Source organism: Bacillus tequilensis KCTC 13622 (genome assembly GCF_000507145.1).
Lineage (GTDB): Bacteria > Bacillota > Bacilli > Bacillales > Bacillaceae > Bacillus > Bacillus tequilensis.
In genome coordinates, this window is sequence record NZ_AYTO01000034.1 from 230,686 (window position 1) to 287,403 (window position 56,718).

Genomic DNA, 56,718 nt, shown 5'->3' on the forward strand with positions numbered 1-56,718 from the left:
CACGAAGTACACGGCCAGACTGAACATGAACGTGCCGACGGATTGAATATGATCCGCAAGCCCGAATCCGTACCTGAGGAACAAAACTGTTCCAATGATAGAGTGAAGCAGATAACAGGTCAATGACATCCGTCCGACTTTAGTGAATATCATCATAGGGCCTCGTAGCTGAGGAATGTACAGAAACAGCATTGCAAAAGTGCTCATATAAAACATACTTCCGGTTAAGCCGCCATTTTGACCCAAGACAGAGGAAGTGTCCGAAAAATTAAACATGTCTAGCAATATACTGCTTTGTGTTATTAGAAAAGCGATTGTGCTAATGATCCAGATACGTTTCCATATAGGCTTTTTCGCTTCCATATCTTTGAAAAATTCCATCTTAACAAAGTACACGCCCAGCAGAAACATGAGAAACATGGAATAGATCATATGGAAAGAGCTAGCAGCCATTGTGGCCATATCGGTCCACCGAGCGCTGATGGATTCTATGTAGGTAAGGCTGCTGTGGCTAAACAAAGTAAACTCTGAAAAATTCGGGTTTTTTTGCCCTGCAGGATTGATGACATTGTACAACATTGTGAAAACTGGAGTCAGGAATTGAAACACGATAAGTGCAATAATCCATCTAAGCACCGTTTTGGCTGTGCGTTTATAGAAGGCGAGTAACAGGAAGCCGCTTATGGCGTAAAAGGTTAATATGTCACCGACCCAAACAAAAGTGATGTGCAAAATGCCAAATATCAACAGGATAGATAACCTACGGGCAAACAGCTTGTTGGGACTATCTACCTTCTGCGCGGCTCGATCCATAAAGATCATAAACCCAACCCCGAAAAGGAAGGAGAATAACGTAACGAATTTCCCTTCGGCAAACCAGGAAACCAGATTGTGCAGTACGTCACCGGAAGTCATTTCGAATCCCTTTACTGAATCTACGATCAGAAAATAGTTGACAATCATAATGCCCAGCAAGGCAAATCCGCGTACGATGTCCAGAAAATGAACCCGTTCCTGCAGACTCACCGGTTGCCCGTATCCTTCTTTTTGTACAGTCATATCAACGCTCCTTTTCCATTTATCATCGCAATGTGTGGTTCGGATCTGAAAAACCTGAGCCTTACAATGGATAAATATAAAGACCGAATCTTAACAATTTATGAAGAGTCATCATTTTTTTAGAAAAGGTGACAAGTTTGTGGCGGACATCAGCTTTCATAAATTGTTAAGATTTACGTAGTATCTTATAACGTACTTAACTATGATCGATATATAGTAAGGACACACGAGAAATAACATCAAGAATCATGAGGTGAGAGAGACATGACCCATCGAATATTAGTCGTAGAGGATGATCAGGATATTGGCGATCTTTTGAAGGAATCCCTTATGCGTGCAGGCTACGAGGTGCTAAGAGCCAAGGATGGAAAGCGAGCATTGCAACTTGTGAATGACTCGCTTGATTTGGTTATTTTGGATATTATGATGCCAGGCATTTCGGGAATTGAAACATGTCAGCACATCAGGAAATCCTCTAACGTCCCGATTCTGTTTCTGACGGCCAGATCGAGTACACTCGATAAAACTGAGGGGTTACTCGTCGGCGGCGATGATTATATGACTAAACCATTCTCGGAAGAGGAACTTCATGCTAGAGTGATTGCTCAATTACGCAGATATACGATCTATCAGGAAAAGAAGGAGCAGGAAGAAACATTTCTTATCGGGGGCAAACTAAGAGTGAGCGAAGAATTTAATGAGGTCTGGAAAGAGGAGCAGCAAATCAAGTTGTCAGATCTGGAATATCGTATCCTGAAACTTCTGATGAGCAAACGCAACAAAATATTTTCTGCTCAAAATATATATGAGAGTGTGTGGGGACAGCCTTACTTTTACTGTTCCAATAATACGGTGATGGTGCATATTCGGAAGCTGCGCTCCAAAATTGAGGATGATCCGGCACGTCCGGTTTATATAAGAACTGAATGGGGAAGAGGATATCGATTTGGCGCATCGTAAATTTACGCTAACCAAAAAACTGGCTTTGCTGATCATGGTTGCTTCGATTGTGAGTGGTGTGATCTTTCTGACGTTGCAAAAGATCACAGATGATCTGATCGAGGGATATCTGAGTTCGGATGAGTATTATCACGAGGAATCAGCAAGATACATTCAAAAATTCAGCAAGTACGTTTCAGAAAATGAGTTGTCTACATCAGATAGAAAAGCGTTTGGCCAGTGGGTCAAAAAAGAAAATTACATTAACCTCACCATATTCAAGGATCAGGAGCTGCAATATGATTCCATTTATTCCGAATCGGATTATGGAAAGGAAAAGCTGACGCAGTACGCTCAAAATCATTCACATCCTGTCAAGTTTAGAGATGGTGAAGGACGAGTCATTATCGACGGTTTCTACTCTTCCCGATATTATAATCTGGCCTTTACATTGGATTTGCTCGGGGCAACCCTCATCTTTTTAATCATTGTTCTCTTTGGCATTCGCCAAAGTCTTCGCTACCTTAAAACGATTCACCAAGAGATTCATATTCTTGAAGGGGGCGAACTGGACTACGAGATGACGATAAAAGGGCATGATGAATTAGCGATGATTGCAAAGAGCATTGAGGATCTGCGGAAAGCTTTCCTGGACAAACTTAAAGCGATCGAGGAATTGCAAGCTGAGAGCCGCAGCCTGGTTACCGAAATGTCGCACGATATGCGTACACCGCTGACGTCGCTGATCATGAATCTGGAGTTTGCCAAAAAAGAGGGAGGCGAAGCGGGTACCAGTAAAGATCGGTATGTAGCCAATGCTTATGGTAAAGCATTGCAATTAAAAAGCTTGTCCGACAATCTGTTTGCGTATTTCCTGCTGGACAGGGAATATGAGGCCGATCTGGAGACCGTTGCAGTGAAAGAAGTGATCTACGATCTAATATCAGATCAGATTGCTATCCTTCATCAGGAGCATTTCCGGGTCCATATTTCAGGCGAGCTGCCGGAAACCTATATTAACGTGAATTTGGAGGAGCTTGGTCGTGTATTTGATAATGTGATGTCAAACTTATGTAAATACGCAGATCCGGAAGAAGAAATCAGCATCACGTTTGTATCGGATCAAGAGATATTTGAGATCCATGTTAGCAATACGATTAAACTTGCGGATATAACACCGGAAAGCAACGGCCTCGGTGAAAGAAGCATTGCGCGAATGATGTCCCGCATGCAGGGGCAGTTTCACAGTATACAAAAGAATTCTAAGTACTACATTGTGCTACGGTTTTGGAACACCAAGATGTAGGCTGAGAATAAAAACCACGAATATATTTAAATAGGAGACAACATGATGAGATTTTCCAACAAATTCAAAAAGGTGCCTTACCTGTTACAAGCGCTTCTCAATGTCTGTCTGTTCTTCCTGGCGATAGCCTTAAGCGCACTTCTGATCAGCGAGACATGGTACATTGTGCAATTTGTATACAAGTCACTGTTCAACAAAGTGGACAGCTATTATGAGATGCTTGGAGAACTGCTTATATTCTTCATGTACTTTGAGTTCATTGCTTTGATTATCAAATACTTCAAATCAGACTTTCATTTCCCGCTTCGCTACTTCATTTATATTGGCATCACAGCTGTCATTCGTTTGATTATCATCGATCATGATCAGGCGATCTCAACGTTCTGGTGGGCGATGGCCATTCTTGCAATGATTTGTGGATTCTTTATTGCCAATAGACGAAATTCTGTTGTTGAACATTAATAAATTAGTGCCGATACGCGGCCGGGGAATTGGAACAGAATAAAAAAATTGATTATCGGTATTTATAAGTCTAGCTGTTTAATGTCAGTTCAGAAATCTGTAGTGGATCAAAGTGGATATCTGAATGTATTTTTTGGCTACTTTAACAGACATGTCCCGATGCCATAGCATTACCTGTCTGAAATGAAAATCGCTTCTTTATTTTACAAGGAAGAGGTTAAAATTCTTAATAAATAAGATGAAAAAGTTAGGATGGACGTTTATTGTTTTTTTTTCACCATGTGTGTAATGAAAATAAGCTTTCATAACCAATGAGATAGATTTACTATATTGAGCGACTAGTGATATAGAAAACAGATCGATGGTTCAATCCATCGGTTTTTTATTTGTTTTCATACTGAAAATCACCTCATTAGGACAAACAGTTATTACATAGCATTACCCAAGGGGTGATGCATTTTATGAAGGTAATAATCATCGAGGGACCGCAAACTGATAAATGCATGAACGATTGCTATCATTATTTAATAAAACTTTATAGGAAGGAGATCCAGGGTGATAGCAATATATGTAAGGGTATCGACCGAGGAACAAGCGATCAAGGGATCGAGCATCGACAGCCAGATCGAGGCTTGCATAAAGAAAGCAGGGACTAAGGATGTGCTGAAGTATGCCGATGAAGGAATTTCTGGAGAGCTTTTAGAACGTCCGGCTTTGAATCGCTTGAGGGAGGATGCAAGCAAAGGACTTATAAGTCAAGTCATTTGTTACGATCCGGACCGTCTTTCTCGGAAATTAATGAATCAGCTTATCATTGATGATGAACTCCGAAAGCGAAATATACCCTTGATTTTTGTTAATGGAGAGTACGCCAATTCTCCAGAAGGACAATTGTTTTTCGCTATGCGCGGGGCAATCTCAGAATTTGAAAAAGCCAAAATCAAAGAACGGACATCAAGCGGCCGACTTCAAAAAATGAAAAAAGGCATGATCATTAAAGATTCTAAACTATATGGCTATAAATTTGTTAAAGAGAAAAGAACTCTTGAAATATTTGAAGAGGAAGCAAAAATCATTCGGATGATTTTCAACTATTTCACCGATCATAAAAGCCCTTTTTTCGGCAGAGTAAATGGTATTGCTCTGCATTTAACTCAGATGGGGGTTAAAACAAAAAAAGGCGCCAAAGTATGGCACAGGCAGGTTGTTCGACAGATATTAATGAACTCTTCTTATAAAGGTGAACATAGACAGTATAAATATGACACTGAGGGTTCCTATGTGTCAAAACAGGCAGGGAACAAATCTATTATTAAAATAAGGCCTGAAGAGGAGCAAATCACTGTGGCAATTCCAGCAATTGTTCCAGCTGAACAATGGGATTATGCTCAAGAACTCTTAGGTCAAAGTAAAAGAAAGCACTTGAGTATCAGTCCCCACAATTATTTGTTATCGGGTTTGGTTAGATGCGGGAAATGCGGAAATACCATGACAGGTAAGAAAAGAAAATCACATGGTAAAGACTACTATGTGTATACTTGCCGGAAAAATTATTCTGGCGCAAAGGACCGCGGCTGCGGAAAAGAAATGTCTGAGAATAAGCTAAACCGTCATGTATGGGGTGAAATTTTTAAATTCATCACAAATCCTCAAAAGTATGCTTCTTTTAAAGAGATTGAGCAATCAAATCACCTGTCTGAAGAATTAGAACTTATTCAAAAAGAGATAGAGAAAACAAAAAAAGGCCGCAAGCGTCTTTTAACGCTAATCAGCCTAAGCGATGACGATGATTTAGACATAGATGAAATAAAAGCACAAATTATTGAGCTGCAAAAAAAGCAAAACCAGCTTATTGAAAAGTGTAACGAAATTCAATCAAAAATGAAAGTCCTGGATGATACAAGCTCAAGTGAAAATGCTCTAAAGATAGCGATCGACTATTTTCAATCAATCGGTGCAGATAACTTAACTCTTGAAGATAAAAAAACAATTGTTAATTTTATCGTGAAAGAAGTTACCGTTGTGGATACTGACACCGCACATATTGAAACGTATTAAAGAGGGTATTGCCCTCTTTTTGTAATTACAACCTCTGTAGTAGATCCTAGACATCGAAGAAAACAGATAGCCCATCAAATTATAATTGCCTTTCTAAATGGGCTTATGAAAATGGTGCACACCACATGTATCACAAGTTATCCAAACAAATTATTCGGCAGTCGAGTATTCAAGTGCAGATTCTTTACTGTGCATGCTTTTTATGTGTGAGAAATAGACTTGGGATGAAGAGTACCGCAAGGACAATGGTTGATACTAAGAATCCGGCATGGTAACCTTTTAAACCATTGGCAATCGTTGGTTGCAATCCCTGCATGACAGTTGCGACCACAGTTGCGATAACAGCTGTACCAAAGCTTGAACCAAGGTTTTCAATAATATTAATACCGACACCTGCTTCTGGAAGTTGTTTGCTGTCAAGTCCTGTATAAGCATCACTTGTCAACGGAAGCATAATCCCTCCAAAGCTGGTCCCGCGGATGAATAATATGATAGAAATCCAAATCATACTTGTTTTATCGGTGACAAAGATAAGCGGAATAGATCCGATAAGCGACAGAACAAGACTGACCATAACCACGTATTTTGCACCAATCTTATCAATCATTTTTCCGATCATTGGCCGAGTAACGAGCATCCCAACTCCTTGAGGGATTAATGCAAGCGCAGCTTCGATTGCCGTAAAATGACGGAAGTTTTGAAAGAACAATGGAAGTATTAACATGGGTCCCATGACGGCAATATTCGCTAATAATAACCCGATGCTGGATGCTAAGAAGTTCTTGTGTGCAAACAAATGTAAAGGGAGTACGGTTTGATTTTTTCTGATTCGATTATATACGATGTAAATTACAGCTAAAGCGAGGCCGATGCCCGCCCATAGGATGGTTTCGCTATTGTTAAATGATGCATGGTCCGCTGCTTTCGTAATTCCGTATATCAATGCTGCACTCATTAAGGATAAATCGATAATTCCAAAAATATCAAGTTTGCTATCTTTGTTGAATGGCTCAAAGTTTGGGAGAGTTTTCATCATCAGTGGTGCAGCAATCATAACGATGAACACGTTGATGAAGAAAATCCAATGCCATGATGCAGCTTGAACGATGAAGCCTCCGATTACAGGTCCTAAGATTGGTCCCAAAATCATAGGTGTGCTTACGATAGCCATAACTTTCCCTATATTCTCTGTACCTGCTGTTTTAACCAAGAGTGTTGACATAAGCGGAGTAATAATCCCAGCGCTAAATCCTTGAAGCAAACGGAATAAGATAAAGCTGGAAATATCCCAACTAATTCCAGTGAAAACGGAAATTACACCAAAGGCGATGACTGCTCCGATTAAGATTTTCTTTCCGTTAAATTTGTTCATAAGCCATCCGGATACCGGAACTGCAATAGCAAGAGCTAAAACATAACCTGTAATGGACCATTGAATAGTATCCAACGTCGTACTGAAATCCTGATTTAATTTGTCGATGGCAATGTTCACCATAGTTGAGTCAAGCATTGGGGCAATTGCTCCAAGTGCAATAGCCCAGGCAGCCATGAGAATTTCTTTTGGTAATCCTGGCTCCTTTACTTTGTCTTTTAACATATTATTCTCCTCTCAAAGGGTGTGTTTTTGTTTCCTTTTCAACAAAAAATAACACGATTTTGTTTCCGAGTCAACAAAATAACGATAATAAAAAGGCAGCCGAAACTCCATAAAGTTGGCTGCCTGTGGTTGCATTTTCATTATTTGAATTTATTCCGACTTAATATCAACACCATGTTTTTTGATTTCTGCATCCAAATGTTTATTATACTTTTCTGCAAAGCTAATCATAAAGTTAAATTGTTCCTCGGTTACCTGTTCAAATACTGCCTTATCGCGCTCTAGAAACTCTTTGTGAAGTTCATCATGGATTTTATAAATTTCTTTCCCTTGCTCGGTAAGCCTAAAATGAATTTCTTTCTTGTTATCTGGCTTCTGGTAGCTTTCAATTAAGCCTTTTTCTATGAGCTTTTTAGTCATTTTACTTATGGCGCCCCTCGTCATATAAAGGGCCTCAGCTAGTTTTGTCACATTAGTATTTCCGTGTTCAATGGATTCTACACAATGTACTTCAGAAGGCTTATACCCTTTAAGACAGGCTTCCATCTTTGGCTTATTAAGCCAAGCCATCTTGTTGAACAAATCCCTGAAATTCATTAGGAGCAGTTCTTTTTTATTCATGGCGAGTCCTCCCACCTGTTGGTGCATCAGCAATAGTGTAATCGATTTTTGTTTCCGTTTCAATAATAAACCACGAGAGGAGAAGAGATCACCGAATATATGTAAACGTATTAAAGAGGAGTATGCACCCCCCTTTTGTCATTACAATCTCATTTTCAATACACCGCGCGGCATACGTCGCCAGCTTTGTCCCTTTTCCGGCGGAATAGCTTTCAATTCCTTTGATCAGCCCGATTGTTCCGATGGAGATTAAGTCCTCTGCATCTTCACCTGTATTTTCGAACTTTTTCACAATATGGGCGACCAAGCGAAGATTATGCTCAATCAGCATGTTTCTGGCATGTTCATCCCCTTTAGCCATTAGCTCTAAGTATTTTTTTTCCTCGCTGCTTGAAAGCGGTTGTGGAAAGGCATTGTTTTTCACGTAAGATACTAAAAAGACAAGCTCTTTAACAACAAAGCCGAGCGCTGCGAAAACACCTGTCACCATCGTCACCTCCACAAAAGTATGTAGGCAAAAGCCTATATGTAAATGTATGTGAGCGGGAGGCTGTCTGTGTCTGTACCGGGAAATTTCTCGCAGGGGAGTTTGGCTTTTGTGGCGGCAGGCCAGCTTCAAATTTTAAAAATAATCTTTGCCATCCCCCCATACATTGAAATGAACAAATATATGGGGGGATGGGAATGAAAAAATGGCTGGCAGGCCTGTTTCTTGCTGCGGCAGTGTTGCTTTGTTTAGTGACACCGCAGCCGATCAAAGCGGCTTCTTTGTATGACAAAGTGCTGTATTTTCCGCTGGCTCGTTATCCGGAAACGGGAGATCATATTAGAGATGCGATTGCAGATGGGCATTCTGACATTTGCACCATTGACAGGGACGGGGCGGACAAAAGGCGGGAGGAATCATTAAAAGGCATTCCGACGAAGCCGGGTTTTGATCGGGATGAGTGGCCGATGGCGGTTTGTGAGGAAGGCGGGGCAGGGGCTGACGTCCGATATGTGACGCCTTCAGACAATCGCGGGGCCGGATCGTGGGTAGGGAATCAAATGAGCGGTTATCCTGATGGCACCAGAGTGCTGTTTATTGTGCAGTAATAAGAAGAGGCTCTTTCTTGAGCCTCTGTTGCTATGATCCTTCGCGGTGCTGAATGTTCGGCTGATAGGTTGCTGCTTTTCGCCAATACTGGCGTGTTCCTTCGTCTCGGACAACGATGCCCAGCTGTGCAAGTTCGAGACGGAATTCTTCCACATCGTCTGTTTCCTCGCCTTTCAGCGCTTTGTGACGAGCTTTCAACAACGCATGGGCGCCCGGCGAGAGGTCTGGTGCATCAGGTATCCACCTGCGAAATTGATCTTTAAACGGATCACCATCTGCTGCCCATTCGTAATGATGCTGTCTAAAGGCTTTCTCGACTTTTCCAGGTTTTTCATCAATTTCTTCCCGTACCAATTCATATCCGGCTGTTCCCAAGAGGACAAGCCGTTTGTGATCGATAAACACAAGAGCAATGTCGGCGGAACGAATCGTTTGCACGTTCTTTCCTTTAATTAATTCGACTGTGTCATCTGTAATTTTTACAGACAGCAGCATTGCCATAACAGTATGGGCGAACCATAACCCCGCAGACATGCCGAGCAGCGCAGTGATAAATGCAGCTGGTGATCCGTGAAAAGAGGTGACCAGCCGGAGCAGTCCTTCAAAAGGTATCCATGGAAGAGATAACGCCCATTTCGCAAACTGAGGGATAAAATATCCGATTGTAAGTCCAATGATTGCAAGTATGGCGTATAAAAAATATACAGCGGTTTTCGTAACTCCAATGGTAGTGTGAGATTGATCGTGCAACATGTCACCTTCTTTTACTGAAATATTCTATTTCTCTTCCCATATTTTAGCTTAATAAGTTGGAGAATCAAGGATAAGTTAATGGTTTTATAAAAAGATTCTCAGAATCGATGATGGGAGAATGCTTGAAAACAGCCAATTTGATTTTGACGACGAAAAGGTTGCGAGACTGTGGAATCATGGCTCTGCCATTCGCTCTTGGCTTATGGGGCGCTTTCTCTAAAGGTGTGAAACTGGATCAGAGCAAAGGCATTCCTCAGATGAAGGGAAATGGACGGAGGAAACAGCGCTCGATCTGCAGACGGCAACTCCCGTGATCGCCATACCGCTCTTTAATAGACGGTACGTTTACAGGAAAGGCTGTCGCTGTGCTTCAAAATGAATGTGGAGGCCATGCGACAGAAAAAAAGTAAGGGGCGAATCGCCTCCTTACTTTTTTTGCATTTTCAGCAGATGTGGGAACTTTTTGTAAATGATCAGCATAATGATCAGAATATAGGCTCCGTAAATGCTGAAAGACAGTAATTTATTGCTGGCAAAATTGGCACCCGCAATCGTGACAACGACAATATTAGGGATTTTTCCTATGAAAGACGCGAGGAAAAAAACATGCCAGCGAACCTGACTCAGTCCGCATATCACATTCATTACAAGAGAAGGAATGACCGGAATGAGCCGTCCTAATAAAACTGCGGCAAAATCATTTTTATGGAAGGAAGCCTCGTAGCTTTGAATGGCAGGATAGGCCTCAACTTTTTTTCTGGTCCAATTTCTAAAACTGTACCTGGCAAGAAAAAAAAGCATCATTGTACCAAGCATTGAGCCGGTCAGTGTAATCCAAATTCCATTTGCCATTCCGAACACAGCGCCATTTAAAGCGGCAACCAAAGCAAACGGCACAATGGGGAAAAAGACATCCGCGGCAATCAGCAGCATACTGAATAAAACAGAAAGCATCCCTCCTGCTTTGATCGCATCAAGCCAAGCTTCTTTCTGAAAAAAACCAACCGCAATGATCGTAATGATCACGGCGATACCTAGTATCTTTTTTAACACTTCTATGGTCACTCCCAACTTAGGTGATGTCAGGAGCCAAAACCTCCGTCATCTAGAGTTAGTATAACTGCTGTTATTTCAGCGCTTCAACTGAAAATCGTATTTGGGCTGGAGACACAATTCTTTTATATCTTGTAAAATAGCCCTTAATAGTCAAGGATTATCAAACTTACTCTGCCTTATCGAAAGGGCACAAAAGTCCTGCAGCTGCGCTTTATTTTCACCCTGATTGGGGAGCTGAAAATCATGGAATAGACGGAGTTTACGGACCGAAAACGGCGAATACCGTCAAGCGTTTTCAGCTCATTCGCGGATTAACTCGAGACAGGATCTGCGAACCCAAAACAAAGGCCAAGCTTAAATCAAAGTTTAAGGTGAATATTTGGGGAAGGGATAACCTGTTTCCAGTCGGATTCAGGTTATACTCTTTCACATTGGTTTGCGGGTTTTTTCAATTGAGAAGAAGGGAATTTTAAAAAAATCACCTGATATGCCGAAAGAATAGCAGAATGATTTTGACTGAGAGGGACACGTTAACTTTAGGAAAAAACAGCGGCAAATGAAAAAACTCTTCGTTGAATGAAGGAAACCAGAGGTATAACATTAAGGTGAGGCTTTTGGGGGTGTAAAGATGAAGCATGTTTTCATTCTCTTCCTTCTGCTGTTCGTTACAGCAGGATGCGAGGGAAGGGGATACGAAGATGTTGTAGCATTTGGTGACAGCAATACGCGAGGCTCTAATTGGGATTATCGCGATTATCCAAAATCACAGCAGTGGGTTAATATATTAAAAACAGCTGAACGCGGAAAGCTTGAAATACTCAATGCGGGGATCGGCGGACAGACGACAGAGGATGCACGTCTGCGGTTTCAGACAGATGTGCTGGATCAAAAACCGAAGCATTTGTTTATTATGTTTGGCACCAATGACGCCGCAATCCTGACTGAGGGGAAACCGAGAGTGTCGAAGCAGCGTTTTAGAGAAAATCTGGTTTATTTTATTAAAGAAAGCAGAAAATACGGGATCAAGCCAATTTTAATGACGTGTATCCCAATTATTGAAGGAAACGGGAAGCACCATTTGTTTTACTATTCCAGATATAAAGCAGCTGCCTTTGAACCGAAAGGCGGGGCGAGGAAATGGCACAACTCATATAACGATATTACAAGAGATGTGTCGAAGCGGCTTGATGTCCCTCTTGTAGATAACTGGAAGCATTTTATAGAAGCAGACGGGGGAAAAGCAACTGATGAAGCGCTAATTCAATCCGGTCTGATAGATCCTTCAGGCAATCATATGACACCTAAAGGAGCAAGGATCGTATATGAAGCGATACAAGATGGGCAGGTTCTGAAGCGCTGAGGCGGACAAAGGCCTAAACCGTTTTATTTCTTCTACATAGGCTGTATAAAACCTTATATAAGGAGGCGCTTCACCATGTGCAGCGGTTATTCCTATTCGTACCCTTTCGGCAGCTGGCCATATGGAGTTGGCAGAGCATATGGATACGCTTTTATCGTTGTTTTAGTTGTTGTTCTCCTGGTTGTGGGCGGCATATATTGGTTAGCATAGTAACCAGCCCTTTAAAACACCTCTTTTTAGGGGTGTTTTTTGCTGAAAACAGTAGTAAAGCCCGTAACCGAAGTGATATAATATCAGTCATCTGAGTAAAAAAAGGAAAATACGCCCGGAAAAAATAGACAAATTCCTATTAAGAAGATACGGAAATAATATGTCCGAGCGATCTTCTTTTTATTTCGTTTTCAATTAATTCGATAAAGTCGCGGTTTAAATTCATTTCGGTGGCTTTGAAATAAGATTCTATGAGTAATTCATCAGACAGTTTTCTCATGCTAGGAACCCAATTAATGGGAGAGGCACCTCCTTAAAAGTTGGAATCATTCATGACTTTTATGCATACATTGGTAAGTTGCGTTTATCTGAGGCTGAAGTTATCTTTAATCTACCATGAATTCCATATAAGAACAATCGTTCTGTTATCCACACCAAAAAGTGGATAACTTGTGAGTATCATGTTTATAATTTGTCTAAAGAGTGATGTAATAAGAGTGGATAGTGTGTGTAATTTTATCCACACCTGGTGAAGAAACCCAATTTTTGTCGAAATTTTTTTGCTCAGTTTTTCTTTAATCGCAAGTTCGATTTTTTTCGACAATCATTTGAAAGAGAAAGAAAAGGGAAGGGTGCGGGTTTTGTTAAAAAAGTTTTTTTTACCTGACGAATTTGTAAAAAATATTTTTCATATTACACCTGAGAAATTAAAAGAACGAAATGTAAAAGGAATTATTACTGACCTGGATAATACGCTTGTTGAGTGGGACAGACCGAACGCGACGCCGCGTTTGATCGAGTGGTTTGAAGAAATGAAGGAGCACGGCATTAAAGTGACGATTGTCTCTAATAATAATGAAAGAAGAGTAAAACTTTTCTCAGAACCGCTCGGAATCCCATTCATCTATAAAGCGAGAAAACCGATGGGCAAAGCCTTTAACAGAGCGGTGCGCAATATGGAGCTGAAAAAAGAGGACTGCGTTGTCATTGGAGACCAGCTGCTGACCGACGTGCTCGGAGGAAACCGAAACGGCTACCATACAATTTTGGTGGTGCCTGTCGCTTCCTCTGACGGATTCATTACGCGTTTTAACCGCCAGGTCGAACGCAGAATACTGAGTGCTCTTAAACGAAAAGGGCACATTCAGTGGGAGGAGTAAGAAATGGAAAAGGTTGTTTGTATCGGATGCGGAGTTGCCATCCAAACCGAAGACAAAACAGGTCTGGGATACGCGCCGCCTGCATCGCTTACGAAAGAAAATGTGATTTGCCAGCGCTGCTTCAGACTGAAAAACTATAATGAAATACAAGACGTTTCCTTAACGGATGATGATTTTTTAAACATCCTGCACGGTATTGGGGAGACGGATTCTCTCGTTGTTAAAATTGTTGATATTTTTGATTTTAACGGCAGCTGGATCAATGGGCTGCAGCGTTTGGTAGGAGGAAACCCTATTCTATTGGTTGGCAATAAAGCCGATATTTTGCCTAAGTCACTCAAAAGAGAGCGTCTGATCCAATGGATGAAGCGTGAAGCGAAGGAGCTTGGCTTAAAACCGGTTGACGTATTTTTGGTCAGTGCCGGCCGCGGTCAGGGGATCAAAGAAGTGATTGATGCGATTGAGCATTATCGCAACGGCAAAGACGTCTATGTTGTCGGTTGTACCAATGTAGGGAAGTCAACCTTTATTAACCGGATTATTAAAGAAGTGTCAGGTGAAGAAGATATTATTACGACATCCCAATTTCCAGGCACAACCCTTGACGCGATTGAAATTCCGCTTGACGATGGCTCAGCGCTTTATGACACACCGGGTATTATCAATCATCATCAAATGGCGCATTATGTTAATAAAAAGGACTTAAAAATACTTTCGCCTAAAAAGGAGCTGAAGCCGCGCACATTCCAGCTTAACGATCAGCAAACACTATATTTCGGCGGACTTGCAAGGTTTGATTATGTATCAGGGGATAGAGCTCCTTTTATTTGCTATATGCCGAATGAGCTGATGATTCATAGAACAAAGCTGGAAAATGCAGACGCGCTTTATGAAAAGCATGCAGGGGAATTGCTCACACCTCCGGGAAAAGACGAAATGGATGAGTTTCCGGAGTTGGTTGCCCATACGTTTACGATCAAAGATAAAAAGACAGATATCGTTTTCTCTGGATTAGGCTGGGTAACAGTGCATGACACCGATAAAAAAGTAACGGCTTACGCGCCAAAAGGCGTTCACGTATTTGTTCGGCGCTCACTAATTTAATGAAAAGGGGAGAGGGGTATGAAAAAGCTGTACGGGGTTATCGGCAATCCGATTGGCCATTCTATGTCACCTAATATTCATAACGCATCATTGAAAGACCTCGGTTTGGACGGACATTACCACGCCTTCAAAATAGAAGAGGGTGATCTGGAAGATGCGGTAAAAGGAATAAAAGCACTTGGCATACAAGGAATCAATGTGACGGTGCCGCATAAGGTTTCCATTATGGATTACCTGGATCATATTGATGAGAGCGCAAAAGTGATCGGTGCCGTAAACACGGTCAGAAGAGAGGGGGACAAGCTTGTCGGATACAATACCGACGGGGAAGGCTTTGTGAAGTCATTAATGAAGGTATTGGACAAGCCCATCCCTGAACTGTCTTTTTTAATGATCGGCGCAGGCGGAGCAGCAAGAGCCATTTTCACAACAATTGCCCGTCACACTCCGAAAAAGTTTGACATTTGCAACCGGACGCTGGAAAAAGCCAAACAGCTTACAGAATTCACTCCCTCATTTCACAATAAAGAAGTGTTAAGCATAAAAGAAGCGGAAGAGCGGCTTGAGCGTTATGATGTTATTATCCATACAACGTCTGTAGGCATGCATCCGAACGTGGACGACGCACCGCTTTCATTACAGCGCGCAGCCCGCAGTGCCGTCGTATGCGATATCGTGTATAATCCAATTCAGACGGCTCTGTTAAAAGAAGCAAACCAAAAAGGCCTGAAAACACTCGATGGAGTGGGCATGTTTGTTGAACAGGCAGCATTGTCCTTCCAATTGTGGACTGGACAAGAGCCCGATATTGAAAAAATGAGATCAATTGTAATAGGAAAATTAGGAGGAACAGAATGTTAACTGGTAAACAAAAACGTTTTTTGCGTTCAAAGGCGCATCATTTAACACCGATTTTTCAAGTAGGAAAAGGCGGAGTAAACGACAACATGATTAAGCAAATTGCTGAGGCGCTTGAAGCTAGAGAGCTGATTAAAGTCAGCGTGCTTCAGAATTGCGAAGAGGATAAAAACGATGTTGCGGAAGCTCTAGTAAAAGGAAGCCGCGCTCAATTGGTGCAGACTATCGGCAATACGATTGTGTTATATAAGGAATCAAAGGAAAATAAACAAATCGAGCTTCCTTAAAGGTGGTTGAAATGAAGAAAATCGGAATTTTTGGAGGAACGTTTGATCCTCCTCATAACGGTCACCTCTTAATGGCGAATGAGGTGCTGTATCAGGCGGGGCTTGATGAAATTTGGTTTATGCCCAATCAAATTCCGCCGCATAAACAGGACGAAGACTATACGGACAGCTTTCATCGTATAGAAATGCTGAAGCTTGCCATTCAGTCTAATCCCTCCTTTAAGCTAGAGTTGGCTGAGATGGAAAGAGAAGGGCCTTCATATACCTTTGATACTGTTTCTTTACTGAAGCAGCGTTATCCGAATGATCAGCTGTTCTTTATTATCGGTGCTGATATGATTGAATATTTGCCGAAATGGTATAAGCTGGACGAGCTGATGAATCTCATTCAATTTATTGGTGTAAAGCGCCCCGGTTTTCATGTTGAAACCCCTTATCCGCTTCTCTTTGCAGACGTTCCGGAATTTGAGGTATCATCAACTATGATAAGGGAACGATTTAAAAGCAAGAAGCCCACTGACTACTTAATCCCTGATAAAGTGAAGAAGTATGTAGAGGAGAATGGTTTATATGAATCGTGAGGAGGCACTTGCCTGCGTTAAGCAGCAATTGACCGAACACCGGTATATCCACACGATTGGCGTGATGAACACGGCGATCGAACTTGCGGAGCGTTTTGGAGCCGACTCTAAAAAAGCGGAAACAGCGGCAATCTTTCATGATTACGCCAAATTCCGCCCAAAAGAAGAAATGAAACAAATTATCGCACGCGAAAAAATGCCTTCGCATTTATTGGATCATAATCCGGAGCTGTGGCACGCTCCAGTCGGCGCTTATTTGGTCCAAAGGGAAGCGGGGGTCCAAGATGAAGACATTCTTGACGCTATCAGGTACCATACCTCTGGACGGCCTGGTATGACACTTTTAGAAAAAGTGATTTACGTTGCCGATTACATTGAGCCCAACCGGGCATTCCCCGGTGTCGATGAGGTGCGTGAGCTTGCTGAGACAGATTTGAATCAAGCGCTGATTCAATCCATCAAAAATACAATGGTTTTTCTTATGAAAAAAAATCAACCGGTTTTCCCAGACACATTTTTAACGTATAACTGGCTTGTGTCTGGCAACTGAACAGGAGGAATTTGTGAATGAACCAAAAGTCCATTTTAAAGATCGCGGCTGCAGCTTGCGATGATAAACGGGCAGAAGATATTTTAGCACTGGATATGGAAGGTATTTCTCTGGTTGCTGATTATTTTCTGATCTGCCACGGGAATTCAGATAAACAAGTGCAGGCGATTGCACGGGAAATCAAGGATCAGGCTGAAGAAAACGGCATTGAAGTGAAAAAGATGGAAGGCTTCGATGAAGCGAGATGGGTGCTCGTTGACCTTGGTGATGTGATTGCGCATGTCTTCCACAAGGACGAAAGAAGCTACTACAACCTTGAAAAGCTGTGGGGAGACGCTCCGCTCGCAGATCTTGAGCTTGGAATGAACCAATGATTTACCAAGGCTTTGCAAGCGTGTATGACGAGTTAATGTCACACGCGCCTTACGATCAATGGACAAAGTGGATTGAAGAATCTCTCCCGGAAAAAGGCCGTATCCTCGATCTGGCATGCGGCACGGGTGAAATCTCAATCCGCCTTGCCGAAAAAGGCTTCGAGGTTACGGGCATCGATCTCAGTGAGGAAATGCTTTCTTATGCACAGCAAAAGGTCTCAAGTAACCAGCCGATTCTTTTTCTTCAGCAGGATATGCGGGAACTTAGCGGCTTTGACGGCCAGTTTGACGCTGTTGCGATATGCTGTGACTCATTAAATTATGTAAAAACGAAAAATGATGTGATCGAAACCTTTAAAAGTGTATTTCGGGTGTTGAAGCCTGAAGGCATTTTGCTGTTTGATGTTCATTCATCTTATAAAATGGCCGAAGTCTTTCCGGATAGCACATTTGCTGACCAGGACGAAGATATCAGCTATATTTGGCAGAGCTTTGCCGGAAGTGAAGAGCTTTCTGTCATTCATGATATGTCCTTTTTTGTGTGGAACGGAGAAGCGTATGACCGCTTTGATGAAACCCACGAGCAAAGAACGTTCCCTGTGGATGAATACGAAGAAATGCTGAAGAGCTGCGGCTTTCAGCTGCACCATGTGACAGCTGATTTTACGGATTCAGAGCCATCAGGTCAATCAGAACGCCTATTTTTCAAGGCGCAGAAGTCAAAAACCATCGTTTCCTAAAACGATGGTTTTTTAAAATGTTTTTTTATGCTTTTGCAGGACAGATAAAAGTATGGCATACTCATCTACACATGAAACTGCTTCTTCACTGCGGAAATATCCTCTTCATATTTCATATGCGTATTTTGAAAAACCCGGTGAAACATATCCTGTACACCGCTTTCCAATGCTTTAATGCCTTCTCCTGTCACACCGCCTTTAACGCAAACCTTTTCCTGTAACGCGGGCAGGGTATACAATTCGGTTTCTAGCAGTTTCCCCATTCCGACAAGCATCTCCTTACACATCACGATAGCATCCTGTTTAGACACTGATGTTTCTGAAACAGCTGCATCTATGAACCGCTGAATCAAATAGCTCATAAACGCGGGACCGCAGCTTACGATATCTGATGCGACCCTCGTGATGTCACTTTCAATTTGCAGAGGGTGAGAGATATGCCCCATCAGCTCATTGATTTTTGCTTTTGCAGCTTCTCCGCAGCTTGCACCGAATGTGACGAGAGAAACGCCTGCCAGCGCCCTGTTCGTAATACTTGGGATCACTCGCGCCACTTGACACGGCACATACTCTTCGAGCTGTTCGGTTTGAACCGGGCTTGTAATAGAAATGAGAATATGATCCTTTCGTAAATGAGGCAACGCTCTTGCCAGTAAAGGATATATATCGAGCGGCTTAACACAAATGAAAATCATCTCGTTTTCAGAAACAAGCTTTTCCAGACTTTCTGTTACGTTTATGCTGTTATAGCGGTTTTTTATCTGTAACGCTTTTTCAATTGTGCGGTTTGTGATTGTCATATTTGAGGGATCGGCTGCTTGTGATTCGATAAATGCTTCTATAAGGATCGTACCCATATTTCCTGTGCCGATAAAGCCTATCTTCAATGGTTTCCCCTCCTTTGAGCTATTATCCTCTAAACCATATGTGAGATAGAAATAAAATATGACGAAAGCGGGGAATATGCGCGATGAATTGGTTGAATCAGCATAAGACAGTAATTATTTTAACTGCTTCTGCGGCTGTTGTCATAACGATTATTTTCTTCTATGCCATCGGAAAAAACAAAGAGTTGGTGGAACACGCTGTATCAACTGAAACAGCAAATCCAGACGTAAAGCAGGAGGCGGCCAAAGACGAGTCAAAGGAAACAATTGTGATTGACATCAAAGGTGCTGTTCAGCGTCCCGGTGTTTATGAAATGCGAACAGGGGACAGAGTATCTCAGGCAATTGAGAAAGCAGGAGGGACAAGTGAACAAGCAGACGAACTGCAAGTGAATTTGGCAGAGCTGCTGCAGGACGGGACAGTTGTGTATATTCCGAAAAAGGGAGAGGAGAAAGCGGCGCAGCAAGGAGCCGGGGTTGCTGTCAAAAGCGGTGGAGGGGAGGGAGCGCTGGTCAATATCAATACAGCAACTATAGAGGAATTACAAGATATCTCAGGGGTCGGGCCATCCAAAGCTGAAGCTATTGTTGCCTATCGGGAAGAAAACGGGCGTTTCCAGACAATAGAAGATATTATGAAGGTTTCAGGAATAGGCGAAAAGTCGTTTGAGAAAATAAAGTCTTCCATTACAGTAAAGTGATTTGACGGTCATGCATCATGATAGGTAAACTAAAGGTCAGGCAACACAACATTTGGAGGGAACACACGTGGAACGAATTTCATGGAATCAATATTTTATGGCTCAAAGCCATTTACTGGCGCTGCGCAGCACCTGTCCTAGACTATCTGTCGGCGCTACTATAGTCAGAGATAAACGCATGATTGCAGGAGGCTATAACGGGTCAATCGCGGGCGGCGTACATTGTGCAGACGAAGGATGCTTACTAATAGATGATCATTGCGCAAGAACGATTCACGCTGAAATGAATGCGATTCTTCAATGCTCTAAGTTCGGGGTGCCGACTGATGGAGCGGAGATTTATGTGACGCATTATCCTTGCATTCAATGCTGCAAATCTATTATTCAAGCGGGTATCAAAACAGTTTATTATGCTGAGGACTATAAAACAAATCCGTATGCACAGGAATTATTTGAACAGGCGGGTGTTACCGTTGAACAGGTTGAACTCGATGAAATGATCGTTGATCTGAAAAACAGGGAAAAGCTTTCATTTGTAGCAGGCCTTTTAGAAAAACTGGCGGATGCCGGTCTGGCAGAGGAAGATTTGAAGAAAATACATGAACAAGCGAATACACTATTCACGAGCTACGTGTGAGAATGCGTAATTCGCGTTTGTTATTGCCTCTGGCGGCAGCTTCAGCAACGGCTGGAATTTCTGCCGCCGTTTATTTCTCCGCTGTTATTCTTTTCTTCCTCTTTCTCCTCATCATTTTCATCAAAACGAGACACGCTTTTCTCATTTTTGTTTGTTTCTTCTCTTTTCTATTGTTTTTTGCACTGTATACGCTCACAGATTCTCGGAATGCCTCTTCATATCAGCAGGGCACCTATCATTTCAAGGCAGTGATTGATAGTATTCCTAAAATCGATGGCGACCGTATGTCTATGGTTGTTAAGACGCCTGATGGCGAAAAATGGGCTGCTTCGTATCGCATTCAGTCTGCTGATGAAAAAGATCAGCTGTCATACATAGAACCAGGAATGACATGTGAATTAACTGGTGCATTGGAAGTGCCTAAACACGCAACTGTGCCTGGCATATTTGATTATCACGACTATCTGTACAGGCAGCATATTCACTGGAACTATTCTGTCACATCTGTCCATAACTGCAGCGGACCTGTAAATTTCAAATATAGGCTGCTCAGTTTGAGAAAATACATCGTATCATTCACAAATGAATCGCTGCCCCCCGACTCGGCAGGGATCGTACAGGCTCTTACAGTGGGCGACAGATTTTATGTTGAGGACGATGTGCTTAATGCTTATCAAAAGCTTGGTGTCGTCCATCTCTTGGCGATTTCGGGACTTCATGTCGGCATTTTGACAGCCGGGATGTTTTATATCATGATCCGTCTAGGCATCACAAGAGAAAAGGCGTCAATCTTGCTGCTGTTATTTCTGCCGCTTTATGTGATGCTGACAGGCGCAGCTCCTTCAGTGCTTCGCGCCGCTCTGATGTCGGGTGTTTATTTAGCGGGAAGTCTCGTTAAATGGCGGGTGCATTCAGCTGGTGCAATCTGTCTTTCATACCTTGTTCTATTGCTCTTCAATCCTTACCATCTCTTTGAAGCCGGTTTCCAGCTGTCATTCGCCGTCAGTTTCTCTTTAATTCTTTCTTCTTCTCTTTTTCTCCAGCTCAAAACCTCCCTGGGTCAGCTGTCAATGGTATCTCTGATCGCTCAATTGGGCTCACTTCCTATTCTTCTATATCATTTCCAGCAGTTTTCTATAATCAGCATACCGATGAACTTGTTGATGGTTCCATTTTATACATGTGTTATTTTGCCGGGGGCTGTATCTGGTGTTTTTCTATTACTCCTATCCGCTTCGGCTGGCCGATTGTTCTTCAGCTGGTTTGATTTTTTGATGAGCTTGACCAACAGACTGATTACAAAAATTGCGGAGATTGATGTATTTACAGTTATTCTTGCACGTCCCGAACCCGCTCTGCTCTTTTTATTCACAGTCACAATGATCCTATTGCTTATGGCGATTGAAAAACGCTCCTTCACGCACCTGATGGTAACTGGCGGTATGTGCTTCGCGGCGCTTTGTCTTCTCTTTGTTTATCCGCGGCTTAGTTCCGAAGGGGAAGTCGATATGATTGATATTGGGCAGGGGGACAGCATGTATGTAGGTGCTCCGCATCAGCAAGGGCACGTCTTAATTGATACTGGCGGCACTTTGTCTTACTCGTCAGAGCCTTGGCGCGAAAAACAACATCCGTTTTCACTGGGGGAAAAGGTGCTGATTCCGTTTTTAACTGCTAAGGGAATCAAACAGCTTGATGCTTTGATTTTGACGCATGCTGACCAAGACCACATTGGAGAGGCAGAGACTCTGCTGAGGCATCATAAAGTGAAGCGCCTCGTGATTCCGAAAGGGTTCGTTTCTGAACCAAAAGACGAGAAAGTGCTGCGGGCAGCCAGAGAAGAGGGCGTGCCAATTGAAGAGGTGATAAGAGGCGATGTATTGCAAATAAAGAATTTGCAGTTTCAAGTGCTTTCACCGGACACACCTGATCCGGAAAACAAAAATAATTCTTCTCTCGTTTTGTGGATGAAAACGGGCGATATGAGCTGGATATTGACGGGTGATCTTGAGAAGGAAGGAGAGCAGGAGGTAATGAACGTGTTTCCGAATATAACAGCAGACGTGTTAAAGGTGGGTCACCATGGAAGCAAAGGCTCTACCGGTGAAGAGTTCATCAAACAGCTCCGGCCAAAAACGGCCGTTATCTCAGCGGGAGAAAACAATCGGTACCATCACCCCCATCAAGAAGTTCTGCAAATATTACAGAGACATTCCATCCGCGTGCTGCGCACGGATCAAAGCGGAACGCTCCAATATAGATATAAAAACAGAGTTGGAACCTTTTCTGTCTATCCCCCATATGATACATCAGATATAACAGAGACGAACTAAAAAAAGACTGCCGAGAAATCAGCAGCCCGGGCAGTCGCTGTTAGGAACCAACTAGGTGAATAACTGTTGCCATGACAAACAAGAAGGCGAAAAATCCGAAGGACACAACAAAACCAACAGCTGAATCTACAGCATCATTTCGTTTGCTTTGAACGTTTTTTTCAAAATCATTCAACCTTATCCCTCCTGACTGATTTAAGTATAATCGAATCGTTTTGAAAAATCTAGAAGCTAAGGTAACGTTTTCTGTTCTGGTGATTATCGCCTTTTTACAAGCTGTCCCGGGGGCTTGCGAATTGGCGTTTAATATAAATGGGGAAGCAGCAGTCAGGCTTCCTCTTTACTATTTTGCAAACTCAATTTAGGATAGAAGGGGATGTTGAAAGAGAGGAAGTCGTACAATAATGGTATTTGATGTGTGGAAAAGCCTAAAAAAAGGAGATGTCCATCCGGTTTATTGTTTATACGGAAAAGAGACGTATCTGCTCCAAGAAACCGTCAGCAGGATTAGGCAGACGGTCATTGATCAGGAGACAAAGGATTTCAACCTATCCGTTTTTGATCTTGAAGAGGACCCGCTGGATCAAGCGATTGAAGATGCGGAAACGTTTCCGTTTATGGGGGAGCGCCGTCTTGTCATCGTGAAAAATCCATATTTTTTAACAGGTGAAAAGAAAAAAGAAAAAGTTGAGCACAACGTCAGTGCGCTTGAGTCATACATACAATCGCCTGCGCCTTACACAGTCTTTGTCCTGCTTGCCCCGTATGAAAAGCTGGATGAGCGGAAAAAGCTGACGAAAGCGTTAAAGAAGCACGCGTTTATGATGGAGGCGAAGGAGTTAAACGCAAAGGAGACGACAGATTTTACAGTCAATCTGGCAAAATCCGAGCAGAAAACAATCGGGACTGAAGCGGCGGAACATTTGGTTCTGCTTGTGAACGGCCATCTGTCATCAATTTTTCAGGAAATTCAAAAGCTCTGTACGTTTATTGGAGACCGTGAAGAAATTACGCTGGATGATGTAAAAATGCTTGTTGCGAGAAGTCTTGAACAAAATATTTTTGAGCTGATCAATAAAATCGTCAACCGGAAACGGACGGAGAGTCTGCAAATTTTTTATGATTTGCTCAAACAAAATGAAGAACCGATCAAAATTATGGCGCTTATTTCGAACCAGTTCCGGCTGATTCTGCAGACAAAGTACTTCGCAGAACAAGGATACGGGCAAAAGCAAATTGCTTCTAATTTAAAAGTACACCCATTTCGGGTAAAGCTGGCGATGGATCAAGCAAGGCTTTTTTCAGAGGCTGAGCTCCGGTCAATTATTGAACAGCTTGCCGTTATGGATTATGAGATGAAGACCGGAAAAAAGGACAAGCAGCTCCTGCTCGAACTGTTTCTTTTGCAGCTGTTAAAAAGAAATGAAAAAAACGATCCCCATTATTGAGGATCGTTTTTATATTATGCAGAAAGTCCGTTCACTTTTTTCGCTAGTCTTGATTTGTATCGAGCTGCGGTATTTTTGTGTACAAGACCTGTTTTCACTGCTTTATCAATACGTTTAGCTGCTTCAGTAAGAGCAGTTTTCGCTTTGTCAGCTTCGTTGTTAGCAACAGAAGCTTCAACTTGTTTGATTGCAGTACGCATAGCAGATTTGATTGTCGCGTTATGAACGCGGCGTTCGTTGTTTGTTTTTGTACGTTTAATCGCTGATTTGATGTTTGGCATGTGTTTCACCTCCTAAGATACAACCTGTAGCACAGTGTCTTAAGGTTAAATCTTCTTCACAATAGAACAAATTGTATTCTATCAAACACATCTTTAGATTGCAATATAAATGTAAAGTATTTTTCATTGAAGGATTACTTTTTAGCATGATTTATTCAGCAAATGGCAACAATATAGGTACTTAATGTGAAGGAGGCCCCTGTATGAAAAAGAGTGAGCTGGATGTGAATCAGTATTTGATACGTACCGATTTGGCAGTGGAAACAAAGGAAGCAATGGCCAATCAGCAGGCTGTGCCGACAAAAGATATTAAAGGATTTATTGAAAAAGAGCGTGATCGCGGCGGCATTAAAATCCGCACCGTTGATATTACAAAGGAAGGCGCGGAACTCTCGGGAAAAAAAGAAGGACGCTATTTAACTCTTGAGGCGCAAGGGATCAGAGAAAATGATTCGGAAATGCAGGAAAAGGTATCTGCTGTGTTTGCGGAGGAATTCTCGGCTTTTCTTGAAAGCCTTAAGATCTCAAAAGATGCGAGCTGTCTGATCGTCGGACTTGGCAACTGGAACGTGACACCTGATGCGCTGGGACCGATGGCTGTAGAAAATCTGTTGGTCACAAGGCACTTATTTAAGCTGCAGCCGGAAAACGTGCAGGAGGGGTACAGGCCTGTCAGTGCGTTTGCACCTGGTGTGATGGGGATTACAGGAATCGAAACAAGCGACATTATTAAAGGCGTGATTGAGCAATCGAAGCCTGATTTTGTCATTGCCATTGATGCATTGGCGGCGCGGGCGGTGGAAAGGGTCAACACAACCATTCAAATATCTGATACAGGCATTCACCCGGGATCAGGAGTGGGAAACAAACGAAAAGATTTAAGCAAAGACACACTCGGCGTCCCTGTAATCGCAATCGGAGTTCCGACAGTTGTTGATGCTGTGACAATTGCCAGCGATACGGTAGACTACATATTAAAACATTTTGGCAGAGAAATGAAAGATAACAGGCCGTCAAGATCACTTGTTCCGGCTGGTATGACGTTTGGGAAAAAGAAAGTGCTCACTGAAGAAGATCTTCCAGATCAAAAGGAGCGCCAATCGTTCCTCGGTATTGTCGGAACCCTTCAAGAAGATGAGAAACGGCAGCTCATTCACGAGGTGCTTTCACCTTTGGGTCATAACTTAATGGTGACGCCAAAGGAAGTGGACTCTTTTATCGATGATATGGCAAATGTGCTGGCGAATGGATTAAACACAGCGCTCCATGAAAAAGTGTCACAAGAAAACAAAGGCTCCTACAATCACTAAACAGTTCTACTTCCTCTAGCTTGTTCATAGAGTAATTACTAGACAAGCGCTGGAGGGATTCAATGAGAAACAAACGCAGAAACAGACAAATTGTTGTTACGATAAATGGCGGGAAAGCTGTAAAAGCCATCTTTCTGTTTGTCGCAAGCCTTATCGTGATTTTTGTTCTATCCGGTGTGCTGACGTCTCTCCGGCCGGAACTCAGGCCGTCGTCCGACTCTTTTTACGGGATTGCTGAAGAATTGCCGGGTGACGTGTTTGCACACTTGCTGCGGATGGAAAACCATTATTTCGCTTCTGATCTTTCTCAAACTGACAGCTCATTTCATCTTTCGCGCCTTTCGCTGAAGCTCGCGACAAGCATTAACCTCGAAGATCCGCGGAGCTTTCTCGGCCGGGAGCTGCCGGGATTTGCGCAGTTTGATACCGAGATTCTGTTAGCTGGACGTGGCACGGACTATACGAATATGCCTGCAGAATCTCCACCGCCGTCTAAAGTGATGGAAGAAGAAAGGGAAGCGAATGTGGCAGAGATTAAAAAGCAGCAAACACAATCAGACTATGCGAAAAAAGATCCGCCGAAACAAACAACCGGTGATAAAAAGGTTGTTTTTGTCTATCACACACACAATACGGAATCATATCTCCCTTTATTAAAAGGCGAGACTGACCCTGATATGGCGCGCCACTCTAAAGCCAACGTCACGCTCGTAGGAGATATGTTCGGAAAAGCGCTTGAATCCCAAGGCATCGGAGCCACAGTGAACAAATCCGATATACAGGGAAAATTGAACAAAAAAGGCTTAAACTATGCGAGATCCTACGATGAATCAAGGCCGGTCGTCAAAGATGCGCTCGCCTCAAACAAAAATCTGCAATATATCATTGATATCCACAGAGATTCACGGCGAAAGAAAGATACGACAACAACGATTAAGGGGAAAAGCTATGCCCGGGTAGCCTTTGTCGTCGGCAAAAAAAGCCAAAATTTCGAGGAAAACTATAAAATTGCGAGCGAGCTTCATAAGCTGATGGAGAAAAAATACCCCGGTCTCAGCACAGGTGTCTTTTCAAAAGGCTCATCAGGCGATAATGGTGTTTACAATCAGGATTTAACCGACAGAGCGCTTTTGCTCGAATTTGGCGGAGTAGATAATAATCTCGAAGAACTTCAGCGTGCGGCTGACGCGGCTGCAGACGTGTTCAGCGAAATGTACTGGGATGCTGAAAAGGTCAACGCGGACAACGGCGAGACGAAAAAACAATAAGAAATAGGTGGTTGATTTGATTGCTTACTTTGGCAAATGCCTGCTGATTGTCACGATTATGTTTTTCGGCGTCCTGCTCGGCATGCAGCAGGCAAATAACGGGATGCTCAGTATGAAAGGCTATCATGACCCTTCACTTAAGGGAGCGTTTACGCTTACAGACGGAAAAAATAATGAAAAAGAAGCCTCGATTTTAGGAGAAACAGTCACGGCAAAAAATGTAGAAGAAAAACAAAAAGAGCTGGAACAGGTGGAAACGTTCAATGTGTTCTCTAAAGCCGGAAAAGCGCTTTCTGACTCTGTAACCAGCACAGCCCAGTCGATGTATGAATGGATACGGGATTTGAATCAATAGGTGCGTAAAAGAGAAAAGCAGCCCAAGATTGACGGGGAACTTTTCTCTTTCTTGTTTTACATTGAATCTTTACAATCCTATTGATATAATCTAAGCTAGTGTATTTTGCGTTTAATAGTAGGAGTGATAGATTGTGACAGATAAAGAAAAGCGTTTAGAGAGGCAGTCGAGAATACGAAATTTCTCTATCATTGCCCATATTGACCACGGAAAATCGACCTTAGCGGATCGTATTTTAGAAAAAACGTCGGCAATCACTCAACGAGAAATGAAAGAACAATTGCTCGATTCTATGGATCTTGAACGTGAGCGGGGCATAACCATTAAATTAAACTCTGTTCAGCTTACATATAAAGCAAAAGACGGAGAGGAATATATTTTTCACCTGATCGACACGCCGGGACATGTCGACTTCACGTATGAAGTATCCCGAAGCCTTGCTGCCTGCGAAGGAGCGATTCTTGTCGTGGACGCGGCACAGGGAATTGAAGCGCAGACGCTTGCCAACGTTTACTTAGCGCTTGACAATGACCTTGAAATTCTGCCGGTCATTAACAAAATCGATCTCCCGAGTGCCGAACCGGAACGCGTGCGCCAGGAGGTAGAAGACGTTATCGGCCTTGACGCATCAGAAGCCGTGCTTGCTTCAGCAAAAGCCGGTATTGGGATCGAGGAGATTTTAGAACAAATCGTAGAAAAGGTGCCCGCTCCGACCGGAGATCCGGAGGCGCCGCTCAAAGCGCTGATTTTCGACTCGCTTTATGATGCCTATCGCGGTGTCGTGGCGTATATCAGAGTCGTTGAAGGAACGGTAAAGCCGGGGCAAAAAATCAAAATGATGGCAACCGGCAAAGAATTCGAAGTAACAGAGGTCGGGGTATTCACGCCGAAAGCGACTCCGACAAATGAACTGACGGTCGGTGATGTAGGCTTCCTGACTGCCTCAATCAAAAATGTCGGTGACACCCGAGTCGGCGATACGATCACGGGCGCTGCCAATCCTGCAGACGAAGCGCTGCCGGGATACCGCAAGCTCAACCCGATGGTGTACTGCGGCTTGTATCCAATTGATACAGCAAAATATAATGATTTAAGGGAAGCCCTTGAGAAACTTGAGCTGAATGATTCTGCTCTTCAATATGAAGCGGAAACGTCACAGGCGCTTGGGTTCGGCTTTCGCTGCGGATTTTTAGGTATGCTCCACATGGAGATTATTCAGGAGCGGATTGAGCGTGAGTTCAACATCGACCTGATTACGACAGCGCCAAGCGTTATTTATGACGTGTATATGACAGACGGCGAAAAGGCCGTTGTCGACAACCCGTCCAACATGCCTGACCCTCAAAAGATCGAACGGATTGAGGAGCCGTACGTAAAAGCGACGATGATGGTGCCGAATGATTACGTCGGCGCTGTAATGGAGCTTTGCCAGGGCAAACGCGGCAACTTCATTGATATGCAATATTTAGACGCAAACCGTGTCAGCATTGTCTATGATATGCCGTTGGCGGAGATCGTGTATGAGTTTTTTGACCAGCTTAAATCAAGCACAAAAGGCTACGCGTCCTTTGACTATGAACTGATCGGCTACAAACCGTCTCAGCTTGTCAAAATGGACATTATGCTGAACGGAGAAAAAATCGATGCTCTATCCTTTATCGTGCACCGGGATTACGCGTATGAACGAGGAAAAGTGATCGTTGAGAAGCTGAAAGAGCTTATTCCGCGTCAGCACTTTGAAGTACCGATTCAAGCGGCGATCGGTCAGAAAATCGTGGCCCGCTCTACCATAAAAGCAATGCGTAAAAACGTATTGGCTAAATGTTACGGAGGGGACATCTCGCGTAAACGGAAACTTCTTGAAAAACAAAAAGAAGGAAAGCGCCGAATGAAGCAGGTCGGCTCAGTTGAAGTGCCGCAAGAAGCATTTATGGCAGTCCTGAAAATGGACGACAGTCCGAAAAAATAATAGAAGCCGCCGCAGTCTTGTACTGCGGCTTCTTTCTGTAAAGAAGGTGCATTCGTTGAAATCAGCTTATATCCATATCCCATTCTGTGAGCATATTTGCCACTACTGCGATTTCAATAAATATTTTATTCAAAGCCAGCCTGTTGACGAGTATTTAAATGCGCTCGAACAGGAAATGATAAATACCGTATCGAAAACAGGGCAGCCTGACCTCAAAACGATCTTTATCGGAGGAGGCACGCCAACCTCTCTGTCTGAGGAACAGCTCAAAAAGCTGATGGACATGATCATCCGAGTGCTGAAGCCTTCAAGCGCTTTATCGGAATTTGCGGTTGAAGCGAATCCGGACGACTTATCCGCTGGGAAATTAAACATTTTAAAAGAAGCAGGCGTCAATCGCCTTAGCTTCGGTGTCCAAACGTTCGAAGACGATCTGTTAGAAAAAATCGGCCGAGTGCACAAACAAAAGGATGTATTTGCCTCATTTGAAAGAGCGCGGGAAATCGGGTTTGACAATATCAGTCTTGATTTAATGTTCGGTCTTCCGGGACAAACCCTCAAGCATTTGGATCATTCCTTAAACACTGCTTTATCGCTGGATGCCGAGCATTATTCCATATACTCCCTCATTGTCGAACCGAAAACAGTATTTTATAATCTGATGCAAAAAGGCAGGCTCCATCTGCCGCCGCAAGAGCAGGAAGCCGAAATGTATGAAATGGTGATGAGCCGCATGGAAGCTCACAACATTCATCAATATGAAATCAGCAACTTTGCCAAGGCAGGTATGGAATCAAAGCACAATTTGACGTATTGGAGCAACGAGGAATATTTCGGCTTCGGAGCAGGGGCTCACGGATATATCAGCGGCACACGGACAGTAAACGTCGGACCTGTCAAACATTACATTGATCTGATAGCTGAAAAAGGCTTTCCGTACAGAGATACACATGAAGTGACAACAGAAGAACAAATCGAAGAAGAAATGTTTTTAGGTTTGAGAAAAACAGCCGGTGTCAGCAAAAAACGATTTGCACTAAAATACGGCCGTTCACTGAATGAACTTTTTCCAAGCATATTAAAAGACCTCGCTGAAAAAGGGCTGATTCACAACTCCGAGTCTGCCGTTTGTTTGACTCATCAGGGGAAATTATTAGGTAATGAAGTTTTTGGCGCTTTTTTGGGTGAGTTATAATTGACATTTTTCTTGTGGTTTGATACTTTTGTTATAGAATTAGCACTCACTTATCGAGAGTGCTAACAGAGGTGATGATGATGTTAACAAATCGTCAGCTGCTGATCCTTCAGGTTATAATCAACGATTTTATTAAATCGGCGCAGCCTGTAGGATCAAGAACTCTTTCGAAAAAAGATGAAATCACATTTAGCTCTGCAACAATAAGAAACGAGATGGCTGACTTGGAGGAACTGGGCTTCATTGAAAAAACCCATTCATCCTCAGGGCGCGTTCCGTCAGAAAAAGGGTACCGGTACTATGTTGACCATTTGCTGTCACCCGTCAAACTGACAAAAAGCGATCTGGACCAAATCCACTCGATCTTCAAAGAGAAAATTTTCGAGCTGGAGAAGACAGTTCAAAAATCAGCGCAAATATTGTCCGATCTGACGAATTATACATCCATCGTCCTTGGACCGAAGCTGAGTGAGAATTACCTTAAACAGATTCAAATCATACCGATTCAGCCCGATATGGCGGTAGCGATTCTCGTTACCAATACGGGGCATGTGGAAAACAAAACGATTAATTTCCCAGCCAAAATGGATCTGTCTGATATTGAAAAACTGGTTAATATATTGAACGACCGTTTAACCGGTGTTCCAATGGATGAACTGAATGAGCGCATATTTAAAGAAGTCGTCTTGTACCTAAGACAGCACATTAAAAACTATGACAATATTCTTGACGCGCTGCGTTCAACCTTTCATTCCACAAGTCACGTCGAAAAGTTGTTTTTCGGCGGGAAAATCAACATGCTGAACCAGCCGGAGTTTCATGATATCACCAGAGTTCGGTCGCTGCTCTCATTAATCGAAAAAGAACAGGATGTACTAAAGCTCGTTCAATCCCCGCACGCGGGAATCTCGATTAAAATCGGAAAAGAAAACGACTATGAAGAGATGGAAAACTGCAGTCTGATTACGGCTTCATATACTGTTGATCAGAAACAGATCGGCTCAATTGCAATCATCGGCCCGACCCGCATGAATTATTCCAGGGTTGTCAGCCTGCTTCAGCATGTGACTTCAGACTTGTCAAAAGCATTAACAAATTTGTATGATGAGTAAGGGAATTTTGGCAAATTTTATCGAAGGGCCCGCGCCCTTCTCTCTACACTTTGAGGGAGGTGAACACAATGTCAGAAGAAAAACAAACCGTTGAACAAAATGAAACAGAAGAGCAAGAAGTCATTGAAGAACAAGCTGTTGCTGAAGATCAGCAGGAAGAAACAAATGAAAGCGAACTTCTTCAAAACCAAATTAACGAATTGCAAGGTTTGCTTGAGGAAAAAGAAAACAAACTTTTGCGTGTTCAAGCAGACTTTGAAAACTATAAACGACGCAGCCGCTTAGAGATGGAAGCGTCCCAAAAATACCGTTCTCAAAATATCGTGGCTGATTTGCTGCCGGCTTTGGACAGCTTTGAAAGAGCGCTTCAAGTTGAAGCCGACAATGAACAGACGAAAAGTTTGCTCCAGGGAATGGAAATGGTCCACCGTCAGCTCGTAGAAGCCTTGAAAAAAGAAGGCGTGGAAGCCATCGAAGCTGTAGGGCAGGAATTTGATCCTAATCTTCACCAAGCCGTTATGCAGGCTGAAGATGAAAACTACGGCTCCAACATTGTTGTTGAAGAAATGCAAAAAGGCTACAAGCTGAAGGATCGCGTCATTCGCCCTTCCATGGTCAAAGTGAATCAATAATTACATAGCAGGAGGTTATTCAAGTGAGTAAAGTTATCGGAATCGACTTAGGAACAACAAACTCATGTGTGGCAGTGCTTGAAGGCGGAGAGCCTAAAGTTATTGCCAATGCTGAAGGAAACCGCACAACACCATCAGTTGTTGCATTTAAAAACGGCGAACGCCAAGTAGGGGAAGTGGCTAAACGCCAATCTATCACAAACCCAAACACAATCATGTCAGTTAAACGCCATATGGGTACTGATTATAAAGTTGAAATTGAAGGAAAAGATTACACTCCTCAAGAAGTGTCTGCTATCATCCTTCAACACCTTAAATCATACGCTGAAAGCTATCTTGGCGAAACAGTATCAAAAGCAGTTATCACAGTTCCTGCATATTTTAACGATGCTGAGCGTCAAGCGACAAAAGACGCTGGTAAAATTGCAGGTCTTGAAGTAGAACGTATCATCAACGAACCGACTGCAGCAGCGCTTGCTTACGGGCTTGATAAAACAGATGAAGATCAAACGATCCTCGTATACGACCTTGGCGGCGGTACATTCGACGTTTCAATCCTAGAGCTTGGCGACGGTGTATTCGAAGTTCGTTCAACTGCCGGTGATAACCGTTTGGGCGGGGACGACTTTGACCAAGTGATCATCGATCACCTTGTGTCTGAATTCAAAAAAGAAAACGGCATTGATCTGTCAAAAGACAAAATGGCGCTGCAGCGTTTGAAAGACGCAGCTGAAAAAGCGAAAAAAGATCTTTCCGGCGTATCTTCTACGCAAATATCTTTACCGTTCATCACAGCTGGAGAAGCAGGACCGCTTCACCTTGAACTTACATTAACTCGTGCTAAATTCGAAGAGCTTTCTTCTCATTTAGTAGAGCGCACAATGGGTCCAGTCCGTCAAGCGCTTCAAGATGCAGGACTTTCTGCAAGCGAAATCGACAAAGTCATCCTTGTCGGCGGATCAACTCGTATCCCTGCTGTACAAGAAGCAATCAAAAAAGAAACTGGAAAAGAAGCGCATAAAGGCGTAAACCCAGATGAAGTTGTAGCGCTTGGTGCTGCGATTCAGGGCGGCGTTATCACTGGTGACGTAAAAGACGTAGTTCTCCTTGACGTTACACCGCTTTCTCTTGGTATCGAAACGATGGGCGGCGTGTTCACAAAACTGATCGACCGCAACACGACGATCCCAACAAGCAAATCACAAGTGTTCTCAACTGCTGCTGATAACCAAACAGCTGTTGATATCCATGTTCTTCAAGGTGAGCGCCCAATGTCTGCCGACAACAAAACACTTGGCCGCTTCCAGCTTACTGATATCCCGCCAGCACCGCGCGGCGTGCCTCAAATCGAAGTTTCTTTCGATATTGACAAAAACGGTATCGTAAACGTAAGAGCAAAAGATTTAGGCACAGGAAAAGAACAAAACATTACAATTAAATCTTCTTCAGGTCTTTCAGATGATGAGATCGAACGCATGGTAAAAGAAGCGGAAGAAAATGCTGACGCTGATGCGAAGAAAAAAGAAGAAATCGAAGTCCGCAACGAAGCAGATCAGCTTGTTTTCCAAACTGAGAAAACATTAAAAGATCTTGAAGGCAAAGTGGACGAAGAACAAGTGAAAAAAGCCAACGATGCCAAAGACGCTTTAAAAGCAGCGATTGAGAAAAACGAATTTGAAGAAATCAAAGCGAAAAAAGATGAGCTTCAAACAATCGTTCAAGAACTTTCTATGAAGCTTTATGAAGAAGCTGCTAAAGCACAGCAAGCACAAGGCGGAGCGGACGCTGAAGGCAAAGCTGATGACAACGTTGTCGACGCTGAATACGAAGAAGTTAACGACGACCAAAACAAAAAATAAGTTCTTCTCAGAGTCAGTCCCGCTTCCGGGGCTGACCGAAAAGAACACATTTCATAATCTGATTCAATGATTAGAAAGTCAAAGTCAGGCATCTCTTGGCTTTGACTTTTTTTCTTGCCCGGGATAAAAGGAATTGAAAAATCATAATTCAAAATGATACAATCTAATTTATGTGAGAAATTCGGGAGAGTGAAGCGAGATGAGTAAGCGTGATTACTATGAAGTGCTGGGAGTAAGTAAGAGCGCTTCAAAGGATGAAATTAAAAAAGCTTATCGGAAGCTGTCAAAAAAGTATCATCCTGATATTAACAAAGAAGCGGGATCAGATGAAAAATTTAAAGAGGTAAAAGAAGCGTACGAAACGCTGTCAGACGACCAAAAACGTGCGCATTACGACCAATTTGGGCACACTGATCCTAATCAGGGATTCGGCGGCGGAGGTTTTGGCGGCGGCGATTTCGGCGGTTTTGGTTTCGATGATATTTTCTCAAGTATTTTCGGCGGAGGCACAAGACGAAGAGATCCAAACGCCCCGCGCCAAGGCGCCGATTTGCAGTATACGATGACTTTGTCGTTTGAGGATGCCGCTTTCGGTAAGGAAACAACCATCGAAATTCCGCGCGAGGAAACGTGCGATACATGTAAAGGCTCAGGTGCGAAACCTGGCACAACCCCTGAAACGTGCTCCCACTGCGGAGGTTCCGGCCAGCTAAACGTGGAGCAAAATACGCCGTTTGGAAAAGTTGTGAACAGACGGGTCTGCCACCACTGTGAAGGTACAGGCAAAATCATTAAAGACAAGTGTGCGGATTGCGGCGGCAAAGGAAAAATCAAAAAACGCAAAAAAATCAACGTGACCATTCCAGCCGGTGTAGATGACGGGCAGCAGCTTCGTCTCGCGGGTCAGGGTGAACCAGGAGTAAACGGCGGCCCTGCCGGGGATTTATTTGTCGTGTTCCATGTGCGTGCCCATGAGTTCTTCGAGCGTGACGGCGATGATATTTACTGTGAAATGCCGTTAACGTTTGTTCAGGCAGCTCTTGGAGATGAAGTGGAAGTTCCGACGCTGCATGGAAAAGTGAAATTGAAAATTCCAGCAGGCACACAAACAGGAACAAAATTTAGATTAAGAGGCAAAGGTGTTCAAAATGTCAGAGGCTATGGACAGGGTGACCAGCATATTGTGGTCCGTGTCGTCACGCCGACAAACCTGACAGATAAACAAAAAGACATTATACGCGAATTCGCTGAGGTCAGCGGAAACCTGCCTGACGAACAGGAAATGAGTTTCTTTGACAAGGTAAAACGCGCGTTTAAAGGCGATTAATTATTGGATGAGGAGTTGGTAGTTTTGAAATGGTCCGAATTAAGCATTCACACAACACATGAAGCGGTCGAACCTATCTCAAATATATTGCATGAAGCTGGTGCAAGTGGGGTTGTGATAGAGGACCCGCTTGATTTAATTAAAGAACGTGAGAATGTGTACGGGGAAATCTACCAGCTCGACCCCAATGATTATCCAGATGAGGGTGTCATTGTCAAAGCATATCTGCCGGTTAACAGTTTTCTTGGCGAAACGGTGGATGGCATTAAAGAAACGATTAATAATCTGCTTCTTTACAATATTGATTTGGGCAGAAATCACATCACGATTTCTGAAGTGAACGAAGAAGAGTGGGCGACTGCCTGGAAAAAGTATTATCATCCTGTGAAAATTTCTGAAAAGTTTACAATTGTGCCGACGTGGGAGGAATATACGCCGGTCAATACTGATGAACTGATTATTGAAATGGATCCGGGAATGGCATTCGGCACAGGCACACACCCGACAACCGTACTCTGCATTCAGGCGCTTGAACGCTTTGTGCAAAAAGGTGATAAGGTGATTGATGTCGGTACAGGTTCCGGAATTTTAAGTATTGCGGCTGCAATGCTTGAGGCTGAATCGGTTCACGCCTACGATCTTGATCCCGTGGCTGTAGAAAGTGCACGCCTCAATCTCAAGCTGAACAAAGTGAGCGATATTGCTCAAGTAAAGCAAAACAATTTGTTAGACGGAATTGAAGGGGAACACGATGTGATCGTTGCCAACATTTTGGCTGAAGTCATTCTTCGCTTTACTTCACAAGCGTTCAGTCTGTTAAAAAAAGGCGGCCACTTTATTACGTCAGGAATCATCGGTCATAAAAAACAAGAAGTAAAAGAAGCACTTGAACAAGCTGGCTTCACCATTGTAGAAATCCTTTCAATGGAAGATTGGGTCAGCATTATTGCGAAAAAATAACAGTTAGTAGGTGTCACAGCGTATGCAACGATATTTTATCGAGCTCACGAAGCTGCAAATGGAGGAAGCGCCGGCTTTTTCGATTACCGGTGAAGATGTTCATCATATCGTGAACGTGATGAGAATGAATGAGGGAGATCAGATTATCTGCTGCTCTCAGGACGGCTTCGAGGCAAAATGTGAACTTCAATCTGTTTCCAAAGATAATGTGTCCTGCCTTGTGGTAGAATGGACGAATGAAAACAGAGAGCTTCCGATAAAGGTTTATATTGCGAGCGGCCTCCCGAAAGGAGATAAGCTTGAATGGATTATCCAAAAGGGGACTGAGCTCGGAGCTTATGCCTTTATTCCTTTTCAAGCCACCCGTTCTGTTGTCAAGCTGGATGACAAAAAGGCAAAGAAAAAGCGGGAAAGATGGACGAAGATTGCGAAGGAAGCGGCTGAACAATCTTACCGTAACGAAGTGCCGGAAGTAATGGATGTCCTTTCTTTTCAGCAGCTTCTTCAAAGGATGCAGGACTTCGATAAATGTGTCGTTGCATACGAGGAGTCATCAAAGCAAGGGGAAATAAGCGCATTCAGTGCGGCTATAAGCAGCCTTCCGAAAGGATCATCTCTTTTGATCGTATTTGGTCCCGAAGGCGGTTTAACAGAAGCGGAGGCTGAACGGCTCACAGAGAAAAACGGTGTGCTGAGCGGCCTCGGACCGAGAATTTTAAGGACAGAAACCGCTCCGCTATACGCGTTGAGTGCGATTTCTTATCAAACAGAGTTATTAAGAGGTGATCAATAATGGCAACTGTTGCTTTCCATACGCTTGGCTGTAAAGTCAACCACTATGAAACAGAAGCAATCTGGCAGCTTTTCAAAGAAGCGGGCTATGAAAGAAGAGATTTTGAACAAACCGCTGATGTATATGTCATTAATACATGTACGGTAACAAACACGGGAGATAAAAAAAGCCGCCAAGTGATCAGACGCGCCATTCGTCAAAATCCTGACGGTGTCATCTGTGTCACAGGCTGCTATGCGCAAACCTCGCCTGCTGAGATTATGGCGATCCCTGGTGTCGATATTGTAGTCGGAACGCAGGACCGGGAAAAAATGCTCGGCTATATCGATCAATACCGTGAAGAACGCCAGCCGATTAACGGCGTCGGCAATATCATGAAAGCAAGAGTGTATGAGGAGCTCGATGTACCTGCATTCACGGACCGGACAAGAGCGTCATTGAAAATACAGGAAGGCTGCAATAATTTCTGCACATTCTGTATCATTCCGTGGGCGCGCGGCCTACTCCGCTCACGCGACCCTGAAGAAGTCATTAAACAAGCGCAGCAGCTTGTCGATGCCGGATATAAAGAAATTGTTTTGACTGGTATTCATACAGGCGGCTACGGCGAAGATATGAAAGATTACAACTTCGCTAAGCTTTTGAGCGAATTAGACACACGTGTTGAAGGCGTGAAACGGATCAGAATTTCTTCAATCGAAGCCAGCCAAATCACAGACGAAGTGATCGAGGTTTTAGACCGCTCAGATAAGATTGTGAACCATTTGCATATTCCTATCCAATCGGGATCTAACACAGTGCTTAAACGGATGAGACGTAAATATACGATGGAGTTTTTTGCTGACCGTTTAAACAAACTGAAAAAAGCACTGCCGGGCTTAGCTGTTACTTCTGATGTCATTGTAGGGTTCCCTGGCGAAACAGAAGAGGAATTTATGGAAACCTATAACTTTATTAAAGAACATCAATTCTCTGAACTGCATGTTTTCCCTTACAGCAAACGTACAGGAACGCCGGCTGCGCGAATGGAAGATCAAGTGGATGAAAACGTCAAAAATGAACGTGTGCATCGCCTGATTGCTCTTTCTGACCAGCTTGCGAAGGAATACGCATCTCAGTATGAAAATGAAGTGCTTGAAATCATTCCTGAAGAAGCGTTTAAGGAAACAGAAGAAGAGAACATGTTTGTCGGTTACACAGACAACTATATGAAGGTTGTTTTCAAAGGAACGGAAGATATGATCGGCAAAATCGTGAAAGTCAAAATTCTAAAAGCAGGCTATCCTTACAATGAAGGCCAATTTGTCCGTGTTGTTGAGGACGAAATAACGGAACATATGCGTTTGTCTTCTTAACCTAAAAACCGGTGCATTTACATGACATGTACCGGTTTTTTATTTAGCTGGGATAAGGAAGTGAATGAAGCGGTAAAACAAGTTTGTAAGCGGAAGAAATAAAAAGGCTGTCACCACATTAAATAAAAGGCTGAAATGCGCGATCCTTTGTGCGGGATCAGCTGACAGCTGTTCTACAAAACCTGTGGCTGCCGTCAGAAAAGGTAATACAATAGCTACCCCCAGTACGTTGAATACCACATGGGCATACGCTGTCTGCTTCGCCGCATATCCGCCGGATACAGCTGCCATGACAGCTGTCACGCATGTCCCGATATTTGACCCGAGTACAACGCTCATCGCCTGTGTCAATCCGATCATGCCTTCATTCATAAAGCTCATCAAAATGCCGATACAAACAGAGCTTGAGTGAATGATGGCCGTTAACACCATACCGATGAGCAAAGCGGACCAGTTTGAATCGTTCACGTGGTATAGAACCTCTGCTCCCGTTTTCAGCTTTGTCAGCGGCCCTGCAAGATGGCTGAATCCGCTGATGCAAAAAAAGATGATGCCGAGACCGAGAAAGCTTGTTCCCAGCTGTTTGAAAGGATATCTGCCCGTCAAAAAAAACAATGCCCCGCCTATCAAAAGAATCCAAATCAGAACATCCATTTTGATGGCAATAAATTCAGTAGTAAAAGTAGACCCGACGTTAGTTCCCAAAATCATCGGTATCGTCCGTTTAAAAGAAAGGACGCCCGCACTTACAAAGCCGATGACAATGACCATAAAGGCTGAACTGCTTTGAAGAATTCCCGTAAATATAATGCTGACAAGAAACGCTTTTAACGGATGGTCCGTAAACAAAAGCAAACGGTCTTCAATTTTTGAGTAAGCCATGGAAATTAAGCCTTTTCGAAGCAAGTTCATGCCAGCGAGAAAGAATAATATAAGAGCAGTAAAACTGATCAGAATTAACATTTAATTCACCAACCCCTTTCCATCATTATATAGACAGGCAGTCACACTCATGACGGAAAAGTGAACTCACTTAGTTGACCTGACTCATGGCTTATATTATAATGTCAAAGTACATGTTTATATGTGTAACTTAAAGGTAGTCGATTGGTGTATTCGGAGGGAGGGAAAGAGAATGTCAAAAACGGTCGTTAGAAAAAACGAATCGCTTGAAGATGCTCTTCGTCGCTTCAAACGCAGTGTATCAAAGACAGGTACTTTGCAAGAAGCAAGAAAGCGTGAATTTTATGAAAAACCTAGCGTAAAGCGCAAGAAAAAGTCTGAAGCTGCTAGAAAACGCAAATTCTAAAAGAGGGTGGATTTATGAGTCTTCTTGAGCGTCTCAACCAGGATATGAAGCTGTATATGAAAAACCGTGAGAAAGACAAACTGACTGTCGTTCGAATGGTTAAGGCTTCACTTCAAAATGAAGCAATTAAGCTTAAGAAAGACAGTTTGACCGAGGATGAGGAACTCACTGTCCTTTCTCGTGAACTTAAGCAACGTAAAGACTCCCTCCAGGAATTTTCAAACGCTAATCGTTTAGATTTAGTAGATAAAGTTCAAAAAGAGCTGGACATTTTAGAAGTTTATTTACCTGAGCAGCTGTCAGAAGAAGAGCTGCGTACAATCGTAAATGAAACCATCGCGGAGGTCGGTGCGAGCTCAAAAGCGGACATGGGCAAAGTGATGGGGGCAATTATGCCTAAAGTAAAAGGTAAAGCTGACGGAAGTTTAATTAATAAGCTTGTGAGCAGTCAACTGTCTTAAATGGCAAAGAAAAGGACATCTTTCTAAGAGAGATGTCTTTTTTTATACATAAAAAAATGAAACCTTTGATACATTTGTTACGTATGAAGAGAAGGCAATGATTTTAAAAGGAAGGAGGGATACACCGCCCTTGCTTCACATCAAAGGATTCCGTGCTGCTCTGTTGAGCATATTTTTATTATCTTTATTAGGCGTACAGCTGAATGCAAAAGCAGAAAAACAAACGGTTTATGTGATCCCGGTTGAAAAAAATGTCGAACAGGGCCTTGTCTCATTTTTGTCCCGTTCGTTACAAGATGCAAAGAAAGAGCATGCAGATCATATTATTCTTGATATCAATACGCCGGGAGGCTTGGTCAAATCAGCTATTGATATCGCGGATACGATAACTGAAAGCGAGATCCCAGTAACTGCGTATGTAAACAAACGCGCGTTGTCAGCTGGTGCATATATCGCCCTGCAAGCTGATCACATTTATATGGCGCCCGGCGGAAAAATGGGAGCGGCCGCGATTATTGACGGCAAAGGCAACGCCGCTGACCAAAAAGCTGAATCACTTTGGCTGGCAGAAATGGAAGATGCAGCAGTGAAAAATAACCGCGATCCAAAATATGCGCTCGCAATGGCTGACCCGACTATAGATGCCAAGGAAGTCGGCGCACCGAAGGGAGATCTGCTGACACTTAACGCTGATAAGGCGATTGATGTAGGCTATTCAGAAGGCACTGCTGACAATTTATCTGCGCTCGTAAAGAAGCTTGGGTTTGAAAAAGCGCATATCAGCTATGCAAAGGAAAGCTTTGCAGAAAAGACAGCGAGATGGCTGACAAACCCGATTATTGTTCCTATTTTGCTGACCATCGCTTTTTTAGGTCTGACGGTAGAGCTCTTTTCCCCGGGCGTCGGCATTCCTGGAACGGTTGGATTCATCGCTTTGCTGCTGTTTTTTTACGGGCATCTCGCAGCAGGTCTTGCCGGATACGAGACGGTTCTCCTCTTTATAGCAGGGGTGATCCTCATCCTGCTTGAGATTTTCCTTCCCGGAGGAATCATTGGATTGCTTGGTTTGGGAGCGATTATTGCGAGCCTGTTTTTAGCCGCGGGGAGCTTCACTGTCATGGCGGTTTCTCTCTTGATCGCCTCAGCTGTTTCGATTACAGCTTTTATTTTACTGACAAGGGTGTTGGGAAAGCGTATGAAATTCTTTAAGAAATTGATATTAAATGATTCTACAAATACGGAAAGCGGTTACGTATCAAATCAAACACGCACGGACCTAATGGGTAAAGTAGGTGTCACCTTTACACCGCTGCGTCCTGCCGGCACCGTCATTATTGATGATGAACGTCTTGACGTAGTTTCAGAGGGATCATTTACTGAAAAAGATAAGAAAGTAAAAGTGATTAAGGTAGAAGGCTCACGCATAGTTGTGAGAGAAATTTAAATAGAAACGAGGAGAAGTTATATGGATCCGTCAACACTTATGATTTTTGCGATTGTCGCAGTCGCGATCATTGTCTTGGCTGTATTTTTTACATTTGTGCCTGTGATGCTTTGGATTTCAGCTTTAGCGGCAGGAGTAAAAATCAGCATTTTCACTCTAGTGGGAATGAGGCTTCGCCGAGTCATACCGAATCGGGTTGTTAACCCGCTGATTAAAGCGCATAAAGCGGGACTTAATGTTGGAACAAACCAGCTTGAAAGTCACTATCTGGCTGGAGGTAATGTTGACAGAGTTGTCAATGCGCTTATCGCCGCCCAGCGTGCGAACATTGAACTCACATTTGAACGCTGTGCCGCCATTGATCTTGCCGGCCGGGATGTATTGGAAGCTGTTCAAATGAGCGTTAATCCTAAGGTCATTGAAACACCGTTCATTGCCGGTGTGGCGATGGACGGGATTGAAGTGAAAGCGAAAGCGAGAATCACAGTAAGAGCGAATATCGAACGTCTCGTCGGGGGAGCGGGGGAAGAAACTATTGTTGCCCGTGTCGGTGAAGGGATCGTCTCCACAATCGGTTCATCCGAAAATCACAAAAAAGTGCTTGAAAACCCCGACATGATTTCTCAGACGGTACTTGGAAAAGGATTGGACTCAGGAACGGCATTTGAAATTCTCTCGATTGATATTGCTGATGTTGACATCGGTAAAAATATCGGTGCGATTTTACAAACTGATCAGGCCGAGGCTGATAAAAACATCGCGCAGGCAAAAGCGGAAGAACGCCGTGCGATGGCTGTTGCCCAAGAACAGGAAATGCGCGCCCGCGTAGAAGAAATGCGCGCGAAAGTGGTAGAGGCCGAAGCGGAAGTGCCGCTTGCGATGGCGGAAGCTTTGCGTGAAGGAAATATTGGCGTCATGGATTACATGAATATCAAAAACATCGATGCTGACACAGAAATGCGTGATTCATTCGGCAAGCTGACGAAAGATTCGTCTGATGAAGACCGCAAATCATAATCTCTCTAAGAAGGGAGAACGCTGATGGAAGATATACTGACCAATCCGCTTATCATTGCAGCGATTATCGGAATTATTTCTGCGATTTTTGGAAAAAAAAGCAAAGAAGAAAAGAAGCACAGCCAAAACAGAAATAAGCCTCAGCAGGTGAAAACGGCTTCTCCTCCAAAGAAGCAGTCAACAGAAGAAGCTCCTATACCTATTCCTAACCGCATGGAACAGGTAAGCCGAGAAGCCGAAGAAAGACGCAGAGAAACAGAAAGAAACCTGAAAGGGCTGGAACGTGACCTTACTGCCGCTAAACAAAAAGCAGTATACACAAAACAAAAAATGCTCCAGGTGAATAAAGACACCGTGGTGCAGGGGATCGTCTTAGGAGAGGTATTTGGACCTCCAAGGGCAAAAAAACCTCACCATACATTGCGCTCGGCCCGCAAAAATTAAAGTGTTAGAACCTCCTTTCAAATCATACATATGAGATGAAAGGGGGTTCTTTTTGTATGGGGCAAAGAAAGAATCGAGTGAAAGCTTGGCTGACAAGAGCATTGGAAATTCCCCCGGACGTTATGATGGATCTGCCGCGGATTACAATGGTTGGCAGACTTCATATCTACATAGAAAACCACAGAGGCCTTTTGCTTTTTAGTGAGAATGAAGTGAGGCTGATGCTGAAGCAGGGCCAGTGCATCATATCAGGAAAAAACTTTGTCATCAAGGCGATTCTACCCGAAGAAATTCTTTTGGAGGGTACGATTGATGTCGTTCGATATGTTGAGTCATAAAGCCGAGGGGGAAATGTTGTGAAAAATAAATGGCTGTCTTTTTTTTCGGGTAAGGTCCAGCTTGAATTGACGGGAAGAGGAATTGAACGGCTTCTAAATGAATGCATCAGACAGGGAATTCCGGTCTTTCATGTCGAAAAAAAGAAAGAAGCCGTATTGTTATATATACAGCTTCAGGATGTACATGCCTTTCGGCGGGTGAGAAGAAAATTTAAATGTAAAGCCCGATTTATTAACCGGAAGGGATTCCCTTTCCTTTTGCTCAAATCAAAGCTGAATATAGGGTTTTCGATCGGTTTTGCGATGTTTTTTATCCTTTTGTTTTTGCTTTCCAATATGGTGTGGAAAATTGATGTGACAGGCGCTAAGCCTGAAACGGAACATCAAATGATGCAGCATCTTAAAGAAATCGGCGTTAAAAAGGGGCGTCTGCAGTTTTTAATGCTGTCGCCAGAAAAAATACAAAAATCGTTAACCAATGGAATAGACAATATCACTTGGGTCGGAGTTGATCTGAAGGGGACGACCATTCACATGAAAGTCGTGGAAAAAAATGAGCCCGAAAAAGAAAAGTATGCCAGTCCGCGCAATATTGTCGCCAAAAAGAAAGCGACCATTACAAGAATGTTTGTCCAAAAAGGGCAGCCGATGGCACAAATCCACGATCATGTGGAAAAGGGGCAGCTGCTTGTTTCGGGGCTGATCGGCAGCGAAGATCATCAGCAGGAAGTCGCCTCAAAAGCAGACATTTACGGAGAAACCTGGTACAGATCCGAAGTAACCGTCCCGCTTGAAACATTATTTAACGTTTATACGGGCAAAGTAAGGACAAAGCACAAGCTTTCTTTTGGCTCTTGGGCAATCCCTATCTGGGGGATGACGTTTAAAAAAGAGGAATTAAAGCACCCAAAAACAGAACAAGAAAAGCATTCGCTGAATTTTCTCGGATTTAAGCTCCCTGTATCCTATATCAAAGAGCAAACGAGAGAAAGTGAAGAGGCTTTGCGAAAATATACGAAAGAAGAAGCGGTTCAAGAAGGCATTAAAATGGGTAAACAGGATGTAGAGGATAAAATAGGCGAAAACGGCGAGGTGAAAAGTGAAAAAGTTTTGCACCAGACTGTTAGGAATGGTAAAGTAAAGTTGATTATTCTCTACCAAGTTATAGAAGATATCGTTCAAACCACACCTATTGTCAGGGAGACTGAAGAATGACAGAACATTTACTTGCGATGAATCAAAAACTGAAAAGTCCGGACGAGGCGCTTTCATTGTTCGGGAACCAAGATTCTTTTTTGAAATTGATGGAGAAAGATCTGAATGTAAATATCATTACGCGCGGCGAAACGATTTATGTTTCAGGCGATGAAGAATCGTTTCAGATGGCAGACAAGCTGCTGGGATCGCTCCTCGCTTTAATTCGCAAGGGGATAGAGATCTCTGAACGTGATGTGATTTACGCCATCAAAATGGCAAAGAAGAATGAACTTGAATACTTTGAAAGCATGTATGAAGAAGAAATCACAAAGAACGCAAAAGGCAAATCAATCCGTGTAAAAACGATGGGACAGCGAGAATACGTGGCTGCTATGAAGCGGAATGACCTTGTATTCGGAATCGGCCCGGCGGGAACCGGGAAAACGTACCTGGCTGTCGTAAAAGCAGTCCATGCGTTAAAAAACGGACATATCAAAAAAATCATTTTAACAAGACCTGCCGTGGAAGCCGGTGAAAGCCTTGGTTTTCTGCCAGGTGATCTCAAAGAAAAAGTAGATCCTTATTTGCGCCCGCTGTATGACGCCCTTCATGATGTGCTTGGAGCAGATCATACAGAACGTCTGATGGAAAGAGGCATCATTGAAATTGCTCCCCTTGCGTATATGAGGGGACGGACGCTTGATGATGCTTATGTTATACTGGATGAAGCACAGAATACCACGCCTGCTCAAATGAAAATGTTTTTGACGAGACTGGGTTTTGGCTCTAAAATGATCATTACAGGTGACGTTAGCCAAATTGATCTGCCGAAAGGCGTCAAATCGGGACTTGCAGTAGCGAAGGAGATGCTGAAAGGAATAGACGGCATTTCTATGATTGAGTTAGACCAGACAGACGTGGTCAGACATCCGCTTGTTGCGAAAATTATTGAAGCATACGATAAGCAAAATTAATGCTTAATGACCCGATCGCGCGTTATCGGGTCATTTTTATGATTGCTTATGGGCTTGATGTTTCAAGAGGAGGTTCTTGTGTTGAAAAAAAAGGGGAAGACCGAAAGCAGACCAAACAAAAGGAGCAGCTTTAAAAACGCCCGCTCCATGAATGTCCTGCTGTATCTTCTGCTGGCTGCCATTATGTTTGCTTTGCTCTTTGTACATGTTAAGCCGGAAACACTTGATTTAGACCTATTTTCAGTCAGCGACAAGACCATTTATGCTCCGGCAACCGTGGAAGACCAAAAAGCGACAGAGGAAAAAAAGCAAGCCGCTGAGGACGCGGTTGAAGATCAATATACATTGAAAAAAGAATATACAGACAATCGGATTGACCTTGTGTCATCTATATTCGACAGTATCAGCGAAGTGAAAAAATCAGCGGAAGAAGGCGGCAAATCACCATCCGAAAAATCAATGGTTAAGTCTGTAAAGGACAAATTGACTTCAGATGTGAATGATTCGATTTCAGAGGATTCCATCAAGACATTGCTGAAAGCGGACCGTGAAGACTTTTCTTTCGTCAGAGATACAGTCATAACGGCAGTGAATACGGTGATGAGCAGTGAAATCCCGTCGGATAAACTATTGGACGCGAAGGATAAAGTAGAAAAAGAGCTAAAGAGCAACTCTATCCCGTCTAAATACTTAGGAGCTGCAATAGAAATCGGGCGTTTTGCTATTATTCCGAATTACGTTTTTGATCCAAAAGCGACAGAGGCAAAGCGGCAGGAAGCGTCAGACAATGTCCAGCAGGTTCAGATCAAGCAGGGGCAGGTGCTTGTGGAAGAAAATGACCTCATTGATCGGGAAGTGTACAGAAAACTTGAACTGACTGGGTTATTAAATAACTCTAATCTCTTTAAGCCGATCAGCGGCCTTTTGATCATGATCGGACTTTTCATTGCAACCCTTGTGTATTATTTTGAAAAACAGAAACAAAATCTGAAATTTAAAAACCGATCCATCCTGCTGTTCTCTATTATCACAACGCTTTTGCTTGTGATCATGGAGGTCGTCAGTTTATTTCAAAAGATGGAATATAATAATATTGGTTATCTCGTTCCTATTGCGGCCGGTGCGATTTTAATCAAGCTGCTGATGAATGAACGCATCGCCATTTTGGGAAGTATCATTCTTGCGATTTGCGGAAGTATGATGTTTAATCAGGGTGTGACAGGTACATTCAATTATGTCATTGGGATTTATTATTTGATCAGCGGGATTTCGGGTGTTTTATTTTTAGGAAAACACAATGCCAGATCAAAGATTTTGCAGACCGGGCTTTTCGTGGCATTTATTAATATGGTTGTCGTTCTTTCCTTATTATTGATCCAAAACACCGCGCTGTCGGGTCTTGAAATTGGAACGCTAATGCTGATGGGCGTAGTGTCAGGGTTTGCTTCATCTGTACTGATCATCGGCTTGATGCCGTTTTTTGAAACTGGCTTTGGCATTTTATCCACTATGAGGCTGATCGAGCTGTCTAATCCTAACCATCCGCTGCTGCGCAAAATACTGACAGAAACACCAGGTACATATCATCACAGTGTAATGGTCGCCAATTTGTCAGAGGCAGCCTGTGAGGCAGTTGGGGCTAATGGTTTGCTTGCGAGAGTCGGCGCGTATTATCACGATCTTGGAAAAACAAAGCGTCCGCAATATTTTATTGAAAACCAAATGAATATTGACAATCCGCATGACAAGCTGTCTCCTCAGCTGAGTAAAAATATTATTATCTCGCATACGACTGATGGTGCGAACATGCTGAGAAGCTATAAATTTCCGAAAGAGCTTATCGACATTGCTGAGCAGCATCACGGAACCTCGCTTTTGAAGTTCTTTTATTATAAAGCGAAGGAAAAAGGCGACCAGATTACAGAAGAAGAGTTCCGTTATCCGGGACCGAAGCCGCAGTCAAAGGAAGCAGCGATTATATCTGTGGCAGACAGTGTTGAAGCGGCTGTCAGATCAATGCACAATCCAAACCCTGAACGAATTGAAAAGCTTGTCCGGGGGATTATTTCCGATAAGCTGCAGGACGGACAATTCAGTGAATGCGATTTGACATTTAAAGAGTTGGATACCATCGCAAAAACGCTTTGTGCCACATTAAAAGGAATTTTCCACTCCCGGATCGAATATCCGGAGGCTACTAAGAAGGTGAAATAGATGAGTTTACTGATTGATATCGTTGATGAAACGGGGAGTGTCTCAGAAGAGATGCTTAAAGAAGTAGAAAATCTGCTTCAATTTGCCGCTGAGCGTGAAGGCGTTCAGGATCAGGCTGAAGTTTCTGTCACGATCGTTACCAATGAAGATATACAACAGATTAATAAAGAATATCGCGGAAAGGATACGCCGACAGATGTCATCTCATTTGCTCTTGAAGAAGAGGGAGAAGGCGAGGTCGAGATCGTGGGCGCTGAAATACCGCCTGTTTTAGGTGATATTATCATCAGTGCAGATCGCACGAGAGAGCAGGCAGAGGAATATAATCATTCTTTTAAAAGAGAACTCGGATTTCTTGCCGTGCACGGATTCCTGCACCTTTTAGGATATGACCATATGACGAAAGAGGAAGAAGAGGAGATGTTTACTAAGCAAAAGGATTTGCTGGACGCCTATGGACTCAAGAGATCATAGAAATGAGCTGAGACGATTCTTCAAAAGCTTCGTCCATGCAGGCCGGGGCATCTGGGAAACAGCGCGGACGGAGCGGAATTTCCAATTTCATGCCGCTGCCGCCTGCGCAGTTCTCATTTGCGGCTTCCTCGTGGGGCTCAGTCCGATTGAGTGGGCGATTATTTTTCTTTTAATCGGAGGAATGTTTTCGCTAGAGCTTTTAAATACAGCCGTGGAACATACGGTTGATTTAATAACAGACAAACATCACCCTCTCGCTAAAGCGGCTAAGGACGCTGCCGCCGGGGCTGTTTGCGTTTTTGCCGTGATTTCGTGTATCATTGGTTTACTAATTTTTTTGCCAAAGCTGTAATAGCTGAAAATTCTTACATTTATTTTACATTTTTAGAAATGGGCGTGAAAAAAAGCGTGCGATTATGTAAAATATAAAGTGATAGCGGTACCATTAGAGGTAAGAGAGGAATGTACACATGAACAGACAAGAGTTAATAACAGAAGCTTTAAAAGCGCGAGATATGGCATATGCGCCCTATTCCAAGTTCCAAGTAGGAGCCGCTCTTCTTACCAAGGATGGAAAAGTGTACAGAGGCTGCAATATTGAGAACGCGGCATACAGCATGTGCAATTGCGCTGAGCGTACCGCTTTATTTAAAGCTGTTTCTGAGGGGGATACAGAGTTTCAGATGCTGGCCGTTGCGGCTGACACCCCTGGACCGGTATCTCCATGCGGAGCCTGCCGTCAGGTGATTTCTGAGCTTTGCACAAAGGACGTTATTGTCATACTGACCAATTTACAAGGACAAATAAAAGAAATGACTGTGGAAGAATTATTGCCAGGCGCATTTTCATCGGAGGATTTACATGACGAACGAAAGTTTTAAATCGGGATTTGTATCTATTATTGGAAGACCAAACGTAGGAAAATCTACATTTTTGAACAGAGTCGTTGGACAAAAAATCGCGATTATGAGCGATAAGCCCCAAACGACGAGAAACAAGGTGCAAGGAGTTTTGACGACAGGCACATCACAAACGATTTTTATTGACACACCAGGGATTCACAAACCTAAGCATAAGCTTGGGGACTTTATGATGAAAGTGGCGCAAAATACATTAAAAGAAGTTGATTTGGTTTTGTTTATGATCAATGCCGAGGAAGGGTACGGGAAAGGCGACGAATTCATCATTGAAAAATTGCAGAACATGTCTACGCCTGTATTTTTAATCGTAAACAAAATTGACAAAATTCATCCTGATCAATTGCTTCTGTTAATTGACGAATATCGCAAACGTTATCCTTTTAAGGAAATTGTTCCGATTTCTGCTCTAGAAGGAAATAATATCGAAACATTGCTTACGCAGATAGAAGCGTATTTGCCTGAAGGACCGCAATTCTATCCAAGTGACCAGGTGACAGACCACCCGGAACGGTTTATCATTTCTGAACTAATCAGGGAAAAGGTGCTGCATCTGACGAGAGAAGAAATTCCGCACAGTATTGCGGTGGCCATAGAGTCCATCAAAGGGCAGGACAACGGTTCCGTGCACGTAGCGGCAACGATTGTGGTCGAACGGGATTCCCAGAAAGGCATTGTGATTGGGAAAAAAGGAAGCCTGCTGAAAGAGGTCGGAAAAAGGGCGAGAGCGGATATTGAAGCGCTGTTAGGCTCCCGTGTCTACCTTGAATTGTGGGTCAAAGTGCAGAAAGACTGGCGTAATAAAATGTCCCAGCTTCGCGATTTTGGCTTTAAAGAGGATGAATATTAATTTCTTGCTGTGTCATGATCTCACAGGACTAGGGATACATTAGCAAATTTTGTTTAACATGAAATGGAGGACATCTGGTCAAGATAAAGGTAAGAATTTGGAGTTTAGGTAAGCTAGTTTAACTACAGAAAGGTGGGTTTCTTGTGTTGAATTTTACCTGGAACGTATTTTCTCAAACAGGAAATGTTGATACGTATCTTCTTTTTAAAGAACTGGAAAAAGAGAACATGGAAAGACCCGAAGAACTAGAGGATGAGCTAGCCCGATTTGATTATCCAATTTTATAGACCTCTTGGCCGCTCCTGCTTTAGGAAGGTGCGGAAATGCTGACAAAATGTGAAGGAATCGTTCTTCGCACAAATGATTACGGAGAGACGAATAAAATCGTTACTTTACTGACAAGAGAACACGGAAAAATAGGTGTGATGGCACGAGGCGCCAAAAAACCGAACAGCCGTTTATCAGCAGTCAGCCAGCCCTTTTTGTATGGTTCATTCTTAATGCAAAAAACAACGGGTCTCGGAACGCTTCAGCAGGGTGAAATGATCCTCAGCATGAGAGGCATCAGGGAAGATTTGTTTTTAACAGCATATGCTGCCTATATTGCTGAGCTAGTCGATAAAGGCACAGAAGAAAAGAAGCCAAACCCTTTTTTATTTGAATTTATTTTAGAGTCGTTTAAACAGCTGAATGAAGGAACAGATCCGGATGTCATCTTATTCATTGCTCAAATGAAAATGCTGGGTGTCATGGGGCTGTATCCTGAGCTGAATCACTGCGTGCATTGTAAAAGCCAGGACGGGACCTTTCATTTCTCTGTTCGCGATAACGGTTTTATTTGCCATCGCTGTTTTGAAAAAGATCCTTACAGGGTCCCGATTAAGCCGCAAACGGCAAGGCTGTTGAGGCTGTTTTATTACTTCGATCTTTCGAGGCTGGGCAATGTGTCCTTAAAACAGGAAACAAAAGCTGAATTAAAGCAAGTGATTGATTTATATTATGATGAATATTCAGGGTTATATTTAAAATCAAAGCGCTTTTTAGATCAAATGGAAAGCATGAAGCATCTTTTAGGTGAAAACAAAAGTTGACATCTGGTCCATCTTTTTATATGATCATTTATTATAAAATATGTTGCAGTGAGAGAAAGAAGTACTTGCGTTTACCTCATGAAAGCGACCTTAGGGCGGTGTAAGCTAAGGATGAGCACGCAACGAAAGGCATTCTTGAGCAATTTTTAAAAAAGAGGCTGGGATTTTGTTCTCAGCAACTAGGGTGGAACCGCGGGAGAACTCTCGTCCCTATGTTTGCGGCAGGCAAGCATAGAGACGGGAGTTTTTTGGTTGCCGCCGCAGTCATCTTATGAAAGAAAAGTGGAGGTGCTTGAAATGAATATTCAAGACATGATTCTAACCTTGCAAAAGCATTGGTCCAGTCAGGGCTGTGTGCTGATGCAGGCTTACGATGTAGAAAAAGGAGCCGGCACGATGAGCCCGTATACATTTTTGCGCAGTATTGGGCCTGAACCGTGGAAAGTGGCTTACGTGGAGCCTTCCAGACGTCCTGCCGACGGACGATACGGGGAGAATCCAAACAGACTGTATCAGCATCATCAGTTTCAGGTGATTATCAAACCGTCTCCGGATAACATTCAAGAGCTGTATTTAGATTCCTTGCGCGCACTGGGAATTGATCCGCTTGAGCATGATATCCGCTTTGTTGAAGACAACTGGGAGAATCCGTCTTTAGGCTGTGCAGGTCTCGGCTGGGAAGTATGGCTTGACGGAATGGAGATTACACAATTTACGTATTTTCAGCAGGTCGGAGGACTTGAGTGTAAACCGGTTTCAGTAGAAATTACGTACGGAATTGAACGTCTTGCGTCTTATATCCAGGATAAAGAGAATGTTTTTGATTTGGAATGGACGTCAGGATTTACAGTGAAAGATTTATTCATGATGGCGGAATATGAGCATTCCGTTTATACGTTTGAAACATCAAATGTCGATATGCTGTTCCAATTGTTCAGCACGTATGAAAAAGAAGCGATCAATCAAATGGACAACGGACTTGTTCATCCAGCATATGATTATGTGCTGAAATGCTCGCATACCTTCAACTTGCTTGATGCCAAAGGTGCGATCTCTGTTACTGAGCGGACAGGATATATTGCGAGAGTGCGGAATTTAGCGAGAAAAGTAGCAAAAACCTACTACGAGGAACGAGAAAAACTAGGGTTCCCAATGCTTAAAGGGGAGGGTTCTTCTCATGAGTAAACAGGATTTACTTTTAGAGATTGGATTAGAGGAAATGCCGGCGCGCTTTTTGAATGAAAGCATGATTCAGCTTGGCGAGAAGCTGACAGGCTGGCTTAAAGAAAAAAATATCACCCACGGTGAAGTGAAGCTCTTCAATACACCTAGACGTCTTGCTGTTTTCGTGAAAGATGTAGCAGAAAAGCAGGATGATATAAAAGAAGAAGCAAAAGGGCCAGCGAAAAAAATTGCCCTTGATGCAGACGGTAACTGGACAAAAGCGGCAATCGGCTTTTCAAAAGGCCAAGGCGCAGACGTAAAAGACCTGTACATCAAAGAAGTAAAAGGCATAGAGTATGTATTCGTGCAAAAATTCCAAGCCGGTCAAGAAACAAAGTCTCTTCTGCCGGAACTGGGCAGTTTAGTTACGAGCTTGCATTTCCCGAAAAACATGCGCTGGGGAAATGAAGATTTGCGTTATATCCGGCCGATCAAATGGATTGTTGCTTTATTTGGACAGGATGTCATCCCATTTTCGATCACAAACGTTGAGTCTGGACGGACAACACAGGGACACCGTTTCCTTGGACATGAAGTGTCAATTGAATCACCTTCAGCTTATGAAGAGCAGCTGAAGGAACAGCGTGTTATTGCTGATCCAGACGCCCGGAAACAAATGATTCAATCTCAGCTGGAAGCGATGGCTGCAGAGAACAATTGGAGCATTCCGGTTGATAAAGACCTTCTTGATGAAGTAAATCATTTAGTCGAATACCCAACAGCTCTTTACGGTTCATTTGAATCTGAGTTTCTGTCAATTCCTGAGGAAGTGCTTGTCACGACAATGAAAGAGCATCAGCGCTACTTCCCTGTCAAAGACAAGAACGGTGAATTACTGCCTCACTTTATCACAGTTCGAAACGGCAACAGCCACGCGATCGAAAATGTGGCCCGAGGCAATGAAAAAGTGCTGCGCGCGCGTTTATCTGATGCATCATTCTTCTACAAGGAAGATCAGAAGCTAAACATTGATGCAAACGTGAAGAAGCTTGAAAACATTGTTTTCCATGAAGAGCTTGGTTCTCTTGCTGATAAGGTGAGAAGAGTCACTTCAATTGCAGAGAAGCTTGCCGTCCGTCTCCAGGCTGATGAAGATACAATAAAACATGTGAAACGGGCTGCTGAAATTTCTAAATTCGACCTCGTCACGCATATGATATACGAATTCCCTGAGCTTCAAGGAATTATGGGCGAAAAGTATGCGAGAATGCTTGGCGAAGATGAAGCTGTGGCTGCGGCAGTCAACGAACACTATATGCCTAGATCAGCGGGCGGAGAAACACCTTCTACTTTCACCGGAGCTGTTGTAGCAATGGCGGATAAGCTTGACACCATCGCGTCATTCTTCTCTATCGGCATTATTCCGACAGGTTCTCAGGATCCTTACGGGCTGCGCCGCCAAGCGAGCGGTATTGTTGCGATTCTTCTTGACCGAAACTGGGGAATTTCGTTTGATGAGCTGCTTACTTTTGTACAAACAGAAAAAGAAAATGAACTGCTTGATTTCTTCACTCAGCGCCTGAAATATGTCTTGAATGCTGAGCAGCTTAGACATGATGTCATTGACGCCGTGCTGGAAAGCTCTGAGCTTGAGCCATATTCAGCACTGCACAAAGCACAAGTGCTGGAACACAAGCTTGGTGCGCCAGGCTTTAAGGAAACAGCGGAGGCTTTGGGCCGAGTGATCTCTATCAGCAAAAAGGGAGTCCGCGGAGATATTCAGCCTGATTTGTTTGAAAATGAATATGAAGCAAAACTGTTTGATGCCTACAAAACAGCGAAGCAAAATCTGCAGGACAACTTCAGCAAAAAAGATTACGAGGCGGCGCTTGCTTCACTTGCAGCCTTGAAAGAACCAATTGATGCTTACTTCGATCATACAATGGTTATAGCAGATAATGAGACATTAAAGGCAAACCGTTTGGCGCAAATGGTAAGCTTGGCGGATGAGATCAAGTCCTTTGCGAATATGAATGCCCTTATTGTAAAATGAAGAGAGAAAAGGCGGTTGCTGTGTGATCGGTAATCGTCTTTTCCCTATTTATAAGTTTTTTTGTTTGATGACAAGATATTTACGATATAATATGGATTATTATTTCTTTACATAGATATGAAGTGAAAAGGTGGTGAGTACGATCGAACTAAATAAACGGCAAGAACATATTTTGCAGATTGTAAAAGAAAACGGGCCGATTACAGGGGAGCATATTGCAGAAAAGCTGAACCTAACCAGAGCAACGTTGCGTCCGGATTTAGCCATACTCACCATGTCTGGATTCCTGGAGGCGCGCCCGAGAGTCGGTTATTTCTACACCGGGAAAACCGGAACCCAGCTTTTAGCAGATAAACTTAAAAAGCTTCAGGTGAAAGACTTTCAATCTATCCCCGTAGTCATTCACGAAAACGTTTCTGTGTATGATGCGATTTGCACCATGTTTTTAGAAGATGTGGGTACTCTGTTTGTGGTGGACCGCGATGCAGTTTTGGTCGGGGTGCTTTCACGAAAAGACTTGCTCAGAGCGAGCATTGGCCAGCAGGAGCTTACATCAGTCCCTGTTCATATCATCATGACAAGGATGCCGAACATTACGGTGTGCAGACGCGAGGATTATGTGATGGACATTGCAAAGCACTTGATAGAAAAACAAATTGATGCACTGCCTGTCATCAAAGATACCGATAAAGGCTTTGAAGTAATCGGCAGAGTGACAAAAACAAATATGACAAAAATACTTGTCAGTTTATCTGAAAATGAAATCCTATAAGATCGCAAACTAACGGGGGGATAATATGAATAACCGCATCATCTATGTTGTATCGGATTCCGTCGGGGAAACGGCTGAATTGGTCGTAAAAGCAGCGCTCAGCCAATTTAACGGATCAGCGGACGATACACATGTAAGAAGAATACCTTATGTTGAAGACATAGGCACGATCAATGAAGTGATTTCACTTGCGAAGGCAGACGGCGGCATTATTTGTTTTACACTCGTGGTGCCGGAAATCAGGGAATATTTGATTGCCGAAGCGGATAAAGCGAATGTTTTATATTATGATATTATCGGCCCGTTAATTGACAAAATGGAAACAGCCTACGGTTTAACAGCGAAATACGAACCGGGGCGGGTGCGCCAGCTTGATGAAGACTATTTCAAAAAAGTGGAGGCCATCGAGTTTGCGGTAAAATACGATGATGGACGTGACCCGAGAGGAATTTTAAAAGCTGATATCGTTTTGATCGGCGTATCGAGAACGTCTAAAACACCGCTGTCTCAATATCTCGCCCACAAGCGCCTAAAGGTTGCCAATGTTCCGATTGTACCTGAGGTTGACCCGCCGGAAGAACTCTTCAACGTTGACCCGAAAAAATGCATAGGCTTGAAGATCAGTCCCGATAAACTGAATCATATCAGAAAAGAACGGTTAAAGTCACTTGGGCTTAATGACAAAGCGATCTATGCAAATATCAACAGAATTAAAGAGGAACTGGAATATTTCGAAAAAATTGTGGATCGGATCGGGTGCCAGGTTGTTGATGTTTCAAATAAAGCGGTTGAAGAAACAGCGAATATTATCCATCATCTTAAAACAAAGAACATGTAACTCAGGACGCTCTATCCTGGGTTTTTGGCTATGCCAAAAGGGAATAATGAAAAACAATAGCATCTTTATGAAGTTTGTATTATAATAAAAAATTGTGATAAAATGATTAATTTTAGGTTTAAGGTTCGTGTGATACGAATAAACTATTATGGGTAAGATGTCAAGAATTTCTCCCGGAAATTTTTCGACAAATCCATATAGACCCGTAATGATAATGGATGTGCGATTTTGCTTGCTTTTATGCAGGAGTTTAATGGAGGGATGGAGAATTACTCTTCTTAACGAACAAAAAAAGACGATTTTTGTCGATGCTGATGCTTGTCCGGTAAAAGATGAAATTTTACAAACAGCATCCGAATATGAAGTTCAAGTTCTTTTTGTCGCTTCATTTGAACATTTTCAGCTTTCCAGAAGTAAGGAAGAAAAATGGAAGTATGTTGATCCTCATAAAGAAGCTGCTGATTTATATATCGCAAATCATGTGAAAACGGGAGATATTGTTGTGACGCAGGACATCGGATTAGCATCCCTGCTGTTGAACAGAAATGTCTCCGTCATGTCGGAAAGA

Annotated in this window: 63 protein-coding genes, 4 pseudogenes and 1 other annotated feature (2 of these 68 cut by a window edge); of the genes and pseudogenes, 56 read left to right on the forward strand and 11 right to left on the reverse strand. The window is 43.1% G+C overall.

Features of this window, described 5'->3' with window-relative positions; all coding sequences use genetic code 11:
• A protein-coding gene (locus V756_RS0112645; protein WP_024714971.1) for a DUF418 domain-containing protein crosses the window boundary here: on the reverse strand, nt 1–1,059 show its 5' portion. It extends 141 nt beyond the left edge of the window; 1,059 of the gene's 1,200 nt are visible here — the first part of the coding sequence; the start codon lies at nt 1,057–1,059; its stop codon lies beyond the left edge, outside the window.
• 264 nt (nt 1,060–1,323) lie between these two features.
• Between V756_RS0112645 and yrkP the strand changes: the two genes are divergently transcribed.
• From yrkP to spoIVCA, 5 genes and pseudogenes are all read left to right on the forward strand, one after another.
• On the forward strand, nt 1,324–2,019 hold the full coding sequence (gene yrkP, locus V756_RS0112650) for a two-component response regulator YrkP (protein WP_024714972.1): 696 nt from the start codon (nt 1,324–1,326) through the stop codon (nt 2,017–2,019).
• Nucleotides 2,006–3,304 (forward strand): two-component system sensor histidine kinase YrkQ, encoded by a 1,299-nt coding sequence (yrkQ, locus tag V756_RS0112655; protein WP_024714973.1) that lies wholly within the window; start codon nt 2,006–2,008, stop codon nt 3,302–3,304. Before yrkP ends, yrkQ begins: the two co-directional genes overlap by 14 nt.
• 45 nt (nt 3,305–3,349) lie before the next feature.
• Nucleotides 3,350–3,766, forward strand: coding sequence for a phosphate-starvation-inducible protein PsiE (gene psiE, locus V756_RS0112660; protein ID WP_023855272.1), 417 nt, complete (start codon nt 3,350–3,352; stop codon nt 3,764–3,766).
• A 461-nt stretch (nt 3,767–4,227) separates the two neighbouring features.
• A pseudogene (locus tag V756_RS1000000124455) lies at nt 4,228–4,406 on the forward strand (hypothetical protein).
• A complete protein-coding gene (spoIVCA, locus tag V756_RS0112665; protein WP_255210042.1) occupies nt 4,364–5,824 on the forward strand; it encodes a site-specific DNA recombinase SpoIVCA in 1,461 nt (486 codons plus the stop codon). Before V756_RS1000000124455 ends, spoIVCA begins: the two are co-directional and overlap by 43 nt.
• A gap of 184 nt (nt 5,825–6,008) precedes the next feature.
• Here spoIVCA and V756_RS0112670 read toward each other — a convergent pair whose 3' ends face one another.
• The 3 genes and pseudogenes from V756_RS0112670 to V756_RS0112680 all read right to left on the reverse strand — a co-directional run.
• Nucleotides 6,009–7,421 (reverse strand): MDR family MFS transporter, encoded by a 1,413-nt coding sequence (locus V756_RS0112670; protein WP_024714975.1) that lies wholly within the window; start codon nt 7,419–7,421, stop codon nt 6,009–6,011.
• Nucleotides 7,422–7,571: 150 nt separating this feature from the next.
• A complete protein-coding gene (locus V756_RS0112675; RefSeq protein WP_024714976.1) occupies nt 7,572–8,042 on the reverse strand; it encodes a MarR family transcriptional regulator in 471 nt (156 codons plus the stop codon).
• Between the two features lie 139 nt (nt 8,043–8,181).
• Nucleotides 8,182–8,532 (reverse strand): annotated as a pseudogene (locus tag V756_RS0112680) (sigma-70 family RNA polymerase sigma factor); the annotation flags it as partial.
• Between the two features lie 66 nt (nt 8,533–8,598).
• On the opposite strand from V756_RS0112680, the gene V756_RS1000000124460 reads away from it, so the two are divergent.
• Nucleotides 8,599–8,730 (forward strand): hypothetical protein, encoded by a 132-nt coding sequence (locus tag V756_RS1000000124460; protein ID WP_255210030.1) that lies wholly within the window; start codon nt 8,599–8,601, stop codon nt 8,728–8,730.
• Nucleotides 8,727–9,137 (forward strand): sporulation-specific Dnase NucB, encoded by a 411-nt coding sequence (gene nucB, locus V756_RS0112690; RefSeq protein WP_024714978.1) that lies wholly within the window; start codon nt 8,727–8,729, stop codon nt 9,135–9,137. Before V756_RS1000000124460 ends, nucB begins: the two co-directional genes overlap by 4 nt.
• A gap of 31 nt (nt 9,138–9,168) precedes the next feature.
• On the opposite strand, the gene V756_RS0112695 is transcribed toward nucB, so the two are convergent.
• On the reverse strand, nt 9,169–9,891 hold the full coding sequence (locus tag V756_RS0112695; protein ID WP_032682099.1) for a YqeB family protein: 723 nt from the start codon (nt 9,889–9,891) through the stop codon (nt 9,169–9,171).
• Nucleotides 9,892–10,006: 115 nt separating this feature from the next.
• On the opposite strand from V756_RS0112695, the pseudogene V756_RS1000000123080 reads away from it, so the two are divergent.
• Nucleotides 10,007–10,301 (forward strand): annotated as a pseudogene (locus V756_RS1000000123080) (phosphogluconate dehydrogenase (NAD(+)-dependent, decarboxylating)); the annotation flags it as partial.
• A gap of 16 nt (nt 10,302–10,317) precedes the next feature.
• On the opposite strand, the gene V756_RS0112700 reads toward V756_RS1000000123080, so the two are convergent.
• Nucleotides 10,318–10,944 (reverse strand): TVP38/TMEM64 family protein, encoded by a 627-nt coding sequence (locus tag V756_RS0112700; RefSeq protein WP_024714980.1) that lies wholly within the window; start codon nt 10,942–10,944, stop codon nt 10,318–10,320.
• A 153-nt stretch (nt 10,945–11,097) separates the two neighbouring features.
• Here V756_RS0112700 and V756_RS1000000123515 point away from each other — a divergent pair.
• The 3 genes and pseudogenes from V756_RS1000000123515 to V756_RS1000000124465 form a co-directional block, all read left to right on the forward strand.
• Nucleotides 11,098–11,318, forward strand: a pseudogene (locus tag V756_RS1000000123515) (peptidoglycan-binding domain-containing protein); the annotation flags it as partial.
• A 257-nt stretch (nt 11,319–11,575) separates the two neighbouring features.
• Nucleotides 11,576–12,307, forward strand: coding sequence for an SGNH/GDSL hydrolase family protein (locus tag V756_RS0112705; RefSeq protein WP_024714981.1), 732 nt, complete (start codon nt 11,576–11,578; stop codon nt 12,305–12,307).
• Between the two features lie 75 nt (nt 12,308–12,382).
• The gene (locus V756_RS1000000124465; protein WP_255210031.1) at nt 12,383–12,517 is read left to right on the forward strand and encodes a hypothetical protein; all 135 of its coding nucleotides are present in this window, start codon (nt 12,383–12,385) and stop codon (nt 12,515–12,517) included.
• A 139-nt stretch (nt 12,518–12,656) separates the two neighbouring features.
• Here V756_RS1000000124465 and V756_RS0112715 read toward each other — a convergent pair whose 3' ends face one another.
• Nucleotides 12,657–12,797 carry a sporulation histidine kinase inhibitor Sda gene (locus V756_RS0112715; RefSeq protein ID WP_003226124.1) on the reverse strand — a complete coding sequence of 47 codons (141 nt, stop codon included), beginning with the start codon at nt 12,795–12,797 and terminating at the stop codon, nt 12,657–12,659.
• 361 nt (nt 12,798–13,158) lie between these two features.
• On the opposite strand from V756_RS0112715, the gene V756_RS0112720 reads away from it, so the two are divergent.
• Genes V756_RS0112720 through V756_RS0112755 form a run of 8 tightly spaced genes read left to right on the forward strand, consistent with a single transcriptional unit; the run spans nt 13,159 to nt 18,171 of the window.
• Nucleotides 13,159–13,677, forward strand: coding sequence for a YqeG family HAD IIIA-type phosphatase (locus V756_RS0112720; protein WP_003226126.1), 519 nt, complete (start codon nt 13,159–13,161; stop codon nt 13,675–13,677).
• A 3-nt stretch (nt 13,678–13,680) separates the two neighbouring features.
• Nucleotides 13,681–14,781 carry a ribosome biogenesis GTPase YqeH gene (gene yqeH / locus V756_RS0112725; RefSeq protein ID WP_024714982.1) on the forward strand — a complete coding sequence of 367 codons (1,101 nt, stop codon included), beginning with the start codon at nt 13,681–13,683 and terminating at the stop codon, nt 14,779–14,781.
• An 18-nt stretch (nt 14,782–14,799) separates the two neighbouring features.
• A complete protein-coding gene (aroE, locus tag V756_RS0112730; protein ID WP_024714983.1) occupies nt 14,800–15,642 on the forward strand; it encodes a shikimate dehydrogenase in 843 nt (280 codons plus the stop codon).
• Nucleotides 15,636–15,926 (forward strand): ribosome assembly RNA-binding protein YhbY, encoded by a 291-nt coding sequence (gene yhbY, locus V756_RS0112735; RefSeq protein ID WP_024714984.1) that lies wholly within the window; start codon nt 15,636–15,638, stop codon nt 15,924–15,926. The genes aroE and yhbY overlap by 7 nt, the downstream gene beginning before the upstream one ends.
• Before the next feature lie 11 nt (nt 15,927–15,937).
• Entirely contained in the window at nt 15,938–16,507 is a 570-nt protein-coding gene (locus V756_RS0112740; protein ID WP_024714985.1) for a nicotinate-nucleotide adenylyltransferase, read from the forward strand.
• Entirely contained in the window at nt 16,497–17,057 is a 561-nt protein-coding gene (gene yqeK, locus V756_RS0112745; protein WP_024714986.1) for a bis(5'-nucleosyl)-tetraphosphatase (symmetrical) YqeK, read from the forward strand. Before V756_RS0112740 ends, yqeK begins: the two co-directional genes overlap by 11 nt.
• Before the next feature lie 17 nt (nt 17,058–17,074).
• Nucleotides 17,075–17,431 (forward strand): ribosome silencing factor, encoded by a 357-nt coding sequence (rsfS, locus tag V756_RS0112750; protein WP_010335011.1) that lies wholly within the window; start codon nt 17,075–17,077, stop codon nt 17,429–17,431.
• Entirely contained in the window at nt 17,428–18,171 is a 744-nt protein-coding gene (locus tag V756_RS0112755; RefSeq protein ID WP_024714987.1) for a class I SAM-dependent DNA methyltransferase, read from the forward strand. The genes rsfS and V756_RS0112755 overlap by 4 nt, the downstream gene beginning before the upstream one ends.
• Before the next feature lie 65 nt (nt 18,172–18,236).
• Here V756_RS0112755 and comER read toward each other — a convergent pair whose 3' ends face one another.
• Entirely contained in the window at nt 18,237–19,058 is an 822-nt protein-coding gene (gene comER, locus V756_RS0112760; RefSeq protein ID WP_024714988.1) for a late competence protein ComER, read from the reverse strand.
• 83 nt (nt 19,059–19,141) lie between these two features.
• Here comER and V756_RS0112765 point away from each other — a divergent pair, with 83 nt between their 5' ends.
• From V756_RS0112765 to V756_RS0112775, 3 genes are all read left to right on the forward strand, one after another.
• Nucleotides 19,142–19,759, forward strand: a complete 618-nt coding sequence (locus V756_RS0112765; protein WP_024714989.1) for a helix-hairpin-helix domain-containing protein — start codon at nt 19,142–19,144, stop codon at nt 19,757–19,759.
• 67 nt (nt 19,760–19,826) lie between these two features.
• Entirely contained in the window at nt 19,827–20,396 is a 570-nt protein-coding gene (locus V756_RS0112770; protein ID WP_024714990.1) for a ComE operon protein 2, read from the forward strand.
• A gap of 2 nt (nt 20,397–20,398) precedes the next feature.
• Nucleotides 20,399–22,729 carry a DNA internalization-related competence protein ComEC/Rec2 gene (locus tag V756_RS0112775; RefSeq protein WP_024714991.1) on the forward strand — a complete coding sequence of 777 codons (2,331 nt, stop codon included), beginning with the start codon at nt 20,399–20,401 and terminating at the stop codon, nt 22,727–22,729.
• A gap of 40 nt (nt 22,730–22,769) precedes the next feature.
• On the opposite strand, the gene V756_RS0112780 is transcribed toward V756_RS0112775, so the two are convergent.
• Complete coding sequence (locus V756_RS0112780; protein ID WP_003229983.1) at nt 22,770–22,904, reverse strand: YqzM family protein; 135 nt, start codon at nt 22,902–22,904, stop codon at nt 22,770–22,772.
• Between the two features lie 40 nt (nt 22,905–22,944).
• Between V756_RS0112780 and V756_RS1000000123925 the strand changes: the two genes are divergently transcribed.
• The gene (locus V756_RS1000000123925) at nt 22,945–23,094 is read left to right on the forward strand and encodes a hypothetical protein (RefSeq protein WP_129508201.1); all 150 of its coding nucleotides are present in this window, start codon (nt 22,945–22,947) and stop codon (nt 23,092–23,094) included.
• 39 nt (nt 23,095–23,133) lie between these two features.
• Nucleotides 23,134–24,177, forward strand: a complete 1,044-nt coding sequence (gene holA, locus V756_RS0112785) for a DNA polymerase III subunit delta (protein ID WP_024714992.1) — start codon at nt 23,134–23,136, stop codon at nt 24,175–24,177.
• 14 nt (nt 24,178–24,191) lie between these two features.
• Here the strand turns inward: holA and rpsT are convergent, their stop codons facing one another.
• Nucleotides 24,192–24,458, reverse strand: coding sequence for a 30S ribosomal protein S20 (gene rpsT, locus V756_RS0112790; protein ID WP_003229989.1), 267 nt, complete (start codon nt 24,456–24,458; stop codon nt 24,192–24,194).
• Nucleotides 24,459–24,661: 203 nt separating this feature from the next.
• Between rpsT and gpr the strand changes: the two genes are divergently transcribed.
• From gpr to mtaB, 12 genes are all read left to right on the forward strand, one after another.
• Nucleotides 24,662–25,768, forward strand: coding sequence for a GPR endopeptidase (gene gpr / locus V756_RS0112795; protein WP_024714993.1), 1,107 nt, complete (start codon nt 24,662–24,664; stop codon nt 25,766–25,768).
• Between the two features lie 62 nt (nt 25,769–25,830).
• On the forward strand, nt 25,831–27,036 hold the full coding sequence (spoIIP, locus tag V756_RS0112800; RefSeq protein ID WP_024714994.1) for a spore autolysin SpoIIP: 1,206 nt from the start codon (nt 25,831–25,833) through the stop codon (nt 27,034–27,036).
• 16 nt (nt 27,037–27,052) lie between these two features.
• Nucleotides 27,053–27,391, forward strand: coding sequence for a YqxA family protein (locus tag V756_RS0112805; protein ID WP_024714995.1), 339 nt, complete (start codon nt 27,053–27,055; stop codon nt 27,389–27,391).
• Nucleotides 27,392–27,524: 133 nt separating this feature from the next.
• Nucleotides 27,525–29,360: a translation elongation factor 4 gene (gene lepA / locus V756_RS0112810; RefSeq protein WP_024714996.1), complete on the forward strand. Its 1,836-nt coding sequence runs from the start codon at nt 27,525–27,527 to the stop codon at nt 29,358–29,360.
• A gap of 55 nt (nt 29,361–29,415) precedes the next feature.
• Nucleotides 29,416–30,555 (forward strand): radical SAM family heme chaperone HemW, encoded by a 1,140-nt coding sequence (gene hemW / locus V756_RS0112815; RefSeq protein ID WP_024714997.1) that lies wholly within the window; start codon nt 29,416–29,418, stop codon nt 30,553–30,555.
• 80 nt (nt 30,556–30,635) lie between these two features.
• Complete coding sequence (gene hrcA, locus V756_RS0112820) at nt 30,636–31,667, forward strand: heat-inducible transcriptional repressor HrcA (protein ID WP_024714998.1); 1,032 nt, start codon at nt 30,636–30,638, stop codon at nt 31,665–31,667.
• 68 nt (nt 31,668–31,735) lie between these two features.
• Nucleotides 31,736–32,299 carry a nucleotide exchange factor GrpE gene (gene grpE / locus V756_RS0112825; RefSeq protein ID WP_024714999.1) on the forward strand — a complete coding sequence of 188 codons (564 nt, stop codon included), beginning with the start codon at nt 31,736–31,738 and terminating at the stop codon, nt 32,297–32,299.
• 23 nt (nt 32,300–32,322) lie between these two features.
• Nucleotides 32,323–34,158: a molecular chaperone DnaK gene (gene dnaK / locus V756_RS0112830; RefSeq protein WP_024715000.1), complete on the forward strand. Its 1,836-nt coding sequence runs from the start codon at nt 32,323–32,325 to the stop codon at nt 34,156–34,158.
• A 199-nt stretch (nt 34,159–34,357) separates the two neighbouring features.
• Nucleotides 34,358–35,485, forward strand: coding sequence for a molecular chaperone DnaJ (dnaJ, locus tag V756_RS0112835; protein WP_024715001.1), 1,128 nt, complete (start codon nt 34,358–34,360; stop codon nt 35,483–35,485).
• Nucleotides 35,486–35,509: 24 nt separating this feature from the next.
• Complete coding sequence (gene prmA / locus V756_RS0112840) at nt 35,510–36,445, forward strand: 50S ribosomal protein L11 methyltransferase (RefSeq protein ID WP_024715002.1); 936 nt, start codon at nt 35,510–35,512, stop codon at nt 36,443–36,445.
• 22 nt (nt 36,446–36,467) lie between these two features.
• Nucleotides 36,468–37,238, forward strand: coding sequence for a 16S rRNA (uracil(1498)-N(3))-methyltransferase (locus V756_RS0112845; protein WP_024715003.1), 771 nt, complete (start codon nt 36,468–36,470; stop codon nt 37,236–37,238).
• Complete coding sequence (mtaB, locus tag V756_RS0112850; RefSeq protein ID WP_024715004.1) at nt 37,238–38,593, forward strand: tRNA (N(6)-L-threonylcarbamoyladenosine(37)-C(2))-methylthiotransferase MtaB; 1,356 nt, start codon at nt 37,238–37,240, stop codon at nt 38,591–38,593. Before V756_RS0112845 ends, mtaB begins: the two co-directional genes overlap by 1 nt.
• A gap of 39 nt (nt 38,594–38,632) precedes the next feature.
• Here mtaB and V756_RS0112855 read toward each other — a convergent pair whose 3' ends face one another.
• Entirely contained in the window at nt 38,633–39,556 is a 924-nt protein-coding gene (locus V756_RS0112855) for a Na/Pi symporter (protein WP_024715005.1), read from the reverse strand.
• 172 nt (nt 39,557–39,728) lie between these two features.
• On the opposite strand from V756_RS0112855, the gene rpsU reads away from it, so the two are divergent.
• The 20 genes from rpsU to V756_RS0112955 form a co-directional block, all read left to right on the forward strand.
• Nucleotides 39,729–39,902 carry a 30S ribosomal protein S21 gene (rpsU, locus tag V756_RS0112860; protein WP_003152957.1) on the forward strand — a complete coding sequence of 58 codons (174 nt, stop codon included), beginning with the start codon at nt 39,729–39,731 and terminating at the stop codon, nt 39,900–39,902.
• 14 nt (nt 39,903–39,916) lie between these two features.
• The gene (locus V756_RS0112865) at nt 39,917–40,363 is read left to right on the forward strand and encodes a GatB/YqeY domain-containing protein (protein ID WP_003230022.1); all 447 of its coding nucleotides are present in this window, start codon (nt 39,917–39,919) and stop codon (nt 40,361–40,363) included.
• A 130-nt stretch (nt 40,364–40,493) separates the two neighbouring features.
• Nucleotides 40,494–41,807: an NfeD family protein gene (locus V756_RS0112870; RefSeq protein ID WP_024715006.1), complete on the forward strand. Its 1,314-nt coding sequence runs from the start codon at nt 40,494–40,496 to the stop codon at nt 41,805–41,807.
• A 21-nt stretch (nt 41,808–41,828) separates the two neighbouring features.
• The gene (gene floA, locus V756_RS0112875) at nt 41,829–42,824 is read left to right on the forward strand and encodes a flotillin-like protein FloA (protein ID WP_024715007.1); all 996 of its coding nucleotides are present in this window, start codon (nt 41,829–41,831) and stop codon (nt 42,822–42,824) included.
• Nucleotides 42,825–42,848: 24 nt separating this feature from the next.
• On the forward strand, nt 42,849–43,268 hold the full coding sequence (locus V756_RS0112880) for a YqfB family membrane protein (RefSeq protein ID WP_024715008.1): 420 nt from the start codon (nt 42,849–42,851) through the stop codon (nt 43,266–43,268).
• Between the two features lie 56 nt (nt 43,269–43,324).
• Complete coding sequence (gene yqfC, locus V756_RS0112885) at nt 43,325–43,606, forward strand: sporulation protein YqfC (RefSeq protein ID WP_003237082.1); 282 nt, start codon at nt 43,325–43,327, stop codon at nt 43,604–43,606.
• A gap of 18 nt (nt 43,607–43,624) precedes the next feature.
• The gene (gene yqfD, locus V756_RS0112890) at nt 43,625–44,821 is read left to right on the forward strand and encodes a sporulation protein YqfD (RefSeq protein ID WP_024715009.1); all 1,197 of its coding nucleotides are present in this window, start codon (nt 43,625–43,627) and stop codon (nt 44,819–44,821) included.
• Nucleotides 44,818–45,777: a PhoH family protein gene (locus V756_RS0112895; RefSeq protein ID WP_024715010.1), complete on the forward strand. Its 960-nt coding sequence runs from the start codon at nt 44,818–44,820 to the stop codon at nt 45,775–45,777. The genes yqfD and V756_RS0112895 overlap by 4 nt, the downstream gene beginning before the upstream one ends.
• 78 nt (nt 45,778–45,855) lie before the next feature.
• Nucleotides 45,856–47,991 carry a cyclic-di-AMP phosphodiesterase PgpH gene (gene pgpH, locus V756_RS0112900; RefSeq protein ID WP_081719857.1) on the forward strand — a complete coding sequence of 712 codons (2,136 nt, stop codon included), beginning with the start codon at nt 45,856–45,858 and terminating at the stop codon, nt 47,989–47,991.
• Nucleotides 47,992–48,465: an rRNA maturation RNase YbeY gene (ybeY, locus tag V756_RS0112905; protein ID WP_024715012.1), complete on the forward strand. Its 474-nt coding sequence runs from the start codon at nt 47,992–47,994 to the stop codon at nt 48,463–48,465. It begins immediately after the preceding gene.
• Nucleotides 48,446–48,817, forward strand: a complete 372-nt coding sequence (locus V756_RS0112910) for a diacylglycerol kinase family protein (RefSeq protein ID WP_024715013.1) — start codon at nt 48,446–48,448, stop codon at nt 48,815–48,817. The genes ybeY and V756_RS0112910 overlap by 20 nt, the downstream gene beginning before the upstream one ends.
• A gap of 118 nt (nt 48,818–48,935) precedes the next feature.
• Nucleotides 48,936–49,346 (forward strand): cytidine deaminase, encoded by a 411-nt coding sequence (locus V756_RS0112915; RefSeq protein WP_024715014.1) that lies wholly within the window; start codon nt 48,936–48,938, stop codon nt 49,344–49,346.
• The gene (era, locus tag V756_RS0112920) at nt 49,327–50,232 is read left to right on the forward strand and encodes a GTPase Era (protein ID WP_024715015.1); all 906 of its coding nucleotides are present in this window, start codon (nt 49,327–49,329) and stop codon (nt 50,230–50,232) included. Before V756_RS0112915 ends, era begins: the two co-directional genes overlap by 20 nt.
• 143 nt (nt 50,233–50,375) lie before the next feature.
• The gene (locus tag V756_RS01000000122380) at nt 50,376–50,519 is read left to right on the forward strand and encodes a YqzL family protein (protein WP_003230053.1); all 144 of its coding nucleotides are present in this window, start codon (nt 50,376–50,378) and stop codon (nt 50,517–50,519) included.
• Between the two features lie 36 nt (nt 50,520–50,555).
• Nucleotides 50,556–51,323 carry a DNA repair protein RecO gene (recO, locus tag V756_RS0112930; protein ID WP_024715016.1) on the forward strand — a complete coding sequence of 256 codons (768 nt, stop codon included), beginning with the start codon at nt 50,556–50,558 and terminating at the stop codon, nt 51,321–51,323.
• Between the two features lie 39 nt (nt 51,324–51,362).
• Nucleotides 51,363–51,538, forward strand: a binding site (T-box leader).
• Between the two features lie 82 nt (nt 51,539–51,620).
• Complete coding sequence (gene glyQ, locus V756_RS0112935) at nt 51,621–52,508, forward strand: glycine--tRNA ligase subunit alpha (RefSeq protein WP_024715017.1); 888 nt, start codon at nt 51,621–51,623, stop codon at nt 52,506–52,508.
• Complete coding sequence (glyS, locus tag V756_RS0112940) at nt 52,501–54,540, forward strand: glycine--tRNA ligase subunit beta (protein ID WP_024715018.1); 2,040 nt, start codon at nt 52,501–52,503, stop codon at nt 54,538–54,540. Before glyQ ends, glyS begins: the two co-directional genes overlap by 8 nt.
• Before the next feature lie 133 nt (nt 54,541–54,673).
• Nucleotides 54,674–55,312, forward strand: a complete 639-nt coding sequence (gene ccpN / locus V756_RS0112945; protein WP_003237058.1) for a transcriptional regulator CcpN — start codon at nt 54,674–54,676, stop codon at nt 55,310–55,312.
• A gap of 25 nt (nt 55,313–55,337) precedes the next feature.
• Nucleotides 55,338–56,150: a pyruvate, water dikinase regulatory protein gene (locus V756_RS0112950; protein WP_003226219.1), complete on the forward strand. Its 813-nt coding sequence runs from the start codon at nt 55,338–55,340 to the stop codon at nt 56,148–56,150.
• 253 nt (nt 56,151–56,403) lie between these two features.
• Nucleotides 56,404–56,718, forward strand: partial view of a YaiI/YqxD family protein gene (locus V756_RS0112955; RefSeq protein WP_024715019.1) — the 5' portion only. Its footprint extends 180 nt past the window's final position; 315 of the gene's 495 nt are visible here — the first part of the coding sequence; it begins with the start codon at nt 56,404–56,406; its stop codon lies beyond the right edge, outside the window.

What these genes read in the sequence shown, in the direction of transcription:
- holA (WP_024714992.1), top strand. Translation starts at nt 23,134, where the DNA reads ATGGTATTTGATGTGTGGAAAAGCCTAAAAAAAGGAGATGTCCATCCG.
- era (WP_024715015.1), top strand. Translation starts at nt 49,327, where the DNA reads ATGACGAACGAAAGTTTTAAATCGGGATTTGTATCTATTATTGGAAGA.
- rpsT (WP_003229989.1), bottom strand. Translation starts at nt 24,458, where the DNA reads ATGCCAAACATCAAATCAGCGATTAAACGTACAAAAACAAACAACGAA.
- V756_RS0112880 (WP_024715008.1), top strand. Translation starts at nt 42,849, where the DNA reads ATGGAAGATATACTGACCAATCCGCTTATCATTGCAGCGATTATCGGA.
- V756_RS0112910 (WP_024715013.1), top strand. Translation starts at nt 48,446, where the DNA reads ATGGACTCAAGAGATCATAGAAATGAGCTGAGACGATTCTTCAAAAGC.
- recO (WP_024715016.1), top strand. Translation starts at nt 50,556, where the DNA reads ATGCTGACAAAATGTGAAGGAATCGTTCTTCGCACAAATGATTACGGA.
- yqeK (WP_024714986.1), top strand. Translation starts at nt 16,497, where the DNA reads ATGAATCGTGAGGAGGCACTTGCCTGCGTTAAGCAGCAATTGACCGAA.
- yhbY (WP_024714984.1), top strand. Translation starts at nt 15,636, where the DNA reads ATGTTAACTGGTAAACAAAAACGTTTTTTGCGTTCAAAGGCGCATCAT.
- yqeH (WP_024714982.1), top strand. Translation starts at nt 13,681, where the DNA reads ATGGAAAAGGTTGTTTGTATCGGATGCGGAGTTGCCATCCAAACCGAA.
- V756_RS0112765 (WP_024714989.1), top strand. Translation starts at nt 19,142, where the DNA reads ATGAATTGGTTGAATCAGCATAAGACAGTAATTATTTTAACTGCTTCT.
- rpsU (WP_003152957.1), top strand. Translation starts at nt 39,729, where the DNA reads ATGTCAAAAACGGTCGTTAGAAAAAACGAATCGCTTGAAGATGCTCTT.
- spoIIP (WP_024714994.1), top strand. Translation starts at nt 25,831, where the DNA reads ATGAGAAACAAACGCAGAAACAGACAAATTGTTGTTACGATAAATGGC.
- V756_RS0112865 (WP_003230022.1), top strand. Translation starts at nt 39,917, where the DNA reads ATGAGTCTTCTTGAGCGTCTCAACCAGGATATGAAGCTGTATATGAAA.
- aroE (WP_024714983.1), top strand. Translation starts at nt 14,800, where the DNA reads ATGAAAAAGCTGTACGGGGTTATCGGCAATCCGATTGGCCATTCTATG.
- nucB (WP_024714978.1), top strand. Translation starts at nt 8,727, where the DNA reads ATGAAAAAATGGCTGGCAGGCCTGTTTCTTGCTGCGGCAGTGTTGCTT.
- V756_RS0112755 (WP_024714987.1), top strand. Translation starts at nt 17,428, where the DNA reads ATGATTTACCAAGGCTTTGCAAGCGTGTATGACGAGTTAATGTCACAC.
- yrkP (WP_024714972.1), top strand. Translation starts at nt 1,324, where the DNA reads ATGACCCATCGAATATTAGTCGTAGAGGATGATCAGGATATTGGCGAT.
- psiE (WP_023855272.1), top strand. Translation starts at nt 3,350, where the DNA reads ATGAGATTTTCCAACAAATTCAAAAAGGTGCCTTACCTGTTACAAGCG.
- V756_RS0112715 (WP_003226124.1), bottom strand. Translation starts at nt 12,797, where the DNA reads ATGAGAAAACTGTCTGATGAATTACTCATAGAATCTTATTTCAAAGCC.
- gpr (WP_024714993.1), top strand. Translation starts at nt 24,662, where the DNA reads ATGAAAAAGAGTGAGCTGGATGTGAATCAGTATTTGATACGTACCGAT.
- dnaJ (WP_024715001.1), top strand. Translation starts at nt 34,358, where the DNA reads ATGAGTAAGCGTGATTACTATGAAGTGCTGGGAGTAAGTAAGAGCGCT.
- V756_RS0112670 (WP_024714975.1), bottom strand. Translation starts at nt 7,421, where the DNA reads ATGTTAAAAGACAAAGTAAAGGAGCCAGGATTACCAAAAGAAATTCTC.
- rsfS (WP_010335011.1), top strand. Translation starts at nt 17,075, where the DNA reads ATGAACCAAAAGTCCATTTTAAAGATCGCGGCTGCAGCTTGCGATGAT.
- grpE (WP_024714999.1), top strand. Translation starts at nt 31,736, where the DNA reads ATGTCAGAAGAAAAACAAACCGTTGAACAAAATGAAACAGAAGAGCAA.
- V756_RS0112845 (WP_024715003.1), top strand. Translation starts at nt 36,468, where the DNA reads ATGCAACGATATTTTATCGAGCTCACGAAGCTGCAAATGGAGGAAGCG.
- V756_RS0112895 (WP_024715010.1), top strand. Translation starts at nt 44,818, where the DNA reads ATGACAGAACATTTACTTGCGATGAATCAAAAACTGAAAAGTCCGGAC.
- V756_RS0112675 (WP_024714976.1), bottom strand. Translation starts at nt 8,042, where the DNA reads ATGAATAAAAAAGAACTGCTCCTAATGAATTTCAGGGATTTGTTCAAC.
- mtaB (WP_024715004.1), top strand. Translation starts at nt 37,238, where the DNA reads ATGGCAACTGTTGCTTTCCATACGCTTGGCTGTAAAGTCAACCACTAT.
- V756_RS0112775 (WP_024714991.1), top strand. Translation starts at nt 20,399, where the DNA reads ATGCGTAATTCGCGTTTGTTATTGCCTCTGGCGGCAGCTTCAGCAACG.
- V756_RS0112915 (WP_024715014.1), top strand. Translation starts at nt 48,936, where the DNA reads ATGAACAGACAAGAGTTAATAACAGAAGCTTTAAAAGCGCGAGATATG.
- V756_RS0112740 (WP_024714985.1), top strand. Translation starts at nt 15,938, where the DNA reads ATGAAGAAAATCGGAATTTTTGGAGGAACGTTTGATCCTCCTCATAAC.
- glyQ (WP_024715017.1), top strand. Translation starts at nt 51,621, where the DNA reads ATGAATATTCAAGACATGATTCTAACCTTGCAAAAGCATTGGTCCAGT.
- V756_RS0112855 (WP_024715005.1), bottom strand. Translation starts at nt 39,556, where the DNA reads ATGTTAATTCTGATCAGTTTTACTGCTCTTATATTATTCTTTCTCGCT.
- floA (WP_024715007.1), top strand. Translation starts at nt 41,829, where the DNA reads ATGGATCCGTCAACACTTATGATTTTTGCGATTGTCGCAGTCGCGATC.
- V756_RS0112695 (WP_032682099.1), bottom strand. Translation starts at nt 9,891, where the DNA reads ATGTTGCACGATCAATCTCACACTACCATTGGAGTTACGAAAACCGCT.
- ybeY (WP_024715012.1), top strand. Translation starts at nt 47,992, where the DNA reads ATGAGTTTACTGATTGATATCGTTGATGAAACGGGGAGTGTCTCAGAA.
- hrcA (WP_024714998.1), top strand. Translation starts at nt 30,636, where the DNA reads ATGTTAACAAATCGTCAGCTGCTGATCCTTCAGGTTATAATCAACGAT.
- yqfC (WP_003237082.1), top strand. Translation starts at nt 43,325, where the DNA reads ATGGGGCAAAGAAAGAATCGAGTGAAAGCTTGGCTGACAAGAGCATTG.
- V756_RS1000000124465 (WP_255210031.1), top strand. Translation starts at nt 12,383, where the DNA reads ATGTGCAGCGGTTATTCCTATTCGTACCCTTTCGGCAGCTGGCCATAT.
- V756_RS0112705 (WP_024714981.1), top strand. Translation starts at nt 11,576, where the DNA reads ATGAAGCATGTTTTCATTCTCTTCCTTCTGCTGTTCGTTACAGCAGGA.
- glyS (WP_024715018.1), top strand. Translation starts at nt 52,501, where the DNA reads ATGAGTAAACAGGATTTACTTTTAGAGATTGGATTAGAGGAAATGCCG.
- V756_RS0112950 (WP_003226219.1), top strand. Translation starts at nt 55,338, where the DNA reads ATGAATAACCGCATCATCTATGTTGTATCGGATTCCGTCGGGGAAACG.